Source organism: Cryobacterium sp. Hz9, from assembly GCF_004402825.1.
Classification (GTDB): Bacteria; Actinomycetota; Actinomycetes; order Actinomycetales; family Microbacteriaceae; genus Cryobacterium; species Cryobacterium gelidum.
Genome location: NZ_SOFC01000006.1, coordinates 229512 through 285738 on the forward strand (window position 1 = coordinate 229512; position 56227 = coordinate 285738).

The 56227-nt window shown below is 67.2% G+C and carries 56 protein-coding genes (2 of these 56 only partly in view); 36 read left to right on the plus strand and 20 right to left on the minus strand.

What is annotated here, in order from left to right; all coding sequences use genetic code 11:
* Nucleotides 1–1149, plus strand: the 3' portion of a protein-coding gene (xylB, locus tag E3N85_RS01710; RefSeq protein ID WP_134458739.1) for a xylulokinase. It extends 267 nt beyond the left edge of the window; only the last 1149 of its 1416 coding nucleotides appear in the window; its start codon lies beyond the left edge, outside the window; its stop codon occupies nt 1147–1149.
* A 4-nt stretch (nt 1150–1153) separates the two neighbouring features.
* Here xylB and E3N85_RS01715 read toward each other — a convergent pair whose 3' ends face one another.
* Together E3N85_RS01715 and E3N85_RS01720 are read right to left on the minus strand one after the other, a co-directional pair.
* Nucleotides 1154–1390, minus strand: coding sequence for a YbdD/YjiX family protein (locus E3N85_RS01715; protein ID WP_134458741.1), 237 nt, complete (start codon nt 1388–1390; stop codon nt 1154–1156).
* Nucleotides 1390–3663 (minus strand): carbon starvation CstA family protein, encoded by a 2274-nt coding sequence (locus tag E3N85_RS01720; RefSeq protein ID WP_134458743.1) that lies wholly within the window; start codon nt 3661–3663, stop codon nt 1390–1392. The genes E3N85_RS01715 and E3N85_RS01720 overlap by 1 nt, the downstream gene beginning before the upstream one ends.
* A gap of 163 nt (nt 3664–3826) precedes the next feature.
* On the opposite strand from E3N85_RS01720, the gene E3N85_RS01725 reads away from it, so the two are divergent.
* The 3 genes from E3N85_RS01725 (at nt 3827) to E3N85_RS16160 (ending at nt 6605) form a co-directional block, all read left to right on the plus strand.
* Nucleotides 3827–5212: a glycine--tRNA ligase gene (locus E3N85_RS01725; protein WP_134458745.1), complete on the plus strand. Its 1386-nt coding sequence runs from the start codon at nt 3827–3829 to the stop codon at nt 5210–5212.
* 47 nt (nt 5213–5259) lie between these two features.
* On the plus strand, nt 5260–6306 hold the full coding sequence (locus tag E3N85_RS01730; protein ID WP_134458747.1) for an alcohol dehydrogenase catalytic domain-containing protein: 1047 nt from the start codon (nt 5260–5262) through the stop codon (nt 6304–6306).
* Between the two features lie 143 nt (nt 6307–6449).
* Nucleotides 6450–6605 carry a hypothetical protein gene (locus E3N85_RS16160; protein WP_166783824.1) on the plus strand — a complete coding sequence of 52 codons (156 nt, stop codon included), beginning with the start codon at nt 6450–6452 and terminating at the stop codon, nt 6603–6605.
* 62 nt (nt 6606–6667) lie between these two features.
* Here the strand turns inward: E3N85_RS16160 and E3N85_RS01735 are convergent, their stop codons facing one another.
* Entirely contained in the window at nt 6668–8047 is a 1380-nt protein-coding gene (locus E3N85_RS01735) for a glutamyl-tRNA reductase (RefSeq protein WP_134458749.1), read from the minus strand.
* A gap of 72 nt (nt 8048–8119) precedes the next feature.
* Between E3N85_RS01735 and hemE the strand changes: the two genes are divergently transcribed.
* The 12 genes from hemE (at nt 8120) to E3N85_RS01795 (ending at nt 18730) form a co-directional block, all read left to right on the plus strand.
* The gene (hemE, locus tag E3N85_RS01740) at nt 8120–9262 is read left to right on the plus strand and encodes a uroporphyrinogen decarboxylase (protein ID WP_134458893.1); all 1143 of its coding nucleotides are present in this window, start codon (nt 8120–8122) and stop codon (nt 9260–9262) included.
* Between the two features lie 10 nt (nt 9263–9272).
* Entirely contained in the window at nt 9273–10874 is a 1602-nt protein-coding gene (locus E3N85_RS01745; RefSeq protein WP_134458751.1) for an NAD(P)/FAD-dependent oxidoreductase, read from the plus strand.
* Nucleotides 10875–10989: 115 nt separating this feature from the next.
* Complete coding sequence (locus E3N85_RS16165) at nt 10990–11352, plus strand: hypothetical protein (RefSeq protein ID WP_166783825.1); 363 nt, start codon at nt 10990–10992, stop codon at nt 11350–11352.
* A 75-nt stretch (nt 11353–11427) separates the two neighbouring features.
* Nucleotides 11428–11847: a phage holin family protein gene (locus E3N85_RS01755; RefSeq protein WP_134458755.1), complete on the plus strand. Its 420-nt coding sequence runs from the start codon at nt 11428–11430 to the stop codon at nt 11845–11847.
* Entirely contained in the window at nt 11834–12127 is a 294-nt protein-coding gene (locus E3N85_RS01760) for a hypothetical protein (RefSeq protein WP_241978245.1), read from the plus strand. Before E3N85_RS01755 ends, E3N85_RS01760 begins: the two co-directional genes overlap by 14 nt.
* Before the next feature lie 71 nt (nt 12128–12198).
* Nucleotides 12199–12951, plus strand: a complete 753-nt coding sequence (gene hemQ / locus E3N85_RS01765; protein WP_134458757.1) for a hydrogen peroxide-dependent heme synthase — start codon at nt 12199–12201, stop codon at nt 12949–12951.
* The gene (locus tag E3N85_RS01770) at nt 12951–14075 is read left to right on the plus strand and encodes a ferrochelatase (RefSeq protein WP_134458759.1); all 1125 of its coding nucleotides are present in this window, start codon (nt 12951–12953) and stop codon (nt 14073–14075) included. Before hemQ ends, E3N85_RS01770 begins: the two co-directional genes overlap by 1 nt.
* Nucleotides 14072–15025: a hydroxymethylbilane synthase gene (gene hemC, locus E3N85_RS01775; RefSeq protein ID WP_134458761.1), complete on the plus strand. Its 954-nt coding sequence runs from the start codon at nt 14072–14074 to the stop codon at nt 15023–15025. The genes E3N85_RS01770 and hemC overlap by 4 nt, the downstream gene beginning before the upstream one ends.
* Nucleotides 15026–15029: 4 nt before the next feature.
* Nucleotides 15030–15818: a uroporphyrinogen-III synthase gene (locus E3N85_RS01780; protein WP_134458763.1), complete on the plus strand. Its 789-nt coding sequence runs from the start codon at nt 15030–15032 to the stop codon at nt 15816–15818.
* Nucleotides 15819–15914: 96 nt separating this feature from the next.
* Nucleotides 15915–16895 (plus strand): porphobilinogen synthase, encoded by a 981-nt coding sequence (gene hemB / locus E3N85_RS01785; RefSeq protein WP_370288968.1) that lies wholly within the window; start codon nt 15915–15917, stop codon nt 16893–16895.
* Nucleotides 16892–18265 carry a glutamate-1-semialdehyde 2,1-aminomutase gene (hemL, locus tag E3N85_RS01790; protein ID WP_174722444.1) on the plus strand — a complete coding sequence of 458 codons (1374 nt, stop codon included), beginning with the start codon at nt 16892–16894 and terminating at the stop codon, nt 18263–18265. The genes hemB and hemL overlap by 4 nt, the downstream gene beginning before the upstream one ends.
* 93 nt (nt 18266–18358) lie before the next feature.
* Nucleotides 18359–18730: a hypothetical protein gene (locus tag E3N85_RS01795; RefSeq protein WP_134458767.1), complete on the plus strand. Its 372-nt coding sequence runs from the start codon at nt 18359–18361 to the stop codon at nt 18728–18730.
* Here E3N85_RS01795 and E3N85_RS01800 read toward each other — a convergent pair.
* The 4 genes from E3N85_RS01800 to E3N85_RS01815 all read right to left on the minus strand — a co-directional run bounded on the left by E3N85_RS01800 (nt 18723) and on the right by E3N85_RS01815 (nt 22771).
* Nucleotides 18723–19556 (minus strand): ABC transporter permease, encoded by an 834-nt coding sequence (locus E3N85_RS01800; protein ID WP_241978246.1) that lies wholly within the window; start codon nt 19554–19556, stop codon nt 18723–18725. The genes E3N85_RS01795 and E3N85_RS01800 overlap by 8 nt on opposite strands.
* Complete coding sequence (locus E3N85_RS01805; protein WP_134458769.1) at nt 19553–20455, minus strand: ATP-binding cassette domain-containing protein; 903 nt, start codon at nt 20453–20455, stop codon at nt 19553–19555. Before E3N85_RS01805 ends, E3N85_RS01800 begins: the two co-directional genes overlap by 4 nt.
* Before the next feature lie 82 nt (nt 20456–20537).
* A complete protein-coding gene (locus E3N85_RS01810) occupies nt 20538–21761 on the minus strand; it encodes a cysteine desulfurase-like protein (protein WP_134458771.1) in 1224 nt (407 codons plus the stop codon).
* A gap of 80 nt (nt 21762–21841) precedes the next feature.
* Entirely contained in the window at nt 21842–22771 is a 930-nt protein-coding gene (locus tag E3N85_RS01815; protein ID WP_134458773.1) for a rhodanese-related sulfurtransferase, read from the minus strand.
* Nucleotides 22772–22833: 62 nt separating this feature from the next.
* Here E3N85_RS01815 and E3N85_RS01820 point away from each other — a divergent pair, with 62 nt between their 5' ends.
* From E3N85_RS01820 to E3N85_RS01830, 3 genes are all read left to right on the plus strand, one after another.
* Nucleotides 22834–23391, plus strand: coding sequence for a YbhB/YbcL family Raf kinase inhibitor-like protein (locus E3N85_RS01820; protein WP_134458775.1), 558 nt, complete (start codon nt 22834–22836; stop codon nt 23389–23391).
* Between the two features lie 94 nt (nt 23392–23485).
* Nucleotides 23486–24598, plus strand: coding sequence for an alpha/beta hydrolase (locus E3N85_RS01825; RefSeq protein ID WP_241978248.1), 1113 nt, complete (start codon nt 23486–23488; stop codon nt 24596–24598).
* 166 nt (nt 24599–24764) lie between these two features.
* Nucleotides 24765–25328, plus strand: coding sequence for an acyl-CoA thioesterase (locus tag E3N85_RS01830; protein ID WP_370288959.1), 564 nt, complete (start codon nt 24765–24767; stop codon nt 25326–25328).
* A gap of 98 nt (nt 25329–25426) precedes the next feature.
* On the opposite strand, the gene E3N85_RS01835 is transcribed toward E3N85_RS01830, so the two are convergent.
* Nucleotides 25427–25933 carry an SRPBCC domain-containing protein gene (locus tag E3N85_RS01835; RefSeq protein WP_134458777.1) on the minus strand — a complete coding sequence of 169 codons (507 nt, stop codon included), beginning with the start codon at nt 25931–25933 and terminating at the stop codon, nt 25427–25429.
* A gap of 240 nt (nt 25934–26173) precedes the next feature.
* A complete protein-coding gene (locus E3N85_RS01840; protein ID WP_134458779.1) occupies nt 26174–27133 on the minus strand; it encodes a LysR family transcriptional regulator in 960 nt (319 codons plus the stop codon).
* Between the two features lie 156 nt (nt 27134–27289).
* Here E3N85_RS01840 and E3N85_RS01845 point away from each other — a divergent pair, with 156 nt between their 5' ends.
* The 4 genes from E3N85_RS01845 to E3N85_RS01860 all read left to right on the plus strand — a co-directional run bounded on the left by E3N85_RS01845 (nt 27290) and on the right by E3N85_RS01860 (nt 35859).
* A complete protein-coding gene (locus tag E3N85_RS01845) occupies nt 27290–30871 on the plus strand; it encodes a bifunctional proline dehydrogenase/L-glutamate gamma-semialdehyde dehydrogenase (RefSeq protein WP_134458781.1) in 3582 nt (1193 codons plus the stop codon).
* 182 nt (nt 30872–31053) lie between these two features.
* A complete protein-coding gene (locus E3N85_RS01850) occupies nt 31054–32016 on the plus strand; it encodes a 3-oxoacyl-ACP synthase III (RefSeq protein ID WP_241978249.1) in 963 nt (320 codons plus the stop codon).
* A complete protein-coding gene (locus E3N85_RS01855; RefSeq protein WP_134458905.1) occupies nt 32016–34859 on the plus strand; it encodes an alpha/beta fold hydrolase in 2844 nt (947 codons plus the stop codon). The genes E3N85_RS01850 and E3N85_RS01855 overlap by 1 nt, the downstream gene beginning before the upstream one ends.
* 10 nt (nt 34860–34869) lie before the next feature.
* The gene (locus tag E3N85_RS01860; protein ID WP_134458785.1) at nt 34870–35859 is read left to right on the plus strand and encodes an NAD(P)-dependent oxidoreductase; all 990 of its coding nucleotides are present in this window, start codon (nt 34870–34872) and stop codon (nt 35857–35859) included.
* 81 nt (nt 35860–35940) lie between these two features.
* Here E3N85_RS01860 and E3N85_RS01865 read toward each other — a convergent pair whose 3' ends face one another.
* From E3N85_RS01865 to E3N85_RS01875, 3 genes are all read right to left on the minus strand, one after another.
* Nucleotides 35941–36303, minus strand: coding sequence for a GntR family transcriptional regulator (locus E3N85_RS01865; protein WP_338145350.1), 363 nt, complete (start codon nt 36301–36303; stop codon nt 35941–35943).
* Nucleotides 36300–37346: a hypothetical protein gene (locus E3N85_RS01870; RefSeq protein ID WP_134458787.1), complete on the minus strand. Its 1047-nt coding sequence runs from the start codon at nt 37344–37346 to the stop codon at nt 36300–36302. Before E3N85_RS01870 ends, E3N85_RS01865 begins: the two co-directional genes overlap by 4 nt.
* A 68-nt stretch (nt 37347–37414) precedes the next feature.
* Nucleotides 37415–37792 (minus strand): GntR family transcriptional regulator, encoded by a 378-nt coding sequence (locus E3N85_RS01875; protein WP_134458789.1) that lies wholly within the window; start codon nt 37790–37792, stop codon nt 37415–37417.
* Between the two features lie 143 nt (nt 37793–37935).
* Here E3N85_RS01875 and E3N85_RS01880 point away from each other — a divergent pair, with 143 nt between their 5' ends.
* The gene (locus tag E3N85_RS01880) at nt 37936–38703 is read left to right on the plus strand and encodes an ABC transporter permease (protein WP_134458791.1); all 768 of its coding nucleotides are present in this window, start codon (nt 37936–37938) and stop codon (nt 38701–38703) included.
* A 9-nt stretch (nt 38704–38712) separates the two neighbouring features.
* On the opposite strand, the gene E3N85_RS01885 is transcribed toward E3N85_RS01880, so the two are convergent.
* Nucleotides 38713–39150 carry an Lrp/AsnC family transcriptional regulator gene (locus tag E3N85_RS01885; protein WP_134344929.1) on the minus strand — a complete coding sequence of 146 codons (438 nt, stop codon included), beginning with the start codon at nt 39148–39150 and terminating at the stop codon, nt 38713–38715.
* 225 nt (nt 39151–39375) lie between these two features.
* Between E3N85_RS01885 and ddaH the strand changes: the two genes are divergently transcribed.
* The 5 genes from ddaH (at nt 39376) to E3N85_RS01910 (ending at nt 43260) form a co-directional block, all read left to right on the plus strand.
* Entirely contained in the window at nt 39376–40230 is an 855-nt protein-coding gene (ddaH, locus tag E3N85_RS01890; RefSeq protein ID WP_134458793.1) for a dimethylargininase, read from the plus strand.
* 61 nt (nt 40231–40291) lie between these two features.
* A complete protein-coding gene (rocD, locus tag E3N85_RS01895; protein WP_134458795.1) occupies nt 40292–41557 on the plus strand; it encodes an ornithine--oxo-acid transaminase in 1266 nt (421 codons plus the stop codon).
* A 113-nt stretch (nt 41558–41670) separates the two neighbouring features.
* Nucleotides 41671–42633: an alpha/beta fold hydrolase gene (locus E3N85_RS01900; RefSeq protein ID WP_134458797.1), complete on the plus strand. Its 963-nt coding sequence runs from the start codon at nt 41671–41673 to the stop codon at nt 42631–42633.
* A gap of 52 nt (nt 42634–42685) precedes the next feature.
* The gene (locus tag E3N85_RS01905) at nt 42686–42892 is read left to right on the plus strand and encodes a toxin-antitoxin system HicB family antitoxin (protein ID WP_241978250.1); all 207 of its coding nucleotides are present in this window, start codon (nt 42686–42688) and stop codon (nt 42890–42892) included.
* The gene (locus E3N85_RS01910; protein ID WP_134458799.1) at nt 42889–43260 is read left to right on the plus strand and encodes a type II toxin-antitoxin system death-on-curing family toxin; all 372 of its coding nucleotides are present in this window, start codon (nt 42889–42891) and stop codon (nt 43258–43260) included. The genes E3N85_RS01905 and E3N85_RS01910 overlap by 4 nt, the downstream gene beginning before the upstream one ends.
* A gap of 44 nt (nt 43261–43304) precedes the next feature.
* Here E3N85_RS01910 and E3N85_RS01915 read toward each other — a convergent pair whose 3' ends face one another.
* Complete coding sequence (locus E3N85_RS01915) at nt 43305–44684, minus strand: alpha-hydroxy acid oxidase (RefSeq protein ID WP_134458801.1); 1380 nt, start codon at nt 44682–44684, stop codon at nt 43305–43307.
* Between the two features lie 12 nt (nt 44685–44696).
* Nucleotides 44697–45413, minus strand: a complete 717-nt coding sequence (locus E3N85_RS01920; RefSeq protein WP_134458803.1) for a FadR/GntR family transcriptional regulator — start codon at nt 45411–45413, stop codon at nt 44697–44699.
* A 95-nt stretch (nt 45414–45508) separates the two neighbouring features.
* Between E3N85_RS01920 and E3N85_RS01925 the strand changes: the two genes are divergently transcribed.
* On the plus strand, nt 45509–46252 hold the full coding sequence (locus tag E3N85_RS01925; protein WP_134458809.1) for a dienelactone hydrolase family protein: 744 nt from the start codon (nt 45509–45511) through the stop codon (nt 46250–46252).
* A gap of 68 nt (nt 46253–46320) precedes the next feature.
* On the opposite strand, the gene E3N85_RS01930 is transcribed toward E3N85_RS01925, so the two are convergent.
* On the minus strand, nt 46321–47241 hold the full coding sequence (locus tag E3N85_RS01930; RefSeq protein WP_134458811.1) for a 2-hydroxyacid dehydrogenase: 921 nt from the start codon (nt 47239–47241) through the stop codon (nt 46321–46323).
* Nucleotides 47242–47341: 100 nt separating this feature from the next.
* On the opposite strand from E3N85_RS01930, the gene E3N85_RS01935 reads away from it, so the two are divergent.
* Nucleotides 47342–48808, plus strand: coding sequence for a peptide MFS transporter (locus E3N85_RS01935; protein WP_134458813.1), 1467 nt, complete (start codon nt 47342–47344; stop codon nt 48806–48808).
* A gap of 39 nt (nt 48809–48847) precedes the next feature.
* Here E3N85_RS01935 and E3N85_RS01940 read toward each other — a convergent pair whose 3' ends face one another.
* Together E3N85_RS01940 and E3N85_RS01945 are read right to left on the minus strand one after the other, a co-directional pair.
* Nucleotides 48848–50293: an MFS transporter gene (locus E3N85_RS01940; protein WP_166783826.1), complete on the minus strand. Its 1446-nt coding sequence runs from the start codon at nt 50291–50293 to the stop codon at nt 48848–48850.
* A complete protein-coding gene (locus E3N85_RS01945) occupies nt 50290–50793 on the minus strand; it encodes a MarR family winged helix-turn-helix transcriptional regulator (RefSeq protein ID WP_134458817.1) in 504 nt (167 codons plus the stop codon). The genes E3N85_RS01940 and E3N85_RS01945 overlap by 4 nt, the downstream gene beginning before the upstream one ends.
* A 78-nt stretch (nt 50794–50871) precedes the next feature.
* On the opposite strand from E3N85_RS01945, the gene E3N85_RS01950 reads away from it, so the two are divergent.
* The gene (locus tag E3N85_RS01950; RefSeq protein ID WP_134458819.1) at nt 50872–51720 is read left to right on the plus strand and encodes an alpha/beta fold hydrolase; all 849 of its coding nucleotides are present in this window, start codon (nt 50872–50874) and stop codon (nt 51718–51720) included.
* A 9-nt stretch (nt 51721–51729) separates the two neighbouring features.
* Complete coding sequence (locus E3N85_RS01955; protein ID WP_134458821.1) at nt 51730–52782, plus strand: biotin/lipoate A/B protein ligase family protein; 1053 nt, start codon at nt 51730–51732, stop codon at nt 52780–52782.
* Between the two features lie 31 nt (nt 52783–52813).
* On the opposite strand, the gene E3N85_RS01960 is transcribed toward E3N85_RS01955, so the two are convergent.
* Nucleotides 52814–53152 (minus strand): GNAT family N-acetyltransferase, encoded by a 339-nt coding sequence (locus tag E3N85_RS01960; protein WP_134458823.1) that lies wholly within the window; start codon nt 53150–53152, stop codon nt 52814–52816.
* 49 nt (nt 53153–53201) lie between these two features.
* On the opposite strand from E3N85_RS01960, the gene E3N85_RS01965 reads away from it, so the two are divergent.
* Complete coding sequence (locus E3N85_RS01965; RefSeq protein WP_134458825.1) at nt 53202–54134, plus strand: site-specific DNA-methyltransferase; 933 nt, start codon at nt 53202–53204, stop codon at nt 54132–54134.
* A gap of 70 nt (nt 54135–54204) precedes the next feature.
* Here E3N85_RS01965 and E3N85_RS01970 read toward each other — a convergent pair whose 3' ends face one another.
* Entirely contained in the window at nt 54205–55620 is a 1416-nt protein-coding gene (locus tag E3N85_RS01970) for a GH1 family beta-glucosidase (protein WP_134458827.1), read from the minus strand.
* Nucleotides 55621–55733: 113 nt separating this feature from the next.
* Here E3N85_RS01970 and E3N85_RS16170 point away from each other — a divergent pair, with 113 nt between their 5' ends.
* Both E3N85_RS16170 and E3N85_RS01975 read left to right on the plus strand, forming a co-directional pair.
* The gene (locus tag E3N85_RS16170; RefSeq protein WP_166783827.1) at nt 55734–55871 is read left to right on the plus strand and encodes a hypothetical protein; all 138 of its coding nucleotides are present in this window, start codon (nt 55734–55736) and stop codon (nt 55869–55871) included.
* 38 nt (nt 55872–55909) lie between these two features.
* Nucleotides 55910–56227, plus strand: partial view of an amidase domain-containing protein gene (locus E3N85_RS01975; protein ID WP_166783828.1) — the beginning only. 423 nt of this gene lie beyond the right edge of the window; 318 of the gene's 741 nt are visible here — the first part of the coding sequence; its start codon is at nt 55910–55912; its stop codon lies off the right edge, out of view.

Sequence of the window (56227 nt, forward strand, 5' to 3'; positions counted from 1 at the left end):
ACGCCGGTGCACGACGCCCTGCTCTGGCACGACGTGCGCAGCGCCCCGCAGGCGGCAGCGCTCACCGAACAATATGGTGCGTCGATGTGGGCCGAGGAGGTCGGCGTCGTACCGGTCGCCTCGTTCACCATCACGAAACTGGCCTGGCTGCGTGATTCCCGCCCCGAACTGGCCGCGCAGGTGGAGCAGGTGCTGTTGCCGCACGACTGGCTCACCTGGAACATTCTCGGGCGGCCCGACGAGCCAACGACCGACCGCAGTGACGCCTCGGGCACCGGATATTTTTCGGTGCACAGCAACGACTACCGCCTTGACTTGCTCGAGGCGGCCCTCGGCCGTGCCGCCCGGGTACCACGCGTGCTCGGGCCGTCAGCGCGCGCTGGCCGGACTCTCGGCGGCGTGATCGTGTCGGCCGGCGCCGGTGACAACGCCGCGGCCGCACTCGGCCTCGGCGCCGACGAGGGCGACGTGGTCGTCTCGATCGGCACGAGCGGCACCGTGTTCGCGAGTACCGCGGCCCGCATCACGGATGCCTCCGGCTCGGTCGCCGGGTTCGCCGACGCGGCCGGCGGCCAGCTTCCCCTCATCGCCACCATCAACGGCGCCCGCACCCTCGTGGCCACGGCCCGCATGCTCGACGTCGACATCGAGCGCTTCGGTGCCCTCGCCCTCGCCGCCCCGATCGACGCCGACGGGCTGCTGATGCTGCCCTACCTCGACGGCGAACGCACTCCGAACCTGCCGGGTGCCACCGGCTCGCTCACCGGCATGCGCCGGGCCAATATGCTCCCCGAAAACCTGGCCCAGGCATCCGTTTTGGGACTGGTCTGCAGCCTCGCCGATGCGCTCGACTCGCTGCGCAGCCAGGGCGTGCCGGTGCGTCAGGTCATCCTGATCGGTGGCGGCTCGCAGTCGCCCGCCGTACAGAAGATTGTGGCGGATGTCTTCGGCGTGCCGGTCATGCTGCCCGCACCCGGCGAATACGTTGCCCTCGGCGCTGCCCGGCAGGCGGCCTGGGCCCTCGATGGTGGCTTTCCGCACTGGAAGCGAGAGATCGCCACCGAACTCGAGCCCTCGGCCACCCGGGACTGGGCCGTCGACGTGCGCGCGCGCTACGCCGAGCAGCGCGGCACGATCTACGGGGTCTGAGCGGCTAGCAGCAGCGCCCCTGCGGGTTCTGGTCCTGACGGTCGGTCTGGTCACGCCAGAATTCGCGCTCTGTCATGAGCGGATGCGGCGCCCCTTCATCGGCGCCGTCGACATCAGCACCGGCCGCGTGCAGCGCCGCGTGGTGCGCCACATACTTCTCATAGGCATCCTCGCCGAGGATACCCTTGAGATACCAGAGCACGCCGCGGGCGCCCGTGCGGACGCCCGCCCACAGAATCATTAGTGACCCTTGACCCTGATTTTCTTCTCGACCGGCAGGGCATCCCACTTCGCCTGCAGCACCTTCTCGGGCGGCGTCATGACGAACCCGGCCGGCGCGTAAATTTGCGACTGTACGGCGTCATCCTCGCTCGTGGCGCTGGAGTGGTTGCGGTACGCGCGCACGGTAGCCTGAATGGCCGTAAGGATCACGATGATGGCCAGCACGACGAACACGATCGACAGCACACCCTGCACCATCGTGTTGCGCACGACGGCCTCCATGGCCAGAACGCTCGGCGCGGTGCCGAAACTGGTCTCGCCCGCGGCGAGAGCCTCGGAGAACGCGCGGTTCTGCGCGAAATAGCCGATGCCCGGAGTGGTCGAGAAGATCTTCAGGAACGAGGCCGAGATGGTGACCACGGCGGCGAACCCAAGAGGCAGCGCCACCACCCAGAGGTACTTGAACAGACCGCGCTTGGCGACAATGGCCATGCACACGGCCAGGGCAATCGCCGCGAGCAGCTGATTGGCGATGCCGAACAGCGGGAACAGCGTGTTGATGCCCCCGAGCGGATCGGTCACTCCCATCAGGAGCACGGCTCCCCAGGCGGCGACCATGATGGCCGTGGCGGCCCAGGCTCCGGGGCGCCAGGAGGTGTTCTTAAACTTCGGGAAGAAGTTGCCGAGGCTGTCCTGCAGCATGAACCGGGCGACGCGGGTGCCGGCATCCACCGCGGTGAGAATGAACAGGGCCTCGAACATGATGGCGAAGTGGTACCAGAAGCTCATCATCGACGTGCCGCCGACGAGCTGCTGCATGATGTGCGAGAGCCCGACGGCGAGTGTGGGAGCCCCGCCGGTGCGGGAGACGATCGACTCTTCGCCGACGTTGGTGGCCATGTCGGTCAGCATGCTGGGGGTGAGGTTGACGCCGGTCAGGCCGAGGCCGTTCACGAACGCGACCGCGCCCTGCACGGTGCCGCCGGTGAGGGCGGGCGAGGCGTTCATGGCGAAGTAGATGCCACGGTCGATCGACAGCGCGGCGACGAGGGCCATGATCGCCACCAGCGACTCCATGAGCATGCCGCCATAGCCGATGAACCGGGTCTGGCGTTCCTTCTGAATGAGCTTGGGCGTGGTGCCAGAGGCGATGAGGGCGTGGAAGCCGCTGAGGGCGCCGCAGGCGATCGTGACGAACAGGAACGGAAACAGCGTTCCGGCCACGACGGGGCCGGTGCCGGTGGTGGCGAAGCTGCTGACCGCCGGCACGTTGATCTCGGGGCGGATGATGACGATCGCCACGGCGAGCATGCCGATCGTGCCGATCTTCATGAAGGTCGAGAGGTAGTCGCGCGGGGCGAGCAGTAGCCAGACCGGCAGGATTGCGGCGATGAAGCCGTAGATGATGATGCCCCAGGCGATGGTGACCTTGTCGAGCAGGAGGTAGGTCTGGCCCCAGTCGGTGCCGGCGACCATGCCGCCACCGACGATGGCGGCGATCAGTAGTACGAAGCCGATGATGGAGATCTCGGTGATCTTGCCCGGGCGGAAGAAGCGCAGGTAGCAGCCCATGAACAGCGCGATCGGAATGGTCATTCCGACCGAGAACACGCCCCACGGGCTTTCGGCGAGGGCGTTGGTGACGACGAGGGCGAGAATGGCCACGATGATGACCATGATCACGAGGGTCGCGATGAGGGCGGCGGTGCCGCCGATCACGCCGAGTTCGTCGCGGGCCATCTGGCCGAGCGAACGGCCCCCACGTCGCATGGAGAAGTGCAGAATGAGGTAGTCCTGCACCGCTCCGGCGAGAACGACGCCCACGATGATCCAGATCGTGCCCGGCAGGTAGCCCATCTGCGCGGCCAGCACGGGGCCGACCAGCGGCCCGGCGCCGGCGATCGCGGCGAAGTGATGGCCGAACAAGACGCGGCGATCGGTCGCGGCAAAGTCCTTACCATCGGCCTTGTACTCGGCCGGCGTGGCCCGACGATCGTCGGGGCGAACGATGTGCTTCTCGATGAACTTCGAGTAGAAGCGGTAGCCGATCAGATAGGTGCAGATCGCGGCGAAGACGAACCAGATGGCGTTGACCGTCTCGCCGCGCACCACGGCGAGCATGACCCAGCTGAGGCCACCGAGCAGCGAAATTGCCGACCAGACCAAAATTTTGAGGGGAGTCCACTGGCGATCGTGGGCGTCAAGCTCCTCGGGATTCAGCGCGACGGCCAGGTCGCGCGGAACCCGTTTCAGAGCGGTCGGTTCTTTGGTTGTGCTGGACGTGACGCCCATTTCTCCTCCTTGAGCCAGGGCAAATCTTGCGAATCCGCCTCTTTACGTTACCGCGACGCGAGAATGGCTCAGAACCGGGGCGGGAACTTGGGGTAGATCGAGCGCGTAAAATGGTCAGTCGGGCACTCGCCCAAATTCTGCGCCTTCGACCATTGGAGCCACCGTGGCGACGCCCACTCATCTTGATTCCGTCATTGCTCTCGCCCGCCACCGCGGCTTTGTGTTTCAGGCCGGTGAGATCTACGGCGGCTCCCGCTCCGCCTGGGACTACGGCCCCCTCGGCGTCGAACTTAAAGAGAACATCAAGAAGCAGTGGTGGCGTTCCATGGTCACGAGCCGGGACGACGTCGTCGGCCTCGACTCCTCCGTGATTTTGCCCCGCCAGGTCTGGGAGGCATCCGGTCACGTCGAGGTCTTCAGCGACCCGCTGATCGAGTGCACGAGCTGCCACAAGCGTTTTCGCGCCGACCACCTCGAAGAGCAATATGAGGAGAAGAAGGGCCGCCCACCCGAGAACGGGCTCGATGACATCGCATGCCCCAACTGTGGCAACCGCCACATCTGGACCGAGCCGCGCGCCTTCTCCGGCCTGCTCAAGACCTACCTCGGCCCGGTCGATGACGAGGCCGGCATGCACTACCTCCGCCCCGAAACCGCGCAGGGCATCTTCGTCAACTTCGCCAATGTGCTGCAGGCGTCGCGCTCGAAGCCCCCGTTCGGCATCGGCCAGATCGGCAAGAGCTTTCGCAACGAGATCACACCGGGCAACTTCATCTTTCGCACCCGCGAGTTCGAGCAGATGGAGATGGAATTCTTCGTCGAGCCCGGCACCGACGAAACCTGGCACCAGTACTGGATCGACACCCGCCTGAAGTGGTACACCGACCTCGGTATCAACCCGGAGAACCTGCGCCTGTTCGAGCACCCGCAAGAAAAGCTCTCACACTACTCCAAGCGCACCGTCGACATCGAGTACCGATTCGGTTTCACCGGCACCGAGTTCGGTGAACTCGAAGGCGTGGCGAACCGCGGCGACTTCGACCTGTCGACCCACGCCAAGGCATCCGGTAAAGACCTCTCCTACTTCGACCAGACCAAGAACGAGCGCTGGACGCCCTGGGTGATCGAGCCCGCCGCCGGCCTGACCCGCTCGCTCATGGCCTTCCTGGTCGACGCGTATGTCGAAGAAGAGGTTCCAAACGCCAAGGGCGGCGTCGACAAGCGCACCGTGCTCAAGCTCGATCCGCGCCTGTCGCCGGTGAAGGCTGCGATTCTGCCCCTTTCGCGCAACGAGAAGCTGTCCCCGATGGCACGCGAGCTCGCCGCGACCCTGCGCCAGCTCTGGAACGTCGACTTCGACGACGCCGGAGCCATCGGCCGTCGCTACCGCCGCCAGGATGAAATCGGTACCCCGTTCTGCATCACGGTTGACTTCGACTCACTCGATGATCAGGCTGTCACCGTGCGCGACCGCGACACGATGGCGCAGGAGCGCGTGCCGCTCGCCGACCTCGAGGCCTACCTCGCGGTGCGATTGCGCGGCGCCTAACGCCTCAAAAACGGATGCCAGGGCCTGGCGTCGTGCAGACTGTGAGCATGCAAGCGGTCTATTTCGAAGAGTTCGGTGTTCTCCCGGTGCTGCGCGAGGTGCCCGAGCCGCGGTTGAGCGCGGCCGGTGTGATCGTGCGGGTGGAGGCGACCGGCCTCTGCCGCAGCGACTGGCACGGTTGGCAGGGCCATGACACCGACATCGCCCTGCCACACGTTCCCGGCCACGAACTGGTCGGCGTGATCGATGCGGTCGGGCCGCTCGTGCGTCGGTTTCGGGTGGGGCAGCGAGTGACCGTGCCGTTTGTCTGCGCCTGCGGCGACTGCCCGGAATGCGACGCCGGCAACGGGCAGGTCTGCCGCAACCAGACCCAGCCCGGCTTCACCCACTGGGGCTCCTACGCGCAACGGGTCGCGCTGCACAACGCGGACGTGAACCTCATCGCCATTCCGGGCGACCTCGACGCAGGAGCTGCGGCCCTGCTCGGCTGCCGCTTCGCCACCTCGTATCGCGGGCTCGTGCACCAGGCGGGCCTCCAAAGCGGGGAAACCCTCGTGGTCGTCGGCTGCGGCGGAGTGGGCCTCAGCGCGGTGATGATCGGGCAGGCGCTCGGCGCCACCGTCATCGCGGTCGACATCAGCACCGACGCGCTCGATGCCGCGACCCGGGTCGGGGCCGCGCACGTGGTCAACTCCTCCGGGCTGGGCGACGCCGACGTGGTTCAGCGCATCAGGGCGCTCACTCCCGACGGTTCCGGTGCCCAGGTAAGTCTCGAGGCGCTCGGCCGGGAGCACACCGTGGCGATCGGCATCCGTTCGCTGGCCACGCGGGGAAGGCACGTGCAGATCGGCCTGCTGGCCGACGACCCGCGGATGCCGCTCGGCACGGTGATCGCGCGGGAACTGACCGTGCTCGGCAGCCACGGCATGCCGGCCCACGACTACCCGGCACTGCTTGAGCTCGTAGTGAGCGGCCGGTTGCGCCCCCACGACCTGATCAGCCGCCGCATCACGCTGGCCGAAGCGCCCGCCGCCCTCGCTGCGCTGTCCACTCCCGGCGCACCCGCCGGGGTCACCCTGATCGAACTGGACTAGGGGCGTGGGTCAATAGCGCCCATTCGTCGTAGATGCCACGAAGTGCGGGTCAGCGTCCCCGGGCGGGGCTGGCCGCAGCTTTCTCCGGATCGCCCGAGTCGTGAATTATCCGCAGCAGCATCGCCATCTTCGGATCCGGGGCTGTGGGCCTGTCCGGCCTTCTCGCCGCCGTCCTTGCCAACGCCACGACGATCATCGCCATCGACAAGCTCGTCAAGAAATATGATTTCGCCGACATCAACGAGGCTTTTGCGGATAGCGAGAGCGGCGTGACGCTCAAGCCAGTAGTCATCTTCTAGACCAGGGCGCAGCGCTCGACTGTCGTGGCTGCCGCTGCCGAAGACTGTTAAGACCCACTCATCTAGGAGGCGAGGGAAGAAGTGCTGGCGGCATCGGCATCGGCTGCGCCCGCGGCGGGCAGCGTGACATCGATGCCGAACAGGGCGTCAAGCCCGGTGAGATAGGCATCTTGCTCGCCGGCGCGGGCCAGTTCCCGGGCGCGCACCATGGGGGCGTGCAGCAGCACACCGGCCAGGTGGCGCAGGGCCGCCTCGGTCGCTTCGCTGGAGTCACCGCGGCTGCGAGCCCGGGCGATCTCAGCGTCGCGCAACTCGAACACGTAGCTGCGCAGGGCGACGACGGCCGGGGTGAGGCTCTGTTCCTCGGCGACGTCGGAGAATTTACGGGCGGCCTTACCAACGATTTCGCGGGCGTCGGTCGTGGCGTTGAGCTCTTCGAGCGGGGCGTGGATGCTGATCGTTTCCAGGTCGAGCAGTTCAACCCCGGGGACCAGCGCCACGTCGGGCGCCACGTTGCGGGGCAGGCCGAGGTCGATGATGAGCTGTGGCGGCGCCTCGGGGCCGGTATCGGCCGGGCAGAGGCGGGCCGGCGCGTCGGCGGTGGCACCGATGATCGCGAACGGGTCCACCCCGATCTCGGCGCGTCCGCGGGTGATGAGCGCTGCGTCGATCACGTGGTCGTCGCGCAGAGTGCAAGTCACCACGACATCGGCGCGGGCGACCTCGGCGGCGAAATCCGCGTCCGGAACAGCTTCGATGTCGTGTGACGCGGCAAAGCCGACGGCGCGACCGGACGGCGAGTAGACGCGCACGTTTTCTGCTCCGCGATCGCGCAGGGCGGCGAGCGAGGCCCCGGCGTAGCGGCCGGTGCCGACGAGCAGCACGCGGGCGCTCGACCAGTCACTGACCCGGCTCTCGGCAAGTTCGAGCGCGAGCCGCACAATGGAGCGACCGGCTGAACCGATGCCGGTGCGGTTCTTGACGCCGCGCGAGGTCTGGGATGCCCTCTGAAAAAGTCGCTCGAGCTCGGGGCTCGTAGTGCCGTCGGCACGAGCCTGCTCGAGCGCGCGGCGCACCTGGCCGGCGATTTCAACCTCGCCGACGACGACCGATTCGAGGCCGCTCGTCACGGCGAACAGGTGCTCGGCGACGCCATTGCCGTGCACGAGGGTGAGATTGTCGCGCAGGGTGTCCGCGTCGAGGCCACTGCTGGCACTCACGGCCTCGATGGCGGCGTAGACGGCAGGAAGCGGCGACACGCCGTAGGGCTCATTCAGGTCGAGGTAGGCCTCGAATCGGTTACAGGTCGCGACGACGACGGCACCGCTGAGCGGCCCGTGCTGCTCCACCATGCGGGTGGCCGCCGTGCCCCCGCCCACAGACAATTTCTCCAGCACATCGAAGGTGGAGTTTTTATGACTGGCGGACAAAAGAATAAGCACTACGCAATTCTACGACTCAATGCTGTACGCTTTCGGCGCGCGCCGCCAGGGATGTTTGAGAGAATGAACGAGATGATCCTCGACGCGCAGCATCCACTCTCCTCCGGTCTCACCGCCGACTCCCGCCTGATCCAGGCCTATCAGGGCACCCGGCCCGCCGTGACGCCGGTGTGGTTCATGCGCCAGGCGGGGCGATCGCTGCCCGAATACCGCGAATTGCGCGTCGGAACGCGCATGCTCGACGTGTGCCTCGACCCCGAATTGGCGAGCGAAATCTCGCTGCAGCCGGTGCGTCGCCACAATGTCGATGCCGGAATCTTCTTCAGCGACATCGTCGTGCCGCTGAAGCTTGTCGGGGTCGACGTGTCGATCGTAGCGGGCAAGGGTCCCGTTCTCGGCAAGGCCGTGCGCACCCGAGCGGATGTCGACGAACTCACCGCACTCGACCCCGCCCTGCTCGATACGGCCCTCGCCCCGATCAGCGCGGCCGTATCCCTGGCGGTGTCCCAGCTCGGGTCGACCCCGCTCATCGGCTTCGCCGGTGCCCCGTTCACGCTCGCCGCGTATCTGGTCGAGGGTGGTCCGTCGAAGGATCACATCCACGCCCGCGCGCTCATGCACGTCGAACCGGACGCCTGGGCGAAGCTCATGGCCTGGACCGCCGACGTCACCGGCCGATTCCTGCGCGCGCAAGTGCTCGCCGGTGCCAGCGCCGCCCAGCTCTTCGACTCGTGGGCCGGAGCCCTGTCGCTGGCTGACTATGCGGCATCCGTTGCTCCCGCCTCGGCGGCAGCGATCGCCCACGTGCGCGACCTGACCTACACGGTGCCGGGCGCAGCAAACGGCGCGGAGCCCGCCGAGTCGGTCGAAACCTGGCGCAACGTTCCGATCGTGCACTTTGGCGTGGGAACCGGCGAACTGCTCAAAGAAATGCACAACATCGGCGCCGACGTCGTGGGCGTCGACTACCGGGTGCCCCTCGACGAAGCCAACCGCCGGCTCGGCGGCGCCGTTCCGGTGCAGGGCAACGTTGACCCGGCCCTGCTCGCCGCGCCGTGGCCCGTGCTCGAAGCGCACGTGCGCGACGTGCTCGAACGCGGACGTACCGCACCCTCGCACGTACTCAACCTCGGCCACGGTGTTCCCCCCGACACCGACCCCGACGTACTCACCCGCCTCGTCAACCTCGTGCATGACGTGAGCGCGGCCGAGTAGGAGCAGCAACATGAACACACCGATCGACGTTCTCGTCATTGGCGGGGGAGTTGCCGGCCTGGTCGCCGCCCGCGAATGCGCCCAGGTAGGCCTGAAAGTCACGATCATCGAGACCACGGATGCCGTCGGCGGCCCGGTCGCCGGTCACATCCTCGACGGGCTCACTCTCGACAGCGGCACCGAGAGCTTCGCGGTGCGCGGCGGCACCGTCGCTGCCTTCGTGGAAGATCTCGGCCTGACCGACCAGATCGTCGCCCCCAACGTGGCCGGCGCCTGGTTGCACCTGCCCGCCCTCAAGTCGGGTTCCCCAGTCCAGTCCCGTACGCCTGGGGATGCCTCGGTGAGCGTTCCGCTGCCCAAGGCCGGCGTTCTCGGAATTCCCGGATCACCGCTCGCCGACGACGTGCGCCGCGTCATCGGCTGGAGCGGCTCGCTGCGCGCCTACCTTGACCGGCTCATGCCGGTACTCACCATCGGCCGCGAGCACAGCCTCGGCGACCTGGTGAAGAAGCGCATGGGAACGCGCGTGCTCGACCGCCTGGTCGAACCGGTCGCCTCCGGCGTCTACACGACGAGCGCCGTCGACCTCGAAATCGACGTCGTCGCACCCGGACTCAACCGCGCCCTCACCACGGCCGGCTCGCTCTCCGGTGCCGTGTCGGCCCTGCGCGCCGGCGCGCCGGCCGGCTCCAACGTTGGCGGACTGCTCGGCGGCATGGCCAGCCTGCCCGCCGCCATCGTGGCCGCCCTCGAACACCACAACGTAACCATTCTGACCGGCACCACGGCCCAGAGCCTGGCTCATTCCGGCACCGACGACGCGCCGACCTGGGCTGTCACCGTCACCCGCCGGGAAAATGCCGACCCCGCTGCACAGACCGACCCCGCTGCACAGACCGACCCCGCTGCACAGACCGAGCCCGCTGCAGAGACCGACCCCCCTGCACAGACCGAGCCCACCGACACCCTCACAGCCCGCTACGTCATCGTCGCGACCCAGGGCGCGCAGGCCCTGCGGCTGGTCACCCCCCTGGGTGGAGCGTTCGACGCGCTCGCCGAACTCGACTGGCCAGCCCCGACCGCCGTCACGCTCACCTCGCTCGTGCTCGACGCGCCCGACCTCGACGCGCACCCGCGCGGCACCGGCGTGCTCGTTTCTGTCGACGCCCCCGACGTCACGGCGAAGGCGCTCACCCACGTCACCGCGAAGTGGGCCTGGGTCGCCGCAGCGGCCGGTCCCGGCCGTCACGTCGTGCGGTTGTCCTACGGTCGGGCCGGCCAGCCCAACCCGACCGACGACCTGACCGACGACGAACTGCAGGCGCTCGCCCTGCATGACGCGTCCGTCCTGCTCGGCGTGCCGTTGCCGGCCCGATCCGTGCGCGCCTTCGCCCGCACCGAGTGGCGCGACGCCCTGTCGCCCGCCACGCTCGGTGCGCCGGCGCGCGCGCAGCAGGTGCGCGAGGCCGTCGCCGCGACGCCCGGGCTGGAGATCACCGGCGCCTGGCTGGCCGGAACCGGCCTCGCCTCGGTCATCCCGCACGCTCTCTCGGCCGGCGACCGCATTCGGCACGCCGCCCTCGGCCTCACCATCACCGCGCCAGACCTCTAGCCGTAACTGTGCACTTCCTGTATTGATACGAGCGCAGCCAGACATACCCACACCGCCCGAGTCCAAAACGGCGAAGCGGGCTACTCTGGGGAGACCTTAAGAAAGTGGAGACTCAATGCGCGGAAAGCTTCTGTTCATCACGGGCGGACTCGTCGGCTATGTGCTCGGTGCACGTGCCGGCCGCAAACGCTACGACCAGATCGCTACCGCTGCCAATGACTTCTGGAACGCCAAACCGGTGCAGCGCCGGGTGACCGAGGTGCGCGATGCCGCCCTCGAACTGGTCGGTGACGTTCCCGCCACCCTGTACAAGGCTGGCAAGAAAGCCGTCACGCAGGCCGTGGCCAAAAAGAAGCAGACGGCCTCGCCGTCCCCCGCCACCGCGGCCGCGAAAGCGAGCACCACCACGAGCCGCACGGCCGCCGCGAAGCCGAAGACCACGCCCAAACCTGCCACCGACGACTCCGCCGCGTCGTAGCTCGTAGCGTCATAGCTCGTAGTATGAGGACCGGCAGCACACCTCGACCAGACCCGAAAACAGGGAAGGCAATCCGTGACTAGCAGTGGATTCAACCCGAAGAGCAAACGCCCGTTGCTCGCACTGATCGGGGAGCTGCCCGGCCAGATCAGCGCCCTCGTGAAGGCCGAATTGGACGCCTTCAAGGCTGAGTTCGCCACGAAGGCCAAGAACTTCGGGGTCGGTGCCGCCCTCCTCGTTTTGGCCGGTGTCATCCTCTTCTTCGTGCTCGGGGTGTTCATCGCCCTCGCCGTGATTGCGCTGGCACTCGTGCTGCCACTCTGGCTCGCCACACTCATCGTGGCGGTAGCGTTGCTGCTCATCGCCATCATCCTCGTACTCATCGGCGTGAACCGGGTGAAGGCGGCGACGAAACCCGACCCGGAGGGCGTGCACGCGAGCATCCGTCACGACGTTGATGCATTCAAGGGAGTTGGCGAATATGACCACAAATAACCCTGAGCTCGCCGAGGCTGGCAGCGACAAGCGCGGCATCAGCGATCTGCGCGCCGAAGCCCGGAACGCGCGTGCCGAGCTCGCGTCGACGTTCGATGCGATCGAGTACAAGCTCGATCTGTCCAAGCAGCTGCGCATCAATCGGCGTCGACTGACCCACGCCCTGCGCCAGCTCGGCGAAGACAGCCCGACCGCCCTCGTGGGCATTGCGCTCGGTGCGGCAACCGTGGTGGGTGTCATCGTCTGGTTCGGTGCCTCCGCGGTGACCAAGAACCGCTAGCTGCTCGGTCGGTTCACAGGAACCGAAGCGCTCATTTTGGTGCCGGGCCCAATAAAGAGCACACTAGAGCTATGACTCACCCGGCTGCCGGAGAGGCAGTAAACAGCGTTCAGCCAACCACCCCCGCCGACTCCGAAATACCCGCGGCCTCGCCGCAGGGCTTCACCCTCTTTGCCGTGCTGCGAAAAGACCCAGGCAACCCAGATGACCTCGACGGTCGGGACGTTCCCCATGCGGTCAATGAGCTCGACGACGTGGTGGCCCTGATCGAAGCCGAGGGCGTCACCGTGCGCGGCTTCTACGACGTGTCCGGACTCAGGGCCGATGCCGACGTCATGATCTGGACCCACGCCGACGAGGCTGAGACGCTGCAGTGGGCCAATCGGGAGCTGCGTCGCAGTCGCCTGCTCAAGAGCCTGCTGCCGACCTGGAACGCCATGGGTGTGCACCGCGACGCCGAGTTCAACAAGAGCCACGTGCCCGGCTTTCTGCGCGGTGTGGAACCCAAGGCCTGGCTCACGATCTACCCCTTCGTGCGCAGCTTTGAGTGGTATCTGCTGCCCGACGAGGAGCGCAGCAAGATGCTCGCCGACCACGGCCGCAAGGGCGCCGCCTTCCGCGGAGCCCTGGCCAACACGGTTTCGGCTTTCGCCCTCGGCGACTACGAGTGGCTGCTGCCGATCGAAAGCGACGAACTCACCGAGCTCGTCGATCTCATGCGCGGACTGCGTGAAACCGAAGCCCGCCGCCACGTGCGCGAGGAGATCCCGTTCTTCACCGGACGACGTATCTCCACCGCCGAAATTGTAGAGGTGCTGCAGTAATGACTGAATACGACGCGGTTCTGTTGGCCGGTTTCGGCGGCCCCGAAGGCCAGGACGACGTGATCCCGTTCCTGCGCAACGTCACCGGTGGTCGTGGCATTCCAGAGGAACGACTCGAGGTCGTCGCCAAGCACTACCGTCACTACGGTGGCGTCAGCCCGATCAACGACCAGAATCGCGTGCTGAAAGCCGCACTGCAAATGGAACTCACCCGTCGCGGCATCGATCTGCCCGTGATCTGGGGCAACCGCAACTGGGCACCATACTTGCGTGACACGATCTCCGACGCCCACTCCAATGGCCAGAACCGCCTGCTCGCGATCGCGACGAGCGCCTACAGTTCCTACAGCGGATGCCGCCAGTACCGCGAAGATTTCGCCGCAGCCTTGACCGACACGGGACTGAACGACAAGGTCCACATCGACAAAATCCGCCAGTTCTTCGACCACCCCGGCTTCGTCACGCCCTTCATCACCGGCGTGGCCCAGGGACTGCGGGATGTCATTCAAGCGGTCCCCGGCATCGACGTTGACACCGAGGTCGAGATTCTGTTCTCGACCCACTCGATCCCGATGACAGATGCCAACAAGAGCGGCCCGGCCGATCGGGGCTTCGGTGAGGGTGGCGCATACGAAGCGCAGCACCGCGCCGTCGCCCAGGTCATCATGGACTCTCTCGCGGAACCCGCTGACAGCACGACGACGCTCAAGACGCAATGGCAGCTTGTCTACCAGTCCCGCAGCGGCCCGCCCAGCATGCCGTGGCTTGAACCCGACATCAACGATGCGATCGCCCTGCTGCCGGCCCGCGGCATCCGGGCCGTGGTCATCGTGCCGCTGGGCTTTTTGAGCGACCACATGGAGGTCATGTGGGACCTTGACAACGAGGCAATGGAAACGAGCGAGAAGTTCGGAATCCAAGCCGTGCGCGTACCCACCCCGGGTGTCTCTCCCGACTTCGTGAGCGGCCTCGTCGATCTGATCGAGGAGCGCCTCAACGACACTCCCGATGCCGACCGCCCGGCCCAAACCAACCTCGGCCCCTGGTATGACGTGTGCCGTCCCGGCTGCTGCGAAAACGTGCGCCTCGGCTTCAAGCCGGCCGTTGCGGGAATGGCACCGTGACCGTGATTCGCGTGGGGACACGCGCGAGCGCGCTCGCGCTTGCGCAAACCCAGACCATCGTCAATCGCATCGCGGCGTCGGCCGGCGTCGAGGTCGAAATCGTGCGCGTCACCACGCACGGCGACACCTCGATCGAATCGCTGTCGACCCTCGGTGGGACCGGCGTGTTCGCGAGCGCCCTGCGCGAAGCCCTGTTGAACGACGAGTGCGACGTCATTGTGCACTCGTTCAAGGACCTGCCGACGCAGGCCCACCCGGGCTTGCGCATCGGCGCGATACCCAAGAGAGCGGATGCCCGCGACGTGCTCTGCGCGCGCGCCGGCTTCACCCTGGACACCCTGCCGGAGGGGGCTCGCGTCGGGACCGGCTCGCCCCGCCGGGTGGCCCAGCTGCTCGAGCGTCGCCCGGACCTGACCATCGTTGACATTCGCGGCAACATCGACACCCGCGTGGGGCGCGTCGCCGAGGGTGACCTCGACGCCGTCGTGCTCGCCGCCGCTGGCCTCGGTCGGCTTGGCCGCCTGGATGCCGTCGTGACCGACTTTCTCGATCTGACGGCCTGGCCGACCGCACCCGGGCAGGGCGCGCTCGCGATCGAGGTGCGCGATGGCAAGCCGGAGCGTCTGCTCGGCGTAGCACTGGCTGCCATGAACCATTCATCCACCCGGGCCACGACCACCGCAGAACGCACGGTGCTGGCGCGCCTCGAGGCCGGTTGCGCCGCACCGATCGGTGCGACCGCGGTCATCGATGATGGTCTGCTCTTTCTCACCGCGACGGTATACAGCCCGGATGGCTCCCGGAAAATCACCAGTTCGCACGCGGCAACACCCGACTCCCACTCCGCACCCCATCTCGAGGAGGCCGCGCTCGACGTGGCCGAACGAGTGTCCATAGATCTCCTGGCCGGTGGCGCGGCTGAGTTCGCTCCCTTGAAAGTGACTGTGTGACCACGTGACCAATCGACTGACCAAGCCCCTCGCGGGCTGGCGGGTTCTCGTTCCGCGCGGCGGGCCCTGGGGTGACCAGGTCGCAGCGAATTTGCGGGCCAAGGGTGCGCATCCGATCGTCGCTCCGATGATCAACTTCGCCGCCACCGATGACGCCCCGGCCCTCGACGCGGCGTTGACTCGTCTCGCCGCCGGCGACTTCGACTGGATGACCATCACGAGCGCCACCACCGTGGACGTACTGTCGTCGCACCGCGCGGTCGTCGCGCCCGGAACGCGCATCGCCGCGGTCGGTGAAACCACTGCGGCCGCGCTCGTGGCGGCCGGTTACCACGTGGACATCGTTCCCTCCGAAGATAATTCTGCGCGCGGCCTGCTGGAGGAGTGGGAAGCCGCCACTGCCGGCGCCATCCCCCTGCGCGTGCTCACGCTGCGCAGTGAGATCGCCAAGCCGTTGCTCTCCGAGGGGCTGCGCCGTGTCGGCCACGACGTGGAATCGGTTGTCGCCTACCGCACGATCGGCGTACCGGTCAGTGACCAGGTCGTCACCGACGTCAAAGCCGGTCTCGTGCACGCCGTGCTCGTCACCAGCGGCAGCGTGGCACGTCAGGTACGCGAGCAGTTCGGTGACATTCCCGAGCGCACCCTCGTGGCGTGTATCGGCCCACAGACCGCGAAGGATTCCCGTGCCCTCGGCCTGCGCGTCGATGTGATCGCCGAGGAACGCAGCGCCGAGTCGCTCATTGATGCGCTCGTTGAAGCGGCGCTGGCCGGGGCCACACCGGCGCGCTGACCTGCAGCACTGGCGCGGGGACATCCGCTGGTCTGTTCGGGCAGATCACGACCGGATAACGAAACGCACAGCCGGGCGGCGTAGGGTATAGGGGTGATCAACCCCGTTATCCGCCCACGACGTTTGCGCACCAGCAGCGCGCTCCGTCGCCTGGCCAGTGAAATTCGTGTCCACCCGGCCGAGCTTGTGCTCCCCATGTTCGTGCGCGAAGGCAACGACGCCCGCCCGATCACGTCGATGCCCGGTGTCGTGCAGCACAGCATCGACAGCGCCCGCCGGGCCGTCGCACAGGCGGCCGAAGCCGGCATCGGCGGCATCATGCTGTTCGGGGTACCCGAGGTGCGCGACGCGACCGGAACCGGTGCGACCGACCCCAATGGCATCCTCAACCTGGCCACGCGCGCGCTCGTCGATGAGGTTGGCGACGCGCTCGTCGTGCAGACCGATCTGTGCCTGGACGAATTCACCGACCACGGCCACTGCGGCGTACTCGCGGCCGACGGCCACGTCGACAACGATGCCACCCTCGAACGCTACCGCGACATGGCCCTCGCCCAGGCCAGTGCCGGCTCCGCCCTGCTCGGCCTCTCCGGAATGATGGACGGCCAGGTCGCCGCCGTACGCGAGACCCTCGACGCCAACGGTTTCGAAGACACTGCCGTGCTGGCCTACTCGGCCAAGTACGCCTCCGCTTTCTACGGTCCGTTCCGCGAGGCCGTCGCCTCGACCCTGGTCGGCGACCGCCGAACCTATCAGCTTGATCCCGCCAACCGCCGTGAGGGCTTGCGCGAAGCGCAGCTCGACATCGAACAGGGCGCCGACATCGTCATGGTCAAACCGGCCGGCGGCTACCTCGACGTGCTCGCCGCAGTTGCTGCCATGAGCGATATTCCGGTTTGGGCATACCAGGTCTCCGGCGAATACGCCATGGTCGAAGCCGCCGCCGCGCAGGGCTGGATCGACCGTCGCCGCGCAATCGAAGAGTCGGTCTTGAGCATCCGTCGGGCCGGCGCCGACGCCGTGCTCACCTACTGGGCCGTTGAACTGGCCACCTGGCTCAAGGAGGAGCAAGCATGACCGACACGATGATTCCCACAGTGAACCACCCGATCAGTCACAACGACGAACTATTCGACCGCGCCCGCCGCGTCATACCCGGTGGGGTCAACTCGCCGGTGCGCGCATTCGGCTCGGTCGGCGGCACACCGCTGTTCCTCGTGAAGGCCGCGGGTGCGTACGTAACGGACTCCGACGGCCGCGAATATGTCGACCTCGTCAACTCATGGGGCCCGGCGATTCTGGGCCACGCGCACCCCGAGGTCATCAAGGCCGTGCAGGATGCCGCGGCGCTCGGGCTGTCCTTTGGCGCCTCGACGCCCGCCGAGACCGAACTGGCCGAACTGGTCGCCGAACGGGTCGGCGCGGCCCCGAAGCTGCGCCTGGTCTCCACCGGCACCGAAGCGACCATGACCGCCATCCGCCTCGCGCGCGGTTTCACCGGTCGTGACCTGTTGATCAAATTCGCCGGGCACTATCATGGCCACTCCGACGGTCTGCTCGCCCAGGCCGGCTCCGGGCTCGCGACGCTCGCGCTACCCGGCTCGGCCGGCGTCACCGCGGCGACCGCCGCGGAGACGCTCGTGCTGCCCTACAACGACCTCGATGCTGTGCGGGCCGCCTTCGAGGCGCATCCGGGCCGCATTGCCGCCGTCATCACCGAGGCCGCCGCGGCCAACATGGGTGTCGTCGCCCCCGATCCCGGCTTCAACGCGGCACTGTCCGCTATCGCGCACTCGAATGGCGCCCTGCTCATTCTCGACGAGGTGCTCACCGGCTTTCGGGTGAGCCGTTCCGGCTTCTGGGGCCTCGAGACCAGCGGCCTCGAGCCGGCCGGCGAAAAGTATTACACGCCCGACCTGCTCACCTTCGGCAAGATCATCGGCGGAGGCCTGCCCGTTGCCGCCCTCGGCGGCCGGGCCGACGTGATGGACTTTCTCGCACCGATCGGCCCGGTCTATCAGGCCGGCACGCTCTCGGGCAACCCGGTCGCCGTCGCGGCCGGCATCGCGACCCTCAACCTGCTCGATGACAGTGTGTACAACCGGCTCAATGCGACCGCCACCATCCTCTCGGAAGCGGTCTCCGCCTCACTCGCCGCCGAGGGGGTCGCCCACCGGGTGCAGCGGGCCGGCAACCTGTTCAGCTTCGTGTTCGGCGAGGACGCGCAGGGTTCGGCCCCGCGCACCTACGCCGACGTGCAGCGGCAGGAGGCATTTCGTTATGCACCGTTCTTTCACGCCATGCTCGATGGCGGCGTGTCATTGCCGCCGAGCGTGTTCGAGGCCTGGTTCGTCTCCGATGCGCACGATCAGAGCGCCATCGGGCGCATCTTCGAGGCACTGCCGGCCGCGGCCAAGGCTGCGGCCGCGGCAACCCCGCAGGGCTGATCGCGGCATTTGGAGGGATCCTGCGCTCGGACGTTACTGCTTTTGTTCGCGTCGGACAACGGCTTTCCGGGCGGAACCGGGCAGACTGGAGCAATGGCTTCCCTGAGCGTGCATCCCGACCGGCTCGAGATCCACCTGACGCGCACGGAAAGAACCCTCGCCCTGCGACGGGACTCGATCGTGGTGCAGCGGGAGAGTATCCGCTCGGTGATCATCACCGAGGATCCGTGGATCTGGCTGCGTGGAATTCGCTCGCTCGGCTCGATTATTCCGCTCATCGTGGCCGCCGGTACCTGGAAGTTTCACGGCGGCAAGGACTTCGTGTCAATCAAACGTCACCGCCCGGCCGTAGTGATCGACCTCGTCGATGAGGAATTCGCCCGGGTCATTCTCACCAGCCAGCACGCGGCCGATTTCATCGACTCACTCAAGCTGCCGGCCCCGCCGACCGACCCGACTACGTGACGTCCTTCTTCCAGCTCACGAAGTAACCGATGATGGTCGCGACCAGGGCGTAACCGAGCAGTACAAGACCGCCCTGCCACCAGTCCAGCGGGGCGGCTCCGGCCGGGCTGGCCACGGTGAAGATGCTCGCGCCGACGAGGGCATCGGAGGCCGCTCCGGGCAGAAAATTGCCGATCTTCGCCGTGACTTCGAGGAAAGAGGCGACCAGCCGCAGCAGCGGTTCGATGAATTGGGTGAAGGCGAGCACGATCACGATCGAGGCCACCTGATTGGGCACGAGCACGCCGAGACCGACGCCGATCGCCGCCCACAGGCCCATGGCGAGCAGCGTGCGCGCCACGAGCAGCCAGGTCTCGGAGCCCTGCAGCAGCGCATCGACACCAAACGCGCTCAACACCCCGCCGCCGATACCAACAGATGCCGCCAGCGCGACGAGACCGACGCCGGCACCGATCAGAATCAGCGTCACCGTCTTGGCCCCCAGCACGACGCCGCGTCGAGGGGTCGCCAGAAACGTCGGCGTCAATGTCTGGTGGCGAAACTCGCCGGTCGACGCGAGAGCACCGAGCAGCACCGGAAAGACGTACCCGACCGAGGAGGCGAAGCTGTAGATGAGGGGTGGGAGGGTTCCGAGGGTGATCGCTGCGCCGCCGGTGTTGACGGTATCCGGGCTGATCACACCGGTCTGGACACCGCCGAACAGTGCCGCGAGGCCACCGGCCAGCAGGCCGATGTAGCAAAAGAGCACGATAGCGAGAATCCACCACAGGCGAGTGGTGAAAATCTTGGCGAATTCGGCCGAGACAGAACGCAGGAACGAAATCACAACGAGTGGCTCCCGCCGACGAGGGCGAGGAACGAATCTTCGAGGCCGGCTTTCTGCCGATGCAGCACGCTCAGTTCAACCCCGGCGGTGAAGGCGAGATGTCCGAGCAGGCCCGGATCGGGCGTCGCGGCGAGCAGGCCGGTGCGGCCGATCGAGAATGTGATGCCGGCCGCCGTGAGCGCGGCGGCGAGGGCGTCGCGGTCGGGCGAATCGACGATCGTCTGCGGGGCGGCATCCGTGTCGAGGCTGGACAGCGGACCCAGGTGCACGAGTTGGCCCCTGGCGATGATGACGACGTCGTCGACGCTCTGCTGCACCTCGGAGAGCAGGTGGGAGCTGACCAGAACGGTGCGGCCCTCGGCGGCCATGTCGCGCAGAAACCCGCGAATCCAGCGGATGCCCTCCGGGTCCAGGCCGTTGATCGGCTCGTCGAGCACGAGCACGCCCGGATCGCCCAGCAGGGCGTAAGCCAGGCCGAGTCGTTGGCGCATGCCGAGCGAGTAGCCGCCGACCCGCTGGGCGGCGTGAGCGGCGAGCCCCACTTGGGTGAGTACTTCGAGTACTCGGGTGCGCGGGAGTCCGGCCGCGATCGTGTACACGGCGAGGTGGTCGCGGGCGCTGCGGCCCGGGTGAAAGCTCGCGGCTTCGAGGGCGGCGCCCACCATGGCCAGCGGATGCGGCAGGTCGCGGTAGCGCACGCCGCCGAACGTGGCCGTGCCGCTGCTGGCAGCGACCAGCCCGAGCAGAATGCGCAGGCTCGTGGTCTTGCCGGCACCGTTCGGGCCAAGGAACCCGGTGACCCGGCCGGGTTCAACCGTGAACGAGAGATCGTTGACCGCGGCGACACCGCCAAAGCGTTTGCTGATGTTGTGAAATTCGATGACAGCGCCGGCAGGCATCCGACTCCTCTCTGTGGTGAGACCAGCCTAGGGCCGGCAGAGCCCGGCTTCCGCTGCAAAAGCGGGCCTTCCGGCACAATCGCTACGGCCGGAGAAAGTCGTCGAGCGCGTCGAGTATCCGCTCGACTTCGTGCGCGGTCGTGTACGGGGCGAGGCCGATGCGCAGTCCGCCGACATCGCCCAGACCGAGGTGCCGACTCGCCTCTCGGGCATAGAACGAACCGGCCGGAGCCAGAATCCCCCGCTGGATGAGAAACGCGGAGGCGGCAGCGGCCGAATGGTTGGCGAAGGTCACCAGAACGGTGGGGGTGCGCTCGGCGGCACGGGAATGCACGAGCACACCGGGCAGCGCGGCGAGCCCCGCTTCAAGCTGGGCACGCAACATCGCTTCGTACGTTTCGAGTGCGTGTGACGACGCCACGAGGCGTTCCCGTCGGGTTGGGGCAGCGGCGCCAACGGTGGGCGAGCCCGGCACGAGCGCGGAGAGAAAATCAATGGCCGCCGTTACGCCGGCAAGCTGTTCGTAGGGGAGGGTGCCGAATTCGAATCGCTCGGGCACACGATCGCTCGACGTTGCGAGCTTGTCGGGCCGGATGCCTTCCAAGAGTTCCGGCGCGGCGGCGAGCACGCCGCAATGCGGGCCGAGAAACTTATACGGGGAGCACACGAAAAAATCGGCGCCGAGCGCCTTGACGTCGACGAGGGTGTGCGGGGTGTAGTGCACACCGTCAACGTAGAGCAGCGCGCCGGCCGCATGCGCCACGTCGGCGATCGCCGCGATCGGTGGGCGGGTACCAATCAGGTTCGATGCGGCCGTGACGGCAACGAGGCGTGTCCCTGGACCAACGACGGCGGCGAACGCGTCGGCGGACAATTCGCCGGTCGACGGGTCAAAGTCGACCCAGCGCACGGTTGCGCCCGTGCGGTCGGCCGCCTGCACCCACGGCCGGATGTTCGAGTCATGGTCCAGGCGGGAGACCACGACCTCGTCGCCGGGACCCCACGCGCGGGAGAGATGATGGGAGAAATCGTAGGTGAGTGCGGTCGCGCTGCGCCCGTAGACGATGCCATCGGGCTCTGCGCCGAGCAGATCTGCTACGGCGGTGCGAAACCCGGTCACCGCGTCGTCCGCGTTGCGCTCAGGCAGGCTGCCCGTGCCGCGGTTCGAGAGCGGGCGCGTGAGGGTCAGTGCGATCGCCGCGCCGACCTGCCGCGGGGTCTGCGTGCCGCCCGGTCCATCGAAATGAGCGATGCCGGTGGAGAGGGCGGGAAAATGGGTGCGAACAGCCAGCGCGTCGTAGGTCACACCACGATCCAATCACGGCGCGTGCCAGCACCGGAACTCTCTACCGGCGTTTCGGTGCTGATCGTGCCTCAGCCGGCCGCTCAGGTTGCGCGCGCCGACGCCTCGTTCGCTCGCGACGCATGGGTGGCGCAGGCCGGAGCTGTGGCGGCCACGCAAGTAGCGCACACGACCAGCTGTTCCCGGCAGGAGGCGTCGCGGCAGTTGAGCATGTTCGTGGTGGGTGCGGCGCAGAGCTGGCAAGTGCCGAGCACGGCAGCATCCGGGGCGAAATCGATGGACATCCGCTGGTCGAAGACATAGAGCGAACCGGACCACAGGCCCTCGTTGCCGAAGGCCTCGCCGTAACGCACAATTCCGCCGTCGAGTTGATACACCTCACCGAATCCGCGCGACTTCATGAGACCGCTCAGGACCTCACAGCGGATACCGCCGGTGCAATAGGTCACTACCGGCTTGCCCTTGAGGTGGTCGTATTTGCCGCTGTCGAGTTCGGCCACGAAATCGCGCGTAGTAGCAACGTCGGGAATGACAGCGTTTCGAAAATGGCCGATTTCGGCCTCGAACTTATTGCGTCCATCGAAGAAGACAACGTCGTCGCCGCGCTCGGCGACGAGGGCATTGAGCTCGGCGGGTGCCAGCTTGGTGCCACCATCGATAACCCCCTCGGCGCCGACACGCAACTCTCCCGGAGCGCCGAAGCTCACGATCTCATCGCGCACCTTGACCACGAGCCGGGGAAAGTCGAGGCTCTGGCCTTTCTCGTCGAGACCGGTGCCCTCGCTCCACTTGAAATCGATGTGCCGGAACGGCGCATAGTCGCGGGTCTTACGAATGTACTTCTTGACGGCGGGCAAGTCGCCGCCGACCGTGCCGTTGAGGCCGTCCTTGGAGATCAGGATGCGACCGCGCAGGCCGAGCCCGGCGCACAGGTCACGCTGCCAGAGCCGTACCGCTTCTGGATCGGCCAGTGGCGTGAAGATGTAAAAGAGCAGGATCTTCGGAATGGCCATGGAGCTATTTTATGAGGGGCGCGTAGGCTGGACGAACTGGCTGTGCTGCAACACCGTAGCTGATGCTCAACGAGGAGGCCATCGTGACGCTCGACCCACTCGCCCGTTTCGGCGCGGTGCCCCAGTTCTCGCTCACCAGCACCGACCTGACCGACGGCGGCCCGTTGCGGCCGGCGCAGTATGCCGCCGGTGCCGGGGGAGCGGACGTCTCGCCGCAGCTGTCCTGGAGCGGTTTCCCTCCCGAGACCGCGAGCTTCGCCCTCACCGTGTACGACCCAGACGCTCCGACCGGCTCCGGGTTCTGGCACTGGGCCGTGGCCAACCTCCCGATATCCGTGACCGACCTGCCGGTTAACGCGGGCGTCGCGGGCGGGGCTGTGCCTGGATCGTCCCTGACCTTGCCCAACGAGCTGCGGTTGACCTCTTTTGTCGGCGCCGAACCGCCCCCTGGCACCGGCACGCACCGGTATCAATTCATCCTTCATGCCGTTGACGTGCCGATGATCGACCTGGACTCGCACTCGACGCCGGCCGTTCTCGGCTTCAACCTGCACTTTCACACGCTCGCGCGCGCGGTGCTGGAAGGGACCGGGGTTGCGGGCGGGGCGTCCGCTGCGTGAACGTACGGCACGAACAGCCACCTGAAGCCGGGAGTTACCCCCAAATGGGGTACTTCTCAGCGAGCATTCGGGAAGGTCAATTTAACCTCGACCAGTGAGTATCACCAGCATCCAGTTCGACACTGTTCGTGCCACGCCCCTCCCCCCAGCGCCCCCGGCCTGGTCCGATCCCGCCCGGGTCGAGCATTCGGCACGGGCCTGGCTGCACGGTATCCGTTTGCACGCCGACGGCGTCACCGTTGACCGGTCGGCGCATCGCGAGACCGGTATTCGTCGTCTGCCGGTCTGGGCCTGGCGCGCCCTCATGCTGCGACGCGCGACGCCGATACACAAGTTCAACCTGAACCCGATCGACACCGTGGAATACGACCTCGACGTCGACTACATCGGCGATGGCCAGAAGATTCACCGGCTCGACGTCATCGCACCCAAGGACAGCGATGCCGCGGCACCGCCACTGCCCGTCTATGTGTACTTCCACGGTGGTGGTTGGACCTCGGGTGACAAAGACCCGCTCACCAAATATTGTGCGAGCCAGGCCGCCGAGGGCATGATCGTGGTCAATGCCAACTACCGCATGGCCACGCGGTTCCAGCTGAAGCACATGATGCAGGACGGCAACGCGGTACTCGACTGGGTCGCCCGGAACATAGCCGCCTACGGGGGAGACCCCACCCGCATCGTGCTCGGCGGTGATTCAGCCGGCGGACACATCGCGGCGCTGCTCACCGCGTCGACCTATGAGCCTGCGCTCGCCGCGCACTACGACATTCATCCGCCGATCGCCGCCCGCAACCTGCGCGGCCTGGTGCAGCACTGCAGCATCGCCGACTTTTCGGTGCTGTTCGAACGCGGTTTCGTTCTGAGCCTCAACTTCGTGCGCATGCTGCTGCCCGAGCGGGGCCGGGGGATGCACTTGCGCACGGCTGCCCGTTTCATGTCGCCGATCGAATGGCTGGATCGGGGTTTTCCGCCGGTGTTCGTGACGACCTCGGAGCGGGATTATTTCTATCGAGCGAACCTCAATTTCATCGAGGCGTTGCGCGCGCGTGCTATTCGGGTCGACTCCCTGATCTACGGTCGGCGCAGCAGCAACACCAAGCACACCTGGCAACAGGACGACACGCACCCAGAGTCGCAGGAGGTCTACCGCCGCCTCGGTGCCTTCGTGCGTGCGGTTGCGCCGCGTGCGGTCGCTCTGGCTTGAGCTTCCTGCGGGTGCGTACTGCGCCGAGGCTGAGACACCGGGTCGGAATACCCCATCAGCTCGCGTCTGTGACACATCGTGCACCCCACGAGCTGTACGCCGACGGATGCTGGTACTCACCGACAACGGATACCGCGCGCCTGCCTCGTTTCGTTAGCATCGTGACGTGCATATGTTCCTCAGAACCCTCCTCCATGCCCTGCTGTCGAAGTTCGGACCGCGGCTCGGTCACTTCGATGTCGCACGCACCAACTTTCTGACGCTGCCGACCGACCAGGATATTTTGCGGCACATGAACAATGGCGTCTACCTGTCGATCATGGACGTGGCCCGCTTCGACCTGCTGCACCGCACCGGTGTCTGGGCGATCTTCAAGGCGCGCGGCTGGTATCCCGTCGTGGTCTCCGAGACGATCAGCTTTCGCAAATCTCTCCGGCTCGGCCAAAAATTCACGGTCGAGTCGCGCATCCTCGGATTCGATGAGAAGGCCGTGTACGTGGAGCAACGCTTTGTACGACCGGATGCCGACGGTGACCTGGAGATCTACGCCCACGGATACATTCGTGGCCGTTTCCTCAAGCGCGCCGGTGGTGTCGTCACGATCACCGAGCTGCTCGAGGCGATCGGCGTCGCTCCCGACGACGTGACGGTGCCGGAGTGGCTGCTCGAGTGGAGCCGGGCTGCGGCCGCCCCCGCCACCCGCGCGTCCGCCCCCAGCATCTGGCGCTAGTCACCCGCGCGTCTGCCCCCAGCATCTGGCGCTAGTCACCCGCGCGTCTGCCCCCAGCATCTGGCGCTAGCCACCTCGCAGGTGGTGCTGGCCGCGGATCAGGCGGTGCGCACCGGAACAATCAGGTCCTTGTAGAACTGGGCGTGCGCGGGATAGTAGTGTTCCCACTCCGGCAGCGGCAGGCCCGCGCGCGAGGCGACCAGACGATCGAGGTAGTAGTCCCAACCGGGGCCGACCGTGGCGGCCTCGGAGGGGGACCGCAAGCGCTGCCCGAAGGTCAGGTTCGTCATGCCGTCGCCCTCGACGAGATGGAACAGTGCGCGCCAGGAATCCTCACCCTCGCCGAAATCGCCCTTGAAACGGTGCGGAGCCTGGCACTCGCGAATACTCACGTATTCCCACCTGGCATCGGGCTCCGCCGCCATCCTGAACTTGACCGCGCCGGTGGCCGATGAGCCGGTATACGTTCCGATCCACTTCTCGAGTTCAAAGGGGCGCGTCATGCTCGCCCACACCTGTTCGATCGGCGCGTTGAACAGCCGATTGAGCATGAGATACAGGCCATCCTCGCGGTGAACGAGGCGTCCGGTGGGCTTGGCTGACATGGTGACCTCCACTGTGAGTGAAACGCGAGTCTTCCCTCAGGCTAGGCCACTTTCAGTCCCTCGGCCACAGCGTTGAATCATCAGTTTCCGGCGACGGCATCGAACACTCCGACTACCAGTGCAGGGTGCACTGCGGGCAAATGCAGTGTGCTGCGGTGTGTCGAAGTGCAGACTTCGGCGGCGACTCGCAGGGGGCGTCGCCAACGGCAGCCGCCCCGGCGGCTGGATCGAGGCGGTCGGCTATACCGGGGCCAGCGGCTCGAACGGGCGCGGCGGCTCGAGCGGGTCGGATTCGGTGGGCTTGGCCACCTTGCTCACCGCCCGGTCGAGCGCGCCGCGCACCGCGACCACGCCCGGGCGCTGCGCGCTCGATCGGCGAGCGGCCGAGAACAGGGTGCGGTGCGGGGTGCCGGGCAGATCGTGCAGCTGCACGGCCGGCATGCGACCGGCCCAGACCAGGTCAGGCAGAATACCCACCGCATTGCCCGATTCAATCAAGCGGATATGCGCGATCAGGTCGGCGGTTTCAAACCGAACGTCGGGTTCGAACCCGGCCGAACGGCAGAGCTGCGTGGCCCACTGGCGGGACGCGGTGCCCACCGGCTCCATCACCCAGGGCAGCTCGGCGGTCTCCTCGAGTGTCGCCGCATGCACGCGTGTGGATTTCTCGGGTGGTACCGCGAGGCGCAGGGCATCCGTGGCCAGATTGACCCGGTCGAGGTCGGGCCAATGGGCGCGGGTGTGACCGGGATACTGCTCGGCGAGCACAAGGTCGAAGTCACGCGCGGCCACCTCGAACAGGCCACGCTCGGGCTCCCGCTCGGTCACCTCGACCCGCAGCGCCGGAAAGTCATCGGTGAGAAAGGTGAGGGCGCGCGGAATCACGGCGAGGGCCGCGGACTGGAACACGGCCACCCGCACGGTGCCGGACACCGTCGTGGTGCTCGCCCGCAGGTCGGCCTCGGCGAGCTCGAGGCGCTCGAGCAGGTGGGTGGTGTGCTCGACCAGAATCTCCGCCTGCGGGGTGAGCTGCACCCGCCGACCCACCTTCTTGAGCAGTACGACGCCGGCCTCTTTTTCGAGCAGCGCGAGCTGCTGCGACACCGCGGAGGGACTGTAAGCGAGGGCCTCGGCGACCCCCGCGAGGGTGCCGCGAATCTTCAGCTCACGTAGCAGCCGTAACCGTCTGACATCCAGCATTCGCCGTCCCCGACACCCATCGCCCTACGCAAACCAAATCATTAGAAATTCTAATGAATATTATGCATAAACAATTGCTTTTACTAAATATAGGGTGGATCCAGACTTGAAGGACCAGAGCACCCCATCCGCGAACGAAAGACTAGTCTCGTGACCATGACCAACGCCTCCACCCGCCCGGCCAACGAGGATTTCAGTACGGAGGTCGTCGCGCTCGTGAAAAAATGGCTCGACGAAAGCGCCACGATTCCAGCGGATGCCGCGGCCGAGCGGCTCGCCGGCGTGCTCAAGGACCCGAACGGCCTGGACTTCACGGTCGGCTTCGTTGACGGCGTCATGCGCCCGGAAGACAAGATGGTCGCCGGTTACAGCCTGCAAAAGGTCGCCAGGAAGGCGCCCGGCTTTCTGCCACCGCACATGCGCGCGGCTATCGGCCTGGGCGGAATCCTCGGACCGGTACTGCCCTGGGTCGTCATTCCTGCGGCCCGCACTGTGCTGCGCCAAATGGTCGGTCACCTCGTCGTCGACGCCACCCCCGACAAGCTCGGGCCCGCTCTGGTGCACTTGAAGGAGGGCGGCAACCGCCTCAACATCAACCTGCTCGGCGAATCAGTGCTCGGCGAGAAGGAAGCGCTCGAACGCCTCGAAGGCACCAAACGCATCCTCGAACGCCCCGACGTGGACTACGTCTCGATCAAGGTGTCGTCGATCGCCAGCCAACTGTCGATGTGGGCCTTCGACGAGACCGTCGCCCGGGTGATTGAGCGATTGACGCCGCTGTATGAGTTCGCTGCGGCATCCGCTACCCCGAAGTTCATCAACCTTGACATGGAAGAGTACCGCGACCTCGACCTCACCATCGCGGTGTTCGAGGGACTGCTCGATCACCCGAAGCTCGCCCAGCTCGAAGCCGGCATCGTGCTGCAGGCCTACCTGCCGGACGCCCTGAGCGCCATCCAAGGCCTCACCCACTGGGCCCAGAAACGCCGCGCGGCCGGGGGAGCCCCGATCAAGGTGCGCCTGGTCAAGGGCGCCAACCTCGCCATGGAGCACGTCGACGCGGCCGTGCACGACTGGCCGCTCGCAACCTTCGATACGAAGCAGGACAGCGATACCAACTACAAACGGGTGCTCAACTGGGCGCTCACCCCGCAGAACACCGACGCCGTCAAGCTCGGCATCGCCGGCCACAACCTGTTCGACGTGGCGTGGGCGCACCTGCTCAGTATTGCCCGTGGCGTGGGTGACCGGGTTGAGTTCGAAATGCTGCTCGGCATGGCCACCGGCCAGGCCCAGGCTGTGCGCCGGGACGTCGGGCAGCTGCTGCTCTACACGCCCGTCGTCGACCCCTCCCAGTTCGACGTGGCCATCAGCTACCTCATTCGCCGGCTCGAAGAGAATGCGAGCCAGGAAAACTTCATGTCGGCCGTGTTCGAGCTGACCAGCAACCCCGAGTTGTTCAACCGGGAGAAGGCCCGTTTTCAGGCCTCCCTCGACGCGCTCGATGACCGGGTGCCCACCCCCAACCGTGTGCAGGACCGCTCCAGCAGCTACGACAGGGACCGGCTCGCCGCAGCCCAGCCGGATGCCCACAGCCAAGCGTCCGAGATCGCCACCGACGCCGACCCGCAACTGACCAGCGCCTTGCTCGGCATCACCCGAGGCTCTGTGCCCACCCACTCCGCGTTCCACAACGAGCCGGACACCGACCCGTCGCTGCCCGCCAACCGGGCCTGGGGCCGCAGCATACTGGCACGGGCCGACGCGTCAACGCTCGGCACGGACACCACCCTCGCCGCCGTCGTGCCCGACGAGGCAGCTCTGAACACGATCATCGACGGCGTGTTGACCGCCGGCGCCGCCTGGGGGCAGAAAACCGGTGCCGAACGCGCTGCCGTGCTGCACCGCGCCGGGCTCGCGCTCGCCGCCAACCGCGACCGTCTGATCGAGGTCATGGTGAGCGAGTGCGGCAAGACCATCACCGAGGGTGACGCCGAGGTGAGTGAGGCCGTGGACTTCGCCCACTACTACGCCGAACGTGCCAAGGACCTCGATCGCGTGCAGGGCGCCATCTTTGTGCCGTCGAAGCTCATCGTGGTCACCCCGCCGTGGAACTTCCCGACCGCCATCCCGGCCGGTGGCGTACTCGCAGCCCTCGCCTCCGGCGCCGGCGTGGTCATCAAGCCCGCCGCGCTTGCCCAGCGCACCGGTGCCGTTGTCGTCGAAGCCCTCTGGGAAGCCGGTATTCCGCGCGAACTGCTCGCGCTGGTCACCTTGCCTGGCCGTGACCTCGGGGCCAAGCTCGTCGCGCACCCCGCCGTCAACCGGGTCATTCTTACCGGCGGCTACGAAACGGCCGAGCTGTTCCGTTCGTTCCGCCACGACCTGCCGCTGCTCGCCGAAACGAGCGGCAAGAACGCCATCATCGTCACGCCCTCTGCCGACTTCGACCTGGCAGCCGCCGACGTCATCAAGAGCGCCTTCGGGCACGCCGGCCAGAAATGCTCGGCCGCCAGCCTCGTTATCCTGGTCGGCTCGGTCGCGAAGTCCGAGCGGTTCCTCGGACAGCTCGTCGACGCCGCGACGTCGATCAAGGTGGGTCCGGCGAGTGACCCGGTCACGCAGATGGGCCCGATCATGTCGCCGGCCGACGGCAAGCTGTTGCACGCGCTGACCACCCTGGGCGCCGAAGAGGAATGGTTGGTCGAGCCCAAACAGCTCGACGAGACCGGCAAGCTCTGGTCCCCCGGCATTCGCACCGGCGTCACTCCCGGATCCTATTTTCACCTCACCGAGTTCTTCGGCCCGGTGCTCGGTGTGATGCACGCGCGCAATCTGGAAGAAGCCATCCGCTTTCAGAACGCCGTCGACTATGGCCTGACCACCGGGCTGCACTCGCTCGACGCCGACGAACTGGCCCTCTGGGTCGACTCTGTCGAAGCGGGCAACCTCTACGTCAACCGTGGCATCACCGGCGCCATCGTGCAGCGCCAACCGTTCGGCGGGTGGAAGCGCTCCGCGGTGGGTGCCGGCACCAAGGCTGGCGGACCGAACTACCTCCTCGGCCTCGGCAGCTGGGTCAACGAACCGGGTCGCAACAGCTCGACGCTGCACCTACGTGGGCTCGAAGAGCGGGTCACCGACATCATCGAGGCCAGCCAGCCTTTTCTCGACTACGCCGACTTCGACGTGCTGCGCCGCTCGGCCGTGAGCGATGCCCTCGCCTGGCGCGAGGAATTCAACGTCGTGCGTGATGCGACCGGTCTCGGTGTGGAGCGCAACCTGTTCCGCTACCGCGCGCTGCCGGTCACGGTGCGCCTGACCGAGACGGGCACGCTCGCCCAGCTGCTGCGCGTGATCGCCGCGGCAACTCTGTCGACATCGCGCTACGACGTGTCGAGCACCATTCCGGTGCCGCCCGCCGTGCGCAACATCCTCGCCGAGCGCGAGATCGTGGTGGTGGTCGAGAGCGACGAGGAGTGGCTTGCCCGGGCCCGCTCCGGTGGCATCACCGCCAGCCGCGTTCGTCTCATCGGCAGCGACCCGGTGCTGGGAGCGCGGGAGGCGGCATCCGCTCTCGCCGAGGCGCTGGCCGGCAGCCCGGACATCGCCGTGTATTCCAACGCGGTCACCCAGGCCGGTCGCATCGAGGTGCTGCCGTTCCTGCGCGAACAGGCCATCTCGATCACCGCGCACCGGTTCGGCAACCCGAGCACGCTCTCCGAGGGTGTGGTCTGAGCCGTTCGGCCTGTGTGCCCCGAGGGGCGCACAGGCCACGTGCGGTTTACATACAGTTTCGTGGGGCAAACTCAGAGGGGACGTATGATTACCGCTGTCCACAATTCGACAGGGGCCCACGCGTGAACGGAAATGCGACGACGACGCACCGAAACGTGGCTTTGTTGTCGGTCAGCAGCCTCATGGCACCCCTCATTACGACGTCCGAAGAAATCGACCGCCGCCTCGAGCCCGTGCTGACGCGCCTCAAACTGCCCACCGGCTTGCTGCAGCGGGTGGCCGGCGTCTACGAGCGCCGCAACTGGGGCCCGCACGAGACCTTCGATGACGCCGCCGTCAAGGCCGGCAAGATCGCCCTGCGCGAGGCTGGTATTCGGCCCAGCGACGTGGGCCTGCTCATCAACACCTCGGTGACCCGCAAACACCTCGAACCCTCGGTGGCTGTGCGTATTCATCACGGCCTCGGCCTGCCCTCGTCGGCGATCAACTTCGACATCGCGAACGCCTGCCTGGGCTTCGTGAACGGCATGACCCTTGCTGCCCAGCTCATCGACTCCGGGCAGATCAAGTACGCGGTGATCATCGACGGTGAAGACGCCGACGAGATTCAGTCCAACACGATCGAGCGCCTCGGCCGCCCGGGCATCAAACGCAAAGACTTCATGAGCGAGTTCGCGAGCCTCACCCTCGGCTCCGGCGCTGCCGCGGCCGTGCTCGGCCCGGCGGATGCCCACCCGGGTGGACACCGCATCCTCGGCGGCGTCACCCGCGCGGCAACCCAGTTCAACGACCTGTGCGTCGGTAGTGTCGACGGCATGTTCACCGACGCGAAAGCGCTGCTCAAGGGCGGTATGGAACTCGTCGTTTCGGCCTGGACCGAAGCCAAACGGGACTGGAGCTGGTCCAACATGGATCGTTATATCCTGCACCAGGTCTCGAGCGTGCACACCAACGCCATCGTCAAGGCCACGGGCATGGACAAGACCAAGATTCCGCTGACCTTTCCCACCCTCGGCAACGTCGGCCCGGCGTCGATTCCGATCACACTCGCCCAGGAGGCGTCGACGCTGCAACCGGGCAACCGGGTGCTGCTCATGGGCGTCGGGTCCGGCCTGAACACTGCCATGATGGAACTCGTTTGGTGATGGTGGGACCCCGTCGCCTGCCCATCGCCACCGCGGCCCCGGCCGTGCTGCCGCCGACGGGCCTGTCTGGGCTGAACCCTGGGTGGTCGCGTCTGATCGACGTCGCGGAGAGCGGTACGGCCGGCGGCGTGACCCACGGTTGGCACCTGCTCGACAACGGCCCACAGCTCGACGCGCTCGGCGTGCTTCCGGTCGGCACAATTCTGTGTGTGCACGGCAACCCCACCTGGTCCTACCTCTGGCGCGGTCTGCTTGCTTCGGCTACGAAGGCCGCGGCGTCGGGCGCGCCGGCCTGGCGCGTGGTCGCCGTCGACCAGCTCGACATGGGCTTCTCGGCCCGAACCGATTCCATTGCCGCGACCGGCCGCCGCGCCGCGCGCCCGCTCGCTCGCCGCGTGCACGACCTCGGCGACCTCACCGACGCGCTCGAACTGGCCGGCCCGGTCATCACGCTCGGCCACGATTGGGGCGGCGTGGTCTCGCTCGGCTGGGCCGTCGACCATCCCGAGCTGCTGGCCGGCGTCATGCTCCTCAACACGGCGGTGCACCAGAGTGCGGGAGATTCGATTCCCGCGCCGCTTCGGCTCGCGCTCGGGCGCGGCATACTCAGCCCGGCGACCGTGGCCACGCCCGCTTTCCTCGCCACAACGCTCGCGCTCGCGCATCCGCCCCTGTCGGCCGAAGTGAAACGCGGCTACTGCGCACCCTATTTGACGAGCGCCCGCCGCGGAGGGATCGGCGGCTTCGTCGCCGACATCCCGGTTGCGCTCGCCCACGAGAGCCGGTTCGAACTCGACCGCATCGCCGAGGCAGTGCGCGCCCTTGCGGTGCCGACGCTGCTGCTCTGGGGTCCGCGCGATCCCATCTTCAGCGATCGATACCTCGACGACCTGGTCGAACGGATGCCGCACGCCCGCGTGCACCGGTTCGAGGGCGCGGGACACCTGCTCGCCGAAGACGCGGACTACGCCGCCGCCGCGCTGCTCTGGCTGGGCGACATCGTCCCGACCGAAAGTTCTGTCGCCGACGCCGACGCCCCGGAGCCGGCCGTGCAGTCCGCGATTCCTGAGCGCGCCCAGGCCTCCGTGTCGGGTTCGGAGGCCGCGTGGGGTGTCGATGGGACGCATCCGCTCTGGCACTACCTCGACGAGCTGCGCGACTCGGACGAGACCGCCCTCGTCGACATGCAGCCGGCCCCCCGCACCGTGAGCTGGCGGCTGCTGTCACGGCGCGTGCGGCAGATCGCGGCCGGACTCGGGCACATCGGTGTTCGGCACGGCGACCGGGTGTCGCTTCTCGTACCGCCGAGCGCCGACCTCACCGCGGTGCTCTACGCCTGCGTGCGCATCGGTGCGATCGTCGTCGTAGCGGATGCCGGCCTCGGCCTGGCCGGCCTCACTCGCGCGGTGCGCGGCGCCCGCCCCGACTTCATCATCGGCGCCGCTCCCGGGCTCATGGCCGCCCGAGCGCTCGGCTGGCCGGGGCGCACGATCTCCACCGCCCGCTACCCGGCTCCGATGGCGCGGCTGCTCGGCGTCGAACACACCCTCGCGGAGCTGATCCGGTTGGGCCAGGCCCGACTCGCAGCCGGCGACGAGCTCCCGCCCGAGCCCGCTCCGAGCGACACGGCCGCCGTGTTGTTCACTTCCGGGTCGACCGGCCCGGCCAAGGGCGTCGTCTACACGCACGGCCAGCTGTCGGCCGTGAGCCGTGCCCTCTTTCTGCAGTACGGCGTTGGTGTCGGCACCGGCCTCGTCGCCGGCTTCGCCCCCTTCGCGCTGCTCGGCCCGGCCCTCGGCGCCCGCTCGGTCACCCCCGACATGGACGTCACCGCCCCCAAAACCCTCACCGCCACCGCGGTCGCGGCCGCCGTCGGCGCCATCGACGCAACGGTCGTCTTTCTCTCACCCGCCGCCCTCGTGAACGTCGTCGCGACGGCAGGGGCGCTCACGCGCGCCGACCACACGGCCCTGGCCGGGGTGCGGCGTTTCCTCTCGGCCGGCGCGCCCATCTCCGCGACGTTGCTCGGTCAGGCCGCGGCACTCATGCCCGCTGCCACTGCGCACACGCCATACGGCATGACCGAGGGCCTGCTCATGGCCGACATCACGCTCGAGGGCATCCGGGCCGCGGCAGCGAGCGTTGCCACGCCGCCGACAGCGGATACCGGCACGCAGATTCCCGCAGCGTCACCGCCGCGTGCGGCCGCAACCATGAACCCGGCCGGGGGCGTCTGCGTCGGGGAGGCGACCGCGACCACCCGCATCCGCATCAGCGCGCTCGACCCGAGCGGGGCATCCGTTGGTGAACTGTCGGAGGAGCCCGACGTGACCGGCGAGATCGTCGTATCAGCGCCGCACGTCAAGGATCACTACGACCGGCTCTGGCTCACCGAGCGGGCCTCGCGGCGTGGCGCCGTGCCGGGCGAGCGCTGGCATCGCACCGGCGATGTCGGGCACCTCGACCGCGCCGGGCGCCTCTGGGTGGAGGGTCGCCTGCCGCACGTCATCGTGACGGCCGACGGCGTGGTCACCCCGGTCGGCCCGGAGCAGCGCATCGAAACGCTGCCCGGCGTTGCCCGCGCCGCTTTCGTTGGCGTCGGCCCGCTCGGCACCCAGCAGCAGGTCGCCGTGATTGAAACTGTGCCGCCGGCCCGCCGGGTGCACCGCGCTTCCGAGCGGCTCGCCACCGCCGTGCGCGCCGCGGTCGGGTCTCCGGTCGCCGCCGTGTTCGTGGTGCCGGGCCTTCCGACCGACATCCGGCACAATTCCAAGATCGACCGCCGCCGGTTGTCGCGCTGGGCCACCGGCATCCTCTCGGGCGGTCGCTGGGTCAAGCCATGAGAGCACAATCATGAGGGTGCTGGTCACGGGCGCCAGCGGATTCCTCGGCCGTGCCGTCGCTGCCCGCCTCAGCGCGGCCGGGCACACGGTGCGCACCTTTCAGCGGCGGCCATCGGGTGTGCCCGGCGTCGAAGACGTGCATGGCTCGATCACGACGCCCGCCGACACCCCCTATGCCGGCCTCGCCTACGCCGTGAGCGGTATGCACGCGGTCGTGCACCTCGCGGCGAAAGTGTCGCTCACCGGCGACCCGGCCGCGTTCGAGGCGGTGAACGTCGGGGGTACCCGCACCGTTCTGCAAGCTTCCCAGGATGCCCGCGTCGCCCGTTTCGTCTACGTCTCCTCGCCGTCGGTGGCCCACGCCGGCAGCTCGATCATGGGCGCGGACGCCCTGCCAGCGTCGCCGGATCACGCCCGCGGCGACTATGCCCGCAGCAAGGCTCGGGCCGAACTGCTCGCGCTCGCCGCGGATGCTCCCGAGTTCAGCGTGGTCGCCGTGCGTCCGCACCTGGTCTGGGGCCCCGGCGATACCCAGCTCATCGATCGCATTGTTGACCGCGCCCGCTCGGGACGGCTGCCGCTGCTCGGCCACGGCGCGGCGCTGATCGACACGACCTACGTGGACAATGCGGCCTCTGCCATTCACGCGGCGCTCGACGCGGCTGACCGGGTGCACGGGCAGTCCTACGTGGTCACCAACGGTGAACCGCGCCCGGTCGCTGAACTGCTGGCCGGAATCTGCGGTGCAGCCAACGTGGCCGCTCCGGCCTGGCGGGTGCCGGCACCCGTTGCCCGCGGGGCTGGCGCGCTCATCGAGGCAATCTGGCGGCGTCGCCCGGGAGCGGATGAGCCGCCGATGACCCGGTTTTTGGCCGAGCAGCTCTCGACCGCTCACTGGTTCGACCAGCGGCGCACCCGCGCCGACCTGAACTGGACCCCCGCGGTGTCCCTCGACGAGGGCTTCGAGCGTCTCGCCGCCCACTACCGCCCCGCACCGTAGCCCCGATGTGGTCGGGGCCCGGGCCCCGAACGGTGCGGACCCCGTGCACACGAGGTCCGGGACTCGCCCGCCTCCTTGTCGTTACGAACGGATGCCGAGGGCAGCGCGCGCAAACGCGAGCGCTTCCTCGGGCAACACGCCGAGCTGTCGCGCCTTGCCGGCGAATGCGACGGCGGCAGCCTGCACCTGTTGCTGGGCGGCATTCCCGCTCGCTGCGATGAAGGATCCGTTGCGGCCGCGCGTTTCGATGACCTCGTCACGCTCGAGCTCGCGGTAGGCGCGGGCGACAGTGTTGGCGGCGAGCCCCAAATCTTCGGCAAGCTTGCGCACCGTTGGCAGCTTGTCACCGGGGGCCAGATCGCCCGAGCGCACCGCGGCGAGCACCTGCACCCGTAGCTGTTCGTACGGCGGGGTCGCCGAGCGCGGATCGACCAGCAGCATCATGCCGGAGTCTTCGTTCGGTTGCCCTGATTGGGCTGATCGCCGCGCTGATCGCCGGGCTGATCGTCGGGCTGATCGCCGCGCTGATCGTTCCCGGCGGCGGCGCCGCTTGCGCGGCGACGATCGAGTTCGACGGCCGTCTCGGGCCACAGCCGGCGCAGAAAGTGCGTCGTGCTGCGATTGCGCGTGCTCGTAAGGCTCCAGCTGGCCAGCACGACGATGAGCACCGGGCCCATGATCGTGAACGAACCGACCAGAATCGCGCCGATCGAGCCGGGCGCCGGCAGGTTGATGGCCTCGCTCAAGGAGAGGAACAGCACGCAGGAGCTCACGGCGGCGATGATCCCGGGGATCGCGACGAGGCTGCGCAGGGTGGTGCTGCGAAAAGCGTCACTCCAGGCAAGTTGAATGTACGTGCTGGCCGGTTGGCCGCGCCCTAGCAGAGCGTTCGCCGCCGCCCAGGTCACCAGGCTCGCAGCGGTTGCCAGCGCCAGCACCAGTCCAGACGGCCAGAGAATCGTGCGCACCAGGACATCATCGAACACCCGATCCGGGTTGATGGCGATGACCCCAAGCACGGCGATATAGCTCAGGGTGGCGAGGGCCAGCAGGCCCAGTGAGAACGTGCGGTCCAGCGGGGTGACGTAGTCAGCCAGCCCGGGAGAGTCGCTGCGCGCTAGTCGCGGCGCCTCGGCCACAGGGGCGAACGCCGAGCGGGAATCGTTGCCGATGAGGGCGACCGTCGACCCGACCGTCATCGCGACAACGACCAGAAGCCCGTTCCACGGGTTCTTGCTGCCGTCCGTCACGACGAGCGCCGCCACGCTCAGAACGAGCCCCACCATCGACCCGACGACCCCCGAGCGTTCGCGGCGATAGATCCGGCCAGACAGCTCGGGAACGATCTCGGGAACCAACGCGAGCCCGACCTGCCGGGAGTAGGCCTGCAGCATCCGCCTGCGCGGTTCGGTACGTGCGTTATGGATCAACCGGATGCCGAGACCCACTAAGACTAGCGCTGCCAGGATCAGTACGACCGTATCCACAAAACCTCCCTTTTGTATATATATTGTACCAGAGTAGCAATACAAAATCCGCGGCGCAAGGCCGATGGTCAGGCGTCGGAACGGCGGTCCAGGGCGTCGGTAACGAGGGCGAGCGCCGCGGCCGGGCTCACGCCGAGTTGCTCGATGCGCAACGCGAAGGCATCGGCCGCCGTCTGCGCGTTGCGATCGGCCGCATCGCCGTTGGGAGCGATGAATGATCCGAACCGCCCACGCGTTTCTATCACGCTGTCTCGTTCCAGCTCGCGATAAGCGCGCGCGACCGTGTTCGTGGCCAGGCCCAGCTCGGCGGCCAGGGCCCGTACGGTCGGCAAGCGGGCGTCGTGGGCCAACTCGCCGGAGCGCACGGCCGCAATCACCTGGCTGCGCAACTGCTCGAACGGCGGCGTACCCGACTCGGGATCAATGGCAAGAAATGAAGCGGGCATGGGACCCTCCGTTCAACGTTATGGGTAATTTTGCCTCGCTACAACGGATGCTGCAACCTCGTACCAACGGTACGTTCCCGGGGTATCTTATTGCGGGCCGGCGTCGGGCGCGCTTGCGTCCGGTCGCTGGGTAGGCTCGAGCCATGACCTTTCCGGCCGACCTCCCCGACGAGCTGGCCGATCTGCTTCCCACCCTGGTCGGGGTCGTGCTGCTGCTGGCGGTCGTCGTGACGGTGTTGCGCCTCTATCAAACCCAGCATCCGTTCGCCCCGGCGCTCGCCCTGTTGCGCGGCACCCTGCAGCTGGCCGCGATCAGCCTTGTTCTCAGTGGAATCATCAACGATCCGCTCTGGGTCGGCGTCGGGCTGCTCGTCATGTTCTCGGCAGCTGTCGGCACTGTCACTCGCCGGATCGGCTTCACTCGTGCGCACCTGGTTCGCGTGGCTGCGGCGATGGGGCTCGGTGTCGTGGTCACGCTCACCATTGTTTTCACGACCGGGGCGATCGAATTCTCACCGCGCTACGTGCTCGCCATCGGCGGCATCGTCATCGGCAATGCCATGTCGATCGCGACGCTCAGCGGCCGCCGGTTCTCCGAGGCCGTCGGCGACCACTGGGATGAGGTCGAGGGCTGGCTCGCGCTCGGGGCCACACCGAGGCAGTCCACCCGCGAACTAGCGCGACGGGCCGTCTATTTCGCCATCATTCCGTCGACAGACCAGACCAAGACCACGGGGCTGGTCACGCTGCCTGGCGCGTTCGTGGGCGCGATCTTCGGCGGAGCTTCGCCGCTGGAGGCCGGCCGATTTCAGATCGTCGTGCTCGCAGGACTTCTCTGCGCCGGGTCGATCGCCGCGGTCACCCTGCTACACCTGGTCTCCCCGGTACGCCAAAAGCCGCTGGCCGAGTAGAACACCGCGCTACTCGATCGAGCGGTGGATCAGGCGGGAGAGCACGATCGCACTGCGGGTGTGATCGACGTTGGGAGCGAGGCGCACCTTTTCGAGCGCCGCCTCCAGACCCGGAATGTCGCGGGCGCGAATGTGCACCATGGCGTCGGCGCTGCCGGTGACGGTTCCCGCATCGACGACCTCGGGCACGCCCGCGAGAATGCGCAGTAATTCGTCGGGCGCCACGGTGCCCCGGCAGAACAGCTCGACATAGGCTTCCGTGCTCATGCCGTCAACGGCCGGATCGACCTGGATGGTGAAGCTGCGAATGACCTTGTCGGCCACCAGTCGATCAACGCGACGCTTGACCGCGGATGCCGACAGCCCCACTACCGAACCGATGTCGCCATAGCCGGCGCGCGCATTCTGTCGCAGCAGATCGAGAATGCTGTGGTCGAGGTTGTCCATGGGCCGAGTCTAGGGGGATGCCCTACGCAAAATTGCGTTCAAGCCGGGAATCTCGAAGATTTCTTGCGCAGATCAGCGTAAAACATTGATTCATGCTGTGTGAGACTGAGAGAGGCGTCCCGGACCGATCACAACTCGATCGTTCCGGGCTCTCGTGAGCGACCTGGTCCGCCACCCACCCAGAGTTCCGTCGGTCGAAGGCCTGCGGATCCCCGAAGGAGCCCCATGTCGATCGATCAAGCCACCCCCGTTCTCGCCGAAGAACCGGCCATCCCCGTGCGCACCGCCACCAAGCGCACCGTTCTCATGTGCAAGCCGCAGTTTTTCACCGTGGTCTACCGCATCAACCCCTGGATGGACCCGGCCCTGCCCACCGACACCTCGCTCGCCGTCAAGCAGTGGCAGACTCTCCACGACACCTACGTCGGCCTCGGCTTCGACGTACACCTGATCGACCCCATCGACGGCCTGCCCGACATGGTCTACGCGGCCAACGGTGGCTTCGTGATCGACAACCAGGCCTACGGCGCTAAATTCACCCATGTCGAGCGCCAGCCCGAGGGCCCCGCCTACATGGACTGGTTTGGCGCCAACGGCTTCGACGTGCGCGTACCGGTCGAGACCAACGAGGGCGAGGGCGACTTTCTGCTGGTCGGCGACGTCATCCTGGCCGGCACCGGCTTTCGCAGCGACTCAAACAGCCACGCCGAACTCTCGAACATCGCCGGCCGCCCGGTGATCACGCTGCGCCTGGTCAACCCGAGCTTCTACCACCTCGACACCGCCGTCGCCGTGCTCGACGACACCAACATCGCCTACCTGCCGAGCGCCTTCGACGTGCCAAGCTTGGCTATTTTGCAGGAACGTTACCCCGACGCGGTCATCGTCACCGAGGAAGACGCCGCCATTTTGGGCCTCAACTCCTACTCCGACGGCTACAACGTCGTCATCGCGGCCCGCGCCAAGGACTTCGAACGCCAGCTGCGCGCCCGCGGCTACAACCCGATCGGCGTCGACCTGTCCGAGCTGCTGCTGGGTGGCGGCGGCGTCAAGTGCTGCACGCTCGAGCTGCGCCGATGACACCGCGACTGTCAACACCGCGCCGATCAACACCGCGAACATTGATCTCAAGGAGCACGCAATGACCACGAACCTGACCGCCGCGCAGGCCGTAGCCGCCGCAACCGTTTCGCCGGCGGCCGCTGCCCTGATCATGCAGGAAAGCGCGCACGCCGCGCACAACTACCACCCGCTCGAGGTCGTCGTTGCCTCCGGTGACGGCGCCTGGGTCACGGATGTCGCCGGTCACCGCTACCTGGACTGCCTCGCCGCGTACTCCGCCGTGAACTTCGGGCACTCCAACCCGGTACTGCTGGACGCTGCCCGCGCGCAGCTGGGCCGCATCACCCTGACCAGTCGGGCCTTCTACAACGACCAGCTCGGCCCGTTCGTGACCGCGCTCGCCGAACTCGCCGGAAAAGACATGGTGCTGCCGATGAACACCGGCGCCGAAGCGGTGGAATCCGGCATCAAGGTCGCCCGCGCCTGGGGTTACCGGGTCAAGGGCGTCGCGCCCGACCTGGCCAACATCATCGTCGCCGCCGGCAACTTCCACGGCCGCACCACCACCATCATCAGCTTCTCCGACGATGAATCGGCCCGGGCCGACTTCGGCCCGTTCACGCCCGGTTTTCGCACCGTGCCCTACGGCGATGCTGCAGCGCTCGAAGCTGCAATCGACGAGAACACCGTTGCCGTGCTGCTTGAGCCCATCCAGGGCGAGGCCGGCATTGTCGTTCCACCGCCGTCGTACCTGCCCGCGGTGCGCGAGATCAGCACGCGGCACAACGTCTTGTTCATCGCCGACGAGATTCAGTCGGGCCTCGGCCGCACCGGCTCGACCTTCGCCTGCGACCTCGTGGGCGTCGTGCCCGACCTCTACCTGCTCGGTAAAGCGCTCGGCGGCGGCATTGTTCCCGTCTCGGCCGTGGTCGGCAACACCGACATTCTCGGCGTGCTGCACCCGGGCGAGCACGGCTCGACCTTCGGCGGCAACCCGCTCGCCGCGGCCGTCGGCCTGGCCGTTGTGAATATGCTGGCCACCGGCGAATACCAGCAGCGCGCGACCGAGCTGGGCGCGCGCCTGCACGCGGGGCTCTCCGCGCTGATCGGCCACGGAGTGATCGCCGTGCGCGGTGTGGGGCTCTGGGCCGGAATCGACATCGACCCGTCGCTCGCCCCAGGCCGGGTGGTCTGTGAGGCGCTTCTCGCCCGCGGCGTGCTTGCCAAGGACACGCACGGCTCGACCATTCGCCTCGCACCGCCGATCGTGGTCTCTGCGGAGGACGTGGACTGGGCCGTCGATCAGCTGCGCCTCGTGCTCACCGACCTCGCCGCCTCAAAGTAGGCTACCGCCCCGCACCGGCTGCTGCCTGACCACGCGGCGGGGCTGCCGAAAGAGAATGTCGGTGCGTGACGACCGGCCGGGCCGCGGCGGCCGGGCGCTCTAGGCTGGCAGTCATGTACATCGACCTGCCCGAAGCCGAACTCCGCACCTATCGCAGCGGTCAAGTCGACCCCGCCGATTTCGACGTGTTCTGGGCAGACACACTCGCCGAGGCCGACAGATATCCGCTCAATGTCATCGCCACGCGGGTCGACTCCGGGCTGAGCACGCTCGACGTGTTCGACGTGACGTTCGCGGGGTTCGCCGGGCAGCCGATCAAGGCGTGGTTGCGCGTTCCCCGTGGCGCAGGCGCTCCGTTGCCGACCGTCGTGCAGTTCCACGGTTACGGCCGGGGGCGCGGGCAGGCGTTCGAGAACCTGCTGTGGGCATCCGCCGGGTACGCTCACTTCGACATGGACCTGCGCGGTCAGGGATTCAGCGGGAGCACCGGAGACACGGGCGACGATGCGGGCAGCGGACCCCAGGTGCCCGGATTTCTGACTCGCGGCATCGATTCCCGCGAAACGTACTACTACCGTCGGCTGTTCACCGATGCGGTGCGCGCCGTCGCGGCGGCCCGCAGCCTCGAATATGTCGACTCTGCGCGAGTGGGCGTCGTGGGCACCAGCCAGGGTGGCGGTATCGCGCTCGCCGTGGCTGGGCTCGTGCCCGATCTGGCCGCCGTGGTTGCGCTCGTGCCGTTCCTCTGCGACTTTCCGAGGGCATCCGTCATCACCGACGCGTTGCCGTACCGTGAGATCGGTCAGTACCTCGCGACCAATCGGCTGAGGGTGGCACAGGTGCACGACGTACTGGCCTACTTCGACGGCGTCAACTTTGCCAAGCGCGCCACCGCGCCGGTGACCATGACGGCGGCGCTGATGGATCCGATCTGCCCGCCGTCAACCGTGTTCGCGGCCTATAACAATTACGCCGGACCGAAGCAGATCACGGTCTGGCCTTACAACGGGCACGAGGGCGGAGCCTGGGAAGACGACGCACTCGCCCTGCGCGCCTTTCGCGAGCGCGTCGCCTGAACAGCCCACGGGCCCCCTTGTCGCAATGAATGTGGAGCGATACCATTTTGGTATGGCCATCAACGTGCGCATCCCGGAGGAACTCGACCGCCAGCTTGAGGCACTCGCGACGGCGCAACATGTGTCGAAGCACGCATTGCTGCTCCAGGGCGCAACATTGATTGTCGACCACTACTGGCGGCGCACCGAGATCGAATCCGGCCTGCAATTCGTGCTGCGCCACGACGCCGGGTTGCTGCAGCGCCTCGAAGACGCGTGACCCAGTACCTGGAGGTCGCTGACGCACTGCAGGTCACCGGGCGGTACGGATTCCATGCACGAGATGCCGGCCTGCTGGTGTCCGCACTCGCGCGACCGTCCGCGTCCACGTTCGGAACGGATGCCTACGCGAGCTTCGATCGCAAGGCTGCAGCCCTGCTTGAATCGCTCGTGCATAATCATCCGCTGGTGGACGGCAACAAGCGCACCGGCTGGACCCTCATGGTGCTTTTTCTCTGGATCAACGGTTTCGCCCACGATTTCACCGTCGCTGAGGGTTTCGATTTCGTGATCGGCGTCGCCGAGGGACTCATCGACCTCGATGAATCGGAACGACTCATCGCTGCGCACCGGGTCAAACGACCGTAACCGGGTGGCGGCGCAACTCAGAACCGTCGGCGCCGCCATCTCGCCTACTTTGCCGGAGCCGCCTTCTTCGGCGCACGCTTCACCGGCGTGCTCGTGACAACAGCGGATGCGCTGACCGTCTGCTTCGGCGCAGCAGCTTTGCGCACCGGGGCCCTGCGCACCGGAACCGCCTCGGCGGCGGTGACCAGGGGCGCGGCGACCGGCACCAGCCGGGCTAGCTGGGTCACGTGGCCGGGGTTCAGTTCCTCGAGCGCGTTCACACCGAGCAGCCGCATGGTGCGGGCCACCTGCTCCGACAGAATCGCAATCGTGCGGTCGACCCCGGCCTCGCCGCCGGCCATGAGGCCGTAGAGGTAGGCGCGGCCGATCATGGTGAAGCGGGCGCCGAGGGCGATCGACGCGACGATATCGGCCCCCGACATGATGCCCGTGTCGAGGTGCACCTCGGTGTGTGCTCCGACCTCGCGGGCGACCCGCGGCAGCAGGTGGAACGGGATCGGCGCGCGGTCGAGCTGACGACCGCCGTGGTTCGAGAGGGTGATGCCATCAACGCCGAGGTCGACGAGGCGCTTGGCGTCCTCGATGTTCTGCACACCCTTGACGACGACCTTGCCTGGCCACTGCGCCTTGATCCAGGCGAGGTCCTCAAAGTCGACGGTCGGGTCGAACATCGTATCGAGCAGGTCGGCGACGGTGCCGCTCCAACGGTCGAGGCTCGCGAACGAGAGCGGCTCGGTGGTCAAAAAGTTGATCCACCATTCCGGGCGCGGCAGGGCGTTGACGACGGTACCGAGGGTGAGCGCCGGCGGAATCGAGAAGCCGTTGCGCTTGTCGCGCAGGCGGGCGCCGGCGACGGGCACGTCGACGGTCACGAGCAGTGTGTCGTACCCGGCCTTCGCGGCCCGGTCGACGAGCGCCATCGAGCGGTCGCGGTCCTTCCACATATACAGCTGAAACCAGTTGCGGCCGTTCGGGTTGGCGGCCTTGACGTCTTCGATCGAGGTCGTGCCCATGGTGGAGAGCGCGAACGGAATGCCGGCCCTGGCCGCGGCGTGCGCCCCGGCAATCTCACCCTCGGTCTGCATCATGCGGGTGAAACCGGTGGGCGCGATGCCGAAGGGCTGCGAAACCTGGGCACCGAGCACATTCCAGCCGGTCGATACGGTCGACACGTCGCGCAAAATGGACGGGTGGAACTCGATGTCTTCGAAAGCCTGGCGGGCCCGGTCGATTGAGATCTCGGCCTCGGCGGCCCCCTCGGTGTAGTCAAACGCGGCCTTCGGCGTGCGCTTCCTGGCGATGACGCGCAGGTCGTTGATCGTGAGCGCCGCAGCGAGGCGGCGCTTCTTCGCGTTGAGCTCCGGGGTCTTGAATTTGAGGAGCGGGGCCAGGTCTTTGATCTGGGGGATGCGTCGTTGAACCATGGGCGTCCTTGTCTAGTGGTCCTGCAGATGGGTCTCGGCGTAGTACCCCGAGATGTGGGCGTGCACGGCGAGGCGGGCGGCATCCGCTTCGCCGGCCACGATGGTGGCGAGAATGCCGCGATGCTCGAGCATGAGGCGCGCGGATGTCGCCGGCCAGCTCGCGAGACCCGCCGCGCCCGCCCGCGCGTACCCCTCGATCGCGCTGCGAAGACCGGCCATGGTCGCCATGATCACCTGGTTGCCGTTCGCTTCGGCGAGCGAGAGGTGGAACTGGGCGTCGAGGGCGAGGAATTCGGCTTCGGTGCGGGTCTGGGCTTCCATCGCGGTGAGGATCTGCTCGCAGCCCGCCAGGTCGGGGGAGCCGGTGCGGCACGCCTCGGCCAACTCGGCGACGATCGCCCCCTCCAATACGAGGCGGGTCTTGACCACATCGGTTACCGCAAAGCCCTGCGCCGCGACCTGCAGGCGCATGAGCGCCGACATGCCGCCGCCGGGGCGCGCGACGATGATCGCGCCGGCCGAGGGCCCGGAACCAACGGCGGTACGAATGAGCCCGAGCACCTCGAGCACGCGCAACGCTTCGCGCACGCTCGACCGGCCAACGCCTATGTCGGCCGCGAGGGTGCGCTCGGGCGGCAAATGATCGCCTGGGCTGAGCCGGCCCTCGAGCAGGTCGAGCTCGACGGCGTCGAGCACGACCTGCCAGGCACGCGGGCTGTTCGCGGTCACGGTGTCCTCTCGATCAGGCTGTCTGTGGTCTGACCACAGGCTACCGGACTTTGCGTGGTTTGCGGGATACAGTTTCAGCTAATCCGGGAGAAAGCATGACCTTCGCACCTCAGCTCATCGACCTGAAACTGCTCGACGGACCGGGCGGCAGTGCCGGTCTGAAGGCGATCCTCGCGATCCCGGCCGGCGACGGCCCATGGCCCGGCGTCGTGCTCGTGCACGAGGCGTTCGGGCTCACGGACGTCATGCGTCGCCAGGTCACCAGGATGGCCGAGGCCGGCTATCTGGCGCTCATGCCCGACCTCTTCACCGAGGGCGGAACCCGCAAATGCCTCGTCGCCACCTTTCGCACACTGTCGGCCGGTGCCGGCCGGGCCTTCGTCGACATCGAGTCAGCTCGCTCGTTCCTGAGCCAGCGCAGCGACTGCACCGGTCGCATCGGTGTGCTCGGGTTCTGCATGGGCGGCGGCTTTGCGCTCGCCACGGCCACCCGCGGTTTCGGCGCTTCCTCGGTCAACTACGGTCGGCTGCCCAAGAATCTCGACGACCACCTGCTCGGCGCCTGCCCGATCGTCGGCAGCTTCGGCGGTGCCGACCGCTCCCTCATCGGCGCCGCGGCCGCCCTCGACTCCTCCCTCGATCGGTTGAAGATCGAGCACGACGTGAAGGAATACCCGCTGGCCGGGCACGCCTTTCTCAATGATGCCGAGACCGGGCCGCGGGTGTTGCGTCCCGTGCTGGCACGCATTCTCGGCGCCGGTCCCGACCCGGTCGCCGCCGCCGACGCCTGGACGCGCATCGAGGCGTTCTTCGGCGAGCATCTCGGGGCGCCACGGTAACCAAGCCCGGCACCCGCGCAAGCCGCCGCGAACACGGCCGTCGCCGGCTGAGCGGAATGGCGCAGCGACTAACTCGTCAACACGACGTTGAGCGGGGTCTCGCCGCGCAGCATCCGCTCTATCTGCTCACGCACGAGCCGGGCCATGCGCGGCAGCATGGCGCTCGAGGCGCCACCGACGTGCGGTGAGATGAGTACATTGGGCAGCGCGAAGAGCGGATGCCCGGCCGGCAGCGGCTCTGGCTCTGTCACGTCGAGTGCGAGCCGGAGGCGGCCGTCGGTTGCGTGCCGGAGCAAGGCATCGGTGTCGGCGACCGGGCCTCTGGCGATGTTCACGAGCAGGCTTCCGTCACGCATGCGGCACAGAAATGCGTCGTCGACGAGGTGAGTCGTCTCGGAGGTGAGCGGTACACCGACGACCACGATGTCGGCCTGTGGCAGCAGCTCGGGCAGGGACTCGAGGCCGTAGATCGCGCCGTGCTCATCGCTGCGCGCTGTGCGGGCCACCCGGATGACCGTGGTTTCGAAGGCGAGCAGCCGGCTTTCGATCGCCCGGCCGACGCCGCCGTAGCCGAACAGCAGCACGGTGCGATCGGCGAGGCTGGCGTGCTGCTCTGGCGCCCATTCGCCCCGGTCCGCAGCGCGCACGAAATCGGGAATACCGCGCTGGGAGGCGAGGATCAGCGCGAGGGTGAGTTCAGCGGTCGAAGTCTCGTGCACGCTCGCCGCATTGGCGAAAACGTGCCCCCGTGGGAGTACCTGGCCGACGCCGTCGAAGCCGATGGACTGGCTCTGCACCATCCGGGCGTCGACGCCGGCGAGGTGCGCGAGCCGATCGGTTGCCCCCATATATGGCGTGACGACGATGTCAAACCGCGGCCGCGGAGCCGGGCCGTCGAGCGCCCACAGGACGACCTCGACGCCGGCGGGCAGTTCGCCGACTGCCTCGCGCAGCACGGAGTCGGGCAGGCTGACCAGCAATGAGCTCATGCCCCGAGCCTACTTCGCCAGCGCGCATGCAGTCCCGTTCGCCTCGGTTGGCAGTCGAGGAGGCTGTGCCCCGTTCCGGGGTGCTTGCTACCATTGAGTAATGAGCAAAGTCGTCGACCACGCTGCTGTCCACGAGGATCGGGGCTTCTTCGGGCAGCCGCGATCACTCGCCAACATCTTCGGCGTTGAGATGTGGGAGCGCTTTTCGTTCTACGGCATGCAGGGCATACTGCTGTTGTACCTGTACTTTTCGGTGGCCGACGGCGGACTCGGGATTCCCCAGGCCACGGCGGCCGGCATCGTCGGCGCGTACGGTGGTGGTGTCTACCTGTCGACCATTCTCGGCGCGTGGGTCGCCGATCGTCTTCTCGGTTCCGAGCGGGTGCTGTTCTACAGCGCCATCGTCATCATGATCGGCCATATCGCCCTGGCCGTCGTGCCGGGAGTCGGCGGCCTCACCGCCGGCCTCATCCTGGTCGCCGTCGGCAGCGGCGGGCTCAAGGCCAACGCGACGTCCGTCGTCGGCTCGCTCTACGCTCCGGACGACCCCCGGCGCGACGCCGGGTTCTCGTTGTTCTACCTCGGCATCAACCTCGGCGCATTCGCTGGGCCAATCCTCACCGGTCTGCTGCAGAGCACGATCGGTTTTCACTATGGCTTCGGTCTCGCCGCGGTGGGCATGGCGATCGGTCTGACCCAATACTCGCTCGGGCGCAAGCGGCTGCCGGATACCGCCCGACAGGTGCCGGACCCCCTCCCGCGATCTCGCTGGCCCGGTTTTGCCCTCGGGACGATACTCGCGCTCGCTGCCATCGTCGTGCTCGTACTGACCGGTGTGATCACCGCGAGCAATCTGGTCACCATCGTGATTGCGCTGACGGTCGCCTCCGCGGTCGCCTATTTCGTGGTGATTCTCACGAACCGACAGATCACCCCGGTAGAACGCAAGCGTGTCTACGCCTTCATCCCGCTCTTCGTGGCCAGCGCCGCGTTCTGGTCGCTGTATCAGCAGCAGTTCACGGTCGTCACGATCTATTCCGACGAGCGGCTCAACCGTGACCTGTTCGGCTGGGAGATGCCGGTGTCCTGGGTGCAGTCAATCAACCCCGTCTTCATCATCGTGCTCTCCGGCATCTTCGCCGCCTTATGGACCAAGTGGGGATCGAAGCAGCCGTCTACGCCGATGAAGTTCGCGGTCGGAACCGCGGTCATGGGCGTTGCCTTCCTGTTGTTCCTGCCGTTTGCCGGCGGAGCGGTCAATTCAACGCCACTGCTGGCGATGATCGGTATTCTGCTGGTCTTCACGGTCGCGGAACTGCTGCTCTCGCCGGTCGGGCTCTCCGTCGCCACCAAGCTCGCACCCGCGGTGTTCAAAACCCAGATGGTCGCGCTGTTCTTCCTCTCGGTCGCGCTCGGCTCTGCCGTGTCGGGGGTGCTCGCCACCTGGTACGCGACGGCTCCCGAGCGACTCTATTTCGGAGTACTCGGCGGCATCGCGATCGTGCTGGGGCTCATGCTCGCCCTGATCGCCCGCCCGGTGCTGCGCCTGATGGGCGGGGTGCGCTAAACCCTTCCCGAATCCGGAGCGCTGGCGCTACCGATACTGCTACCGCGGAACAGCAGCCTCGACGATCGCGATCTCACGCGTGACGTTATCGCGGTTGCGCTCGGCCAGGCTCTCGCGCTCCAGAGCGGGATCCCGATCGAACTCGTTCGCTTGTGCAGACCTTTCCGGCTCGGGCACGTTTGTCCGGGACCGGCGACTCGGACTAACGGCGGCCTCCTCGCGCCCGTCACCGGCGTGCAGCACTCGCACCCGCGGTGACGAGAACGGATGCAGCTGCACCCGTAGTCGGCGATAGCGCACCATCCAGAACAGCACGACGGCCGCGGCCAGCAGGCCGGACATCGCCGCGAGGCCGAGCGCCCAGCGCGGGCCGAAGGCATCCGCTACCCAGCCGACGAGGGGTGCGCCGAGGGGGGTGCCGCCGACGAAGATGGCCATGTAGAGCGCCATGACCCGGCCGCGCATCTCGGGCCGGGTGGTGGTCTGCACGTAGGCGTTCGCGGTCGTCATGAGGGTCAGCGCGGACAGGCCGACGAGTACGAGAGATATGGCGAAACTGGCATATGACGGCATGATCGCCGACAGCGCGCAGGCCACGCCGAAGAGGGCGGCGCCGAGCACGACCAGGCGCAGCCGCGCACGGCTGCGCCTGGCGGCGAGCAGTGCTCCGGCAACGGCACCGACAGCCATGATCGAGCTGAGCAGGCCGAACTCCGCGGCCCCGCGACCGAATTCGATCGTGGCCATGGTCGAGGTGAAGATGGCGAAGTTGAGGCCGAAGGTGCCGATCAAGAAGACCGCGATCATGACGACGACGATGTCGCTTCTTCCCCGCACGTAACGAAAGCCAGCCACGAGCTGCCCCCGCTCGCGGGACACCTTCGGCTGGCGTCGCAACTGGCTGGTGCGCAGCAGGGCCATCGCGACGACCGTCGCGGCAAAGGTGACCGCATTGATCATGAACACCCAACCGGCGCCGACGGCAACCGTGAGCAGGCCGGCCGCGGCCGGCCCGATCAGACGCGCTCCGTGGAACGAGGCGGAGTTGAGTGCGACCGCGTTGGACAGATTGTCTTCGGCGACGAGCTCGGAGACAAAAGTCTGGCGAGCAGGCGCATCGATCGCGGCGACGACACCGAGGCCGAAAGCGAACAGGTAGACGTGCCAGAGCTGGGCCACCTCAAGCACGGTCAGAATGCCGAGGCCGAGGGCCAGCAGCCCCATCAGTGTCTGGGTGAGAATGAGCAGCTTGCGCCGGTTGAACCGGTCGGCGATCAGACCGGACCAGGGCATGAGCAGCACCATCGGTCCGAGTTGCAACGCCATGGTGATGCCGACCGCGGTCGCGTTGTAGTCAGTGAGCTGGGTCAGCACGATCCAGTCCTGCGCGGTGCGCTGCATCCAGGTGCCGATATTGGACACCAGGGCTCCAGCGAACCAGATGCGATAATTGACGACGCTCAGTGAGCGAAACATGGCACTCAACTGTCGGCAAGCTCCTTCATGATGACGGTCGCGTCGGCGAGGGTGCTGCGTTGTTCGGGGCTGAGTTGGGCGACGCGGAGCACTAGCCAGGCGTCTCGACGCTTGCGGGTTTCGGTCATGATCTCGGCGGCGGCATCGGTCGTGCTGAGCACAATCTTGCGGCCGTCCAGGGTGGAATCGGTGCGGGTCACCAGGCCGGCATCGACGAGACACTTCACCGTGCGGGTCATCGATGGCGGGGTGACCCGCTCAAACTCGCTGAGTTCGGTGAGCGTCAGCGGGCCGTGCAGGTAGAGCACGCCGAGCGCCGAGAACTGGCCGCTGCCCAATTCGTTCTCTGCCTTCTCCTGCCGCAGGCGGCGAGCCAAGCGGCCATTGGCCAGCCGAAATTCGTGGCTGACGTCGCTCACGTCGCGGTCGCGCCCGGCCTCTATTGCGATCGGGGGCTGCGCCCTGATGACGCCGAGCGTGGCGGGTGTCGGAGGCGTTCGAGATTCCATATATGCTTAGCATAGCAAATTAGTTTAGCTAAGTACATTGCAGAGCGTTCCTGTTCGTAAACAGGGCAGACTGGCTTCGTGCCCACATATACGGATGCCTCCGGCCTGGTTGTCAGCTACTACGTCTGGCCGGTCGATGCCCCGCGGGCCGTTGTGCAGGTCGCCCATGGCGTCGGCGAACACGCCCAGCGTTATGCGGCGCTCGCGGCCGATCTGAACCGGGCCGGGTATACGGTGTATGCCGACGATCACCTCGGCCACGGCCAGACCGGACTGGCCCAGCACGGTGGCGATCACACCAAGCTGGGCCGACTCGGCGCCGGCGGGCTGCGCGCGGCCGTAGCCGGCGTGCATCAGCTGAGCGGGATCATCCGCTCACACCACCCGACCCTGCCCCTCGTGCTGCTCGGGCACAGCTGGGGATCGTTCATGGTGCAGATGATCGTGAACGAGCACGCGGCCGAGTACGACGCCATCGTGCTCTCGGGTACCGCGTATCGCTGGCCAGGCTACCTCGACGGCGGCGATCTCAACCGCAAGCACCAGACGCTCGGCACCACCGGGGTTGAGTGGCTCAGCCGGGACCCGGCCGTCGCGGCGGCCTTTGTGGCCGACCCGTTGACCACGGCGACGCCGCTCGCGAAGCTCTTCGGCATTCGCGAGGCCGCCCGCCTGTTCGGCCGCCCAGCCCGCGACCTGCCCGGTCACCTGCCGATGCTCGTGCTCGTTGGCGGGGACGATACCGTCGGGGGGGAACGCAGCGCGCTCAAACTGGTGAACGCCTATGTCCAGCGTTCCGGACTGCAGGACGTACGCCTGATTGTCTATCCGGGCGCTCGACACGAAGTTTTCAACGAGACCAACCGCGACGAAATCATCGGCGACCTCGTGGACTGGCTCGACGAGCGATTGCCACCCACGCCGTAGGCTGATTTCATGCATGGTGAATATAAGGTTCCGGGCGGCAAACTGGTCGTCGTTGATCTCGATGTCATCGACGACGTCATTGCCAATTTTCATCTGGCCGGGGACTTCTTTCTCGAACCCGATGATGCCCTCGAAGATATTGACGCCGCCGTGACCGGCCTTCCCGCTGGCAGCTCGGCGGCCGCGATCGCCGCTGCCGTGCGCGGCGCACTGCCGAGCGGCGCCATTCTGCTCGGTTTCTCGCCGGAGGCCGTCGGCGTCGCCGTGCGCCGTTCGCTCGCCCAAGCGAGCACCTGGCGCGACTACGACTGGCAGATCATCCACTCGAAAACGCCCGTCGCTCCCGTGATGCAGATGGCGCTCGATGAGGTGCTCGCGACCGAGGTTGGTGAGGGGCGCCGCCCCCCTACCCTGCGTATTTGGGAGTGGAACGAGCCGGCCGTCGTCATCGGCAGTTTTCAATCACTCAAGAACGAGGTCGACCCGGAAAGCGCCGCCAAGTACGGCTTCACCGTGGTGCGGCGCATCAGCGGCGGCGGCGCCATGTTCATGGAGGCCGGCTCGGTCATCACCTATTCGATCTACGCACCGACCGACCTCGTGCAGGGCATGAGCTTCGCCGACTCGTACGCCTTTCTCGACGAGTGGGTCATCACCGCGCTCAAGTCCCTCGGCATCGATGCGTTCTACCAGCCGCTCAACGACATCACGAGCCCGACCGGCAAAATCGGCGGGGCCGCCCAGAAGCGCCTCGGCAGCGGCGCTGTGCTGCACCACGTCACCATGAGCTACGACATGGACGGCGAGAAGATGGTGCAGGTGCTGCGCATCGGCCGGGAGAAGCTCAGCGACAAGGGCATCACGAGCGCCGCCAAGCGGGTCGACCCGCTGCGCAGCCAGACCGGCCTCAGCCGCGCTGCCATCATCGACCGCATGACCGAGACCTTCACCGGCCTCTACGGCGCCACCAAGGGCGACGTCACGGCCGAGGAATACGCGAAGGCCACCGAGCTGGTGGCGAACAAGTTCAGCACCGAAGCCTGGCTGACCCGGGTGCCCTAAAGAGCGACGAGCGGATGCCCGGGCCCAGCCGCTACTGTCCGCGGGTGAGCAGGTCCTGGTATTCGGCGTGGGTGTCGATCCAGTGCGCCACGTAGGAGCACTCCGGCACGACGGCGAGGTCGGTGTGCACCCGCACGTCGTCGAGCGCCTGCTCGACCATAATGCTTGCGAGGCCATGGGCGCGCTGCGCCGGATTGACCTCGGTGTGGGTGAAGTGCACGGCCGTCGACGTTGTGGTGTAGTCGGCCAATCCCACGCTCTCATTGTCGAGCCAGACCGTGTAGCGGCTCTGCCCTGGGTCGTGGCGCACGTCGACAGTCCCGGCATCGGCCAGGTTCTGCGAGTGGATGGTCGTCGATTCTGCAGTCATCCCGACAGACTAGGCCGATCAGAGTCGCCTAGGCTGAAAGAATAGACAAATGCCAAACGCGTGGACACCGACCAGCCCGAGCCGTGTCGTGCACGCCAACAACCTCGACGTGCTGCCGAGTCTGCCCGATGGCGCCTTCACCCTGATCTACCTCGACCCGCCGTTCAACACCGGCCGATCGCAGAAACGCCAGAGCACCACCTCGGTGCGCTCGGTCGCCACCGACGGATCCCACGCGGTCGGCACGATCACCGGGTTCAAGGGGCAGCGTTACGAACGGATCAAGGGCGACCTGCTCGGCTACGACGACCAGTTCGAGGACTATTGGGCCTTTCTGGAACCGCGTCTGATCGAGGCCTGGCGGCTGCTGGCCGATGACGGCACGCTGTACCTGCACCTCGACTACCGCGAAGCGCACTACGCCAAGGTACTGCTCGACGCCCTGTTCGGCCGCGAGTGTTTTCTCAACGAGCTCATCTGGGCCTACGACTACGGCGCGAAATCCAAGAACAAGTGGCCCACCAAACACGACACGATTCTGGTCTATGTAAAAAACCCGGCGAGGTACTACTTCGACTCCACCACCGTCGACCGCGAGCCGTACATGGCGCCCGGCCTCGTCACGCCCGAAAAGGTGGCCAAGGGCAAGCTGCCCACGGATGTCTGGTGGCATACGATCGTCTCGCCCACCGGCAAGGAGAAAACCGGTTACCCCACCCAGAAACCGATCGGGATTCTGCGCCGCATCATTCAGGCGTCGAGCCGGGAAGGAGACTGGGTGCTTGATTTCTTCGCTGGCAGTGGCACGACCGGTGCGGTCGCGGCCGCGCTCGGCCGACGCTTCGTGCTCATCGATCAAAACCCCGAGGCGGTCGCCGTCATGCGGGCCCGCTTCGGGCCGGTGCCGGGCGTCGACTTTCTGGAAACTGGACTGCCCGAGGATCTTCTTCGGAGCCGGTCCCGTACTCGCGGCACTCGTTGAGGAAGCGGGCACCCCTGGGAACAGGTGCCGCCGTCCGTAACGGGTGCCGCGAGACCTCGTCGCGCGCGGCTCAGCTCGTGTGTGCCGCCAGAATGTGTGCCGCGTACATGCGCCCGCTGTCTTTCACCGTGCGCTCGAGTGTGTCGTAGTCCACTCGCACGATGCCGAAACGTTTTTCATAGCCGTACGACCACTCGAAGTTGTCGAGCAGCGACCACACGAAGTATCCGCGCACATCGGCGCCGGCCGCGACCGCCTCGCCCACCTTGGTGATGTGCGCCACGATGTAGTCGGTGCGTTGGGCGTCATGCACAGCGCCGTCGGTACTCACCGCGTCGTCGTAGGCTGCGCCATTCTCGGTCACATAGAGCGGTGGCAGCCGGTCGTACTCCTGGCTGAGCCGCACGAGCAGCAGGCGCAGCCCGTCGGGGTTGACCTCCCAGTCCATCGCGGTGCGCGGCAGCCCGCGGCTCGGAAAAGTGATGTACTCCGACCCGATCCACGGCGACGCGACCGGTCGGGTGGCGCCGCCGGCGTGGGAGTCGCTCGCCGCGGCATCCGCATGCCCACTCACGAGGTCATCGTGATAGTGATTGACGCCGAGAAAATCCAGCGGCGCGCCGATGATCGCCAGGTCGTCCGAGTGGATGACCTCGGCCAGCCCGAACGGCGCCAGGTCACGCAGGGTGTCTTCGGGGTAGGAGCCGCGCAAAAGCGGGTCGAGGAAGATGCGGTTCGCGAGCGAATCGAGGCGCCGGGCCGCCTCAACATCGACCGGGTCGGCGGCATCGCGCGGCACGGCATTGGTGAGATTGAGCGTGATCCCGAGGTGTTGGGCGCCGGCCGAACGCAGCGCGTTGACCGCGAGCCCGTGCGCGAGATGCTGGTGGTGAACGGCGGCGACCGCCGCCCGGCCATCCTGCCGGCCCGGAGCGTGCACGCCCGATCCGTAGCCGAGCAGCGAGGAGCAAAACGGTTCGTTGAAGGTGGTCCAGTGGGTGACCCGATCGCCGAGCGCAGAATAGACATCACTCGCATAGTCGACGAACCGGTAAGCGGTGTCGCGGTTGGCCCAGCCCCCCTTCTCTTCGAGCGCCTGCGGCAGGTCCCAGTGATACAGCGTGAGCCAGGGCAGAATGCCGGCGCCGAGCAACTCGTCGACCAGCCGGGAGTAGAAGTCCAGCCCCTGCCGGTTCAGGGCGCGGTCGCCCGGTCGCACCCGTGCCCAGCTGGTTGAGAACCGGTAGGAGTCGAGGCCGAGTGAGGCCATGAGCTGCACGTCCGCCGGCATCCGGTGGTAGTGATCCACGGCCGTGTCGAGGTCGTCGCCGCCCGCGATAGCGCCCGGAACCCGCGCGAACTCATCCCAGATCGAATCCTCCTTGCCGCCCTCGTGGCCGGCACCCTCGATCTGCGCGGCGGCCGTCGCCGACCCCCAGAGAAATCCGTGCGGCCAGGTGAACGGTGCGGGCTCGGTCTGCGACATAAAAACACGGTACCGTGCGGCAGCGCGTGCAGCCAGTATTTGGCGCTGATGTTGTTCGGCACCCGCCGGAGCGAATTCAGGACTCTGATATTCGTCGCCGCTAAGCTCGAACCATGCTGCAGAACAACGAACCCACCGAGGCGGATCAACGACGTCTCCGCCGCCGGTTTCTGATCGGCGTCATCATCGTCGGAGTGCTCGTCGCCCTCGCGGCGATCGCGCTCTACCTCAGCGCCGCCGTCAGCGTCTAAGCCGTCACAGGCAGGCTCCTAAACGAAGTGAGAACATTGTGCAGCTAACCCGGTGGCAGCGACTCGGCCTGACCACGGCAGTCGGAGCCGTGCTCGCGGTCGGCGCGACCGCGCTCGTCGTGCAGGCCCTCGAGGGCTCCGCCGACTCCGCCAAGACCGCGCAGACAACGGATGCCGTCGCCGCAACGGATGACCCGGCTCGCGTCACCCCTACCGCCTCCGCCGCCCCGGTCACGGTTGAACCGCCAGCGGAACCAGAGCCGGCCGTCAGCGCCCCCGTCAGCGCCCCCGTCAGCGCGCCCGTCAGCGCGCAACTGGACTACGTCGCGGCGCACTGGAAGCTGGAAAACTACAAC

What these genes read in the sequence shown, in the direction of transcription:
- E3N85_RS01935 (WP_134458813.1), top strand. Translation starts at nt 47,342, where the DNA reads ATGAGCAAAGTCGTCGACCACGCTGCTGTCCACGAGGATCGGGGCTTC.
- E3N85_RS01885 (WP_134344929.1), bottom strand. Translation starts at nt 39,150, where the DNA reads ATGGACAACCTCGACCACAGCATTCTCGATCTGCTGCGACAGAATGCG.
- E3N85_RS01900 (WP_134458797.1), top strand. Translation starts at nt 41,671, where the DNA reads ATGTACATCGACCTGCCCGAAGCCGAACTCCGCACCTATCGCAGCGGT.
- hemL (WP_174722444.1), top strand. Translation starts at nt 16,892, where the DNA reads ATGACCGACACGATGATTCCCACAGTGAACCACCCGATCAGTCACAAC.
- E3N85_RS01840 (WP_134458779.1), bottom strand. Translation starts at nt 27,133, where the DNA reads ATGCTGGATGTCAGACGGTTACGGCTGCTACGTGAGCTGAAGATTCGC.
- rocD (WP_134458795.1), top strand. Translation starts at nt 40,292, where the DNA reads ATGACCACGAACCTGACCGCCGCGCAGGCCGTAGCCGCCGCAACCGTT.
- E3N85_RS01845 (WP_134458781.1), top strand. Translation starts at nt 27,290, where the DNA reads ATGACCAACGCCTCCACCCGCCCGGCCAACGAGGATTTCAGTACGGAG.
- E3N85_RS01770 (WP_134458759.1), top strand. Translation starts at nt 12,951, where the DNA reads ATGACTGAATACGACGCGGTTCTGTTGGCCGGTTTCGGCGGCCCCGAA.
- E3N85_RS01745 (WP_134458751.1), top strand. Translation starts at nt 9,273, where the DNA reads ATGAACACACCGATCGACGTTCTCGTCATTGGCGGGGGAGTTGCCGGC.
- hemQ (WP_134458757.1), top strand. Translation starts at nt 12,199, where the DNA reads ATGACTCACCCGGCTGCCGGAGAGGCAGTAAACAGCGTTCAGCCAACC.
- hemE (WP_134458893.1), top strand. Translation starts at nt 8,120, where the DNA reads ATGATCCTCGACGCGCAGCATCCACTCTCCTCCGGTCTCACCGCCGAC.
- E3N85_RS01805 (WP_134458769.1), bottom strand. Translation starts at nt 20,455, where the DNA reads ATGCCTGCCGGCGCTGTCATCGAATTTCACAACATCAGCAAACGCTTT.
- E3N85_RS01955 (WP_134458821.1), top strand. Translation starts at nt 51,730, where the DNA reads ATGCATGGTGAATATAAGGTTCCGGGCGGCAAACTGGTCGTCGTTGAT.
- E3N85_RS01930 (WP_134458811.1), bottom strand. Translation starts at nt 47,241, where the DNA reads ATGAGCTCATTGCTGGTCAGCCTGCCCGACTCCGTGCTGCGCGAGGCA.
- E3N85_RS01855 (WP_134458905.1), top strand. Translation starts at nt 32,016, where the DNA reads ATGGTGGGACCCCGTCGCCTGCCCATCGCCACCGCGGCCCCGGCCGTG.
- E3N85_RS01820 (WP_134458775.1), top strand. Translation starts at nt 22,834, where the DNA reads ATGCTCAACGAGGAGGCCATCGTGACGCTCGACCCACTCGCCCGTTTC.
- E3N85_RS01965 (WP_134458825.1), top strand. Translation starts at nt 53,202, where the DNA reads ATGCCAAACGCGTGGACACCGACCAGCCCGAGCCGTGTCGTGCACGCC.
- E3N85_RS01815 (WP_134458773.1), bottom strand. Translation starts at nt 22,771, where the DNA reads ATGGCCATTCCGAAGATCCTGCTCTTTTACATCTTCACGCCACTGGCC.
- E3N85_RS01960 (WP_134458823.1), bottom strand. Translation starts at nt 53,152, where the DNA reads ATGACTGCAGAATCGACGACCATCCACTCGCAGAACCTGGCCGATGCC.
- E3N85_RS01970 (WP_134458827.1), bottom strand. Translation starts at nt 55,620, where the DNA reads ATGTCGCAGACCGAGCCCGCACCGTTCACCTGGCCGCACGGATTTCTC.
- E3N85_RS01760 (WP_241978245.1), top strand. Translation starts at nt 11,834, where the DNA reads ATGACCACAAATAACCCTGAGCTCGCCGAGGCTGGCAGCGACAAGCGC.
- E3N85_RS01905 (WP_241978250.1), top strand. Translation starts at nt 42,686, where the DNA reads ATGGCCATCAACGTGCGCATCCCGGAGGAACTCGACCGCCAGCTTGAG.
- E3N85_RS01860 (WP_134458785.1), top strand. Translation starts at nt 34,870, where the DNA reads ATGAGGGTGCTGGTCACGGGCGCCAGCGGATTCCTCGGCCGTGCCGTC.
- E3N85_RS01915 (WP_134458801.1), bottom strand. Translation starts at nt 44,684, where the DNA reads ATGGTTCAACGACGCATCCCCCAGATCAAAGACCTGGCCCCGCTCCTC.
- E3N85_RS01795 (WP_134458767.1), top strand. Translation starts at nt 18,359, where the DNA reads ATGGCTTCCCTGAGCGTGCATCCCGACCGGCTCGAGATCCACCTGACG.
- E3N85_RS16170 (WP_166783827.1), top strand. Translation starts at nt 55,734, where the DNA reads ATGCTGCAGAACAACGAACCCACCGAGGCGGATCAACGACGTCTCCGC.
- E3N85_RS01880 (WP_134458791.1), top strand. Translation starts at nt 37,936, where the DNA reads ATGACCTTTCCGGCCGACCTCCCCGACGAGCTGGCCGATCTGCTTCCC.
- E3N85_RS01835 (WP_134458777.1), bottom strand. Translation starts at nt 25,933, where the DNA reads ATGTCAGCCAAGCCCACCGGACGCCTCGTTCACCGCGAGGATGGCCTG.
- ddaH (WP_134458793.1), top strand. Translation starts at nt 39,376, where the DNA reads ATGTCGATCGATCAAGCCACCCCCGTTCTCGCCGAAGAACCGGCCATC.
- E3N85_RS01945 (WP_134458817.1), bottom strand. Translation starts at nt 50,793, where the DNA reads ATGGAATCTCGAACGCCTCCGACACCCGCCACGCTCGGCGTCATCAGG.
- E3N85_RS01730 (WP_134458747.1), top strand. Translation starts at nt 5,260, where the DNA reads ATGCAAGCGGTCTATTTCGAAGAGTTCGGTGTTCTCCCGGTGCTGCGC.
- E3N85_RS01850 (WP_241978249.1), top strand. Translation starts at nt 31,054, where the DNA reads ATGGCACCCCTCATTACGACGTCCGAAGAAATCGACCGCCGCCTCGAG.
- E3N85_RS01875 (WP_134458789.1), bottom strand. Translation starts at nt 37,792, where the DNA reads ATGCCCGCTTCATTTCTTGCCATTGATCCCGAGTCGGGTACGCCGCCG.
- E3N85_RS01865 (WP_338145350.1), bottom strand. Translation starts at nt 36,303, where the DNA reads ATGATGCTGCTGGTCGATCCGCGCTCGGCGACCCCGCCGTACGAACAG.
- E3N85_RS01720 (WP_134458743.1), bottom strand. Translation starts at nt 3,663, where the DNA reads ATGGGCGTCACGTCCAGCACAACCAAAGAACCGACCGCTCTGAAACGG.
- E3N85_RS16165 (WP_166783825.1), top strand. Translation starts at nt 10,990, where the DNA reads ATGCGCGGAAAGCTTCTGTTCATCACGGGCGGACTCGTCGGCTATGTG.
- E3N85_RS01715 (WP_134458741.1), bottom strand. Translation starts at nt 1,390, where the DNA reads ATGATTCTGTGGGCGGGCGTCCGCACGGGCGCCCGCGGCGTGCTCTGG.
- E3N85_RS01925 (WP_134458809.1), top strand. Translation starts at nt 45,509, where the DNA reads ATGACCTTCGCACCTCAGCTCATCGACCTGAAACTGCTCGACGGACCG.